Below are 42,742 nucleotides of genomic sequence, written 5' to 3' on the forward strand. Positions count from 1 at the left end.
AGCGGGCGCTGCTGGTGCCGCTCGCGGACGGCTGGCTGATGTGGGACTGCGTACCGCTGGCGACGCCGGAGGCGATCGCGCATATGCGGTCGCTCGGCGGGTTGAAGGCGATCGCGATCTCGCATCCGCATTACTATGGCGCGCTCGCCGACTGGAGCGAGGCGTTCGGCGGGGTGCCGGTCTATTTGCACGCCGATGATCGCCAATGGGTGACGCGTCCGCATGCGTCGATCGTGCACTGGACCGGCGAAAACCATCGCATCTCCGACGATGTGCTGCTCCTGCGCACCGGTGGTCACTTCGCCGGCGCCACCATGCTGCACCATGCGAGGGGTGCGGACGGCAGGGGCGCGCTGCTCACCGGCGATATCGCGCAGGTCACGATGGATCGCCGCTTCGTCAGCTTCATGTACTCATATCCGAACTACATGCCACTCAATGCCGCCGCAGTGCGACGGATTGCGGCTGCCGTCGAGCCGCTGGCCTTCGATCGCATCTACGGCGCCTGGTGGGACCGCAACATCGCCGCAGGCGCCAAGGCCGCCTTCGCGGCCTCTGTCGCGCGCTACCTGGCCGCCATCGCCTGAGCCGGCTCGCGACGGGATTTATCTTGCTGATCCACAATAAATGGACTATAAGTACAGTTATTAAGCGTTACGCGACGATGCGTCTGCGGGACCGGCATGATCGATGCATCGCTGTTTCCGCGGCGCGCTCGCCGCGTGAGCGGGAGTTCGGTCCATGACGGCAGGGCGCGACTACGAGATCTTCGAGGCCGGCGACGTCACGCTCCGGTCCGGGGCCGTCGTCCCTTCGCTCAAGCTCGCCTACAAGACCTACGGCACGCTTGGTCCGGACAAGGACAATGTCATTCTCTATCCGACCTCGTTCAGCGCGCAGCACACCGACACCGAGTGGCTGATCGGCCCCGACGGCGTGCTCGACCCCACGCGCTACTTCATCGTGATTCCGAACCTGTTCGGCAACGGCCTGTCGTCCTCGCCGTCGAATACCGCCGCGCCGTTCCCGATCGTGAGCTATCACGATGCCATCGCGGTCCAGCATCGGCTGCTCACCGAGCGGTTCGGCATCTCGAAGCTAGCCTTGGTCTATGGCTGGTCGATGGGCGGCATGCAGGCCTATCACTGGGCGGCGCTGCATCCCGATATGGTCGAACGGGCGGCCGTCGTCTGCGGCAGTGCCCGTTGTGCGCCCTATAATTACGTCTTCCTGGAAAGTGTGAAGGCCGCGCTGACCGCCGATCCCGCCTTCCGTGACGGCCGCTTCGCCGAGAAGCCCGTCGCAGGCTATCGCGCCATGGGGCGAGTCTACGCGGGTTGGGCGATGTCGCACGGTTTCTATCGCGACGAGATCTGGCGCGAAGCAGGCTTCACCTCGTTGGACGACTATCTCGTCCGCACATGGGACGCGGCGTTTGCCCGGCGCGATGCCAACGATCTCCTGGCTCAGATCGGGATCTGGCAGAACGGAGATATCAGTCGCTGCGCCACATTCAACGGCGATTTCGATCGCGCGCTCGGTGCGATCACGGCCCACATGCTGCTGATGCCCGGTGCGACCGACCGCTATTTCGACGTCCGCGACAACGAGGACGAACTCGGCCGGCTGGTCAATGCGCGCTCTGCGGTGCTGCATCCGATCCCGTCGCTGCACGGCCATCGCGCCGGCAACCCCATCAACAATCCGCGCGATCGGGCCTTCATCAAGGCCGAGATCGCGGAGCTTCTCGGCAAGTAGGGCAGGCATCCGATCATGAGCGACGCAACCGTTTCAGACTCCGGCCATCGGCTGAAGCCGTTGGCGCCGGCGATGCTGCGTGAACTGTCGGTGCGGTCCAACCTCAGGGGCGCCGTGCAGAGCCTCGGCCATTACGGCATGGTCGTACTGGTCGGCGCGCTGATCTGGCGGGTCTCGACGACCTGGGGTATCCTTTGGGCGTTGCCGCTGATGGCGGTGCAGGGCTATCTCGTCGCCTTCCTGTTCATGGCCGTGCACGAGACCGCGCACAAGACCGCGTTCAAAAGTCGCGGTCTCAACCTCGTGGTCGGCTATCTCTCGGGCTTCATCATCGGCTTGCCCTACGAATATTATTGCCTGTTTCACTGGGACCATCACCGCTACACCCAAGACCCCGAGAGGGACCCGGAGCTCGTCGTCGGCGTGAAGCCGAAATCCGACACGCAGCTCGCGCTCGCCTATAGCGGCGTGCTTCAGGTCGCCGGCCGCCTGTGGCTGATGCTCGGCCATGCCGTCACCGGCAAGGTCGTCGTGCCATGGATCCCCGAGAACAGGCGCGCCATCATCGTCACCGAGGCGCGCGCCTATGTCGCGCTCTATGCGCTGCTGCTCGTGCTGTCGTTGTGGTTCTCGTCGGCGCTGCTGCTCTGGGTCTGGATCGTGCCGTTGATCATTGGGCAGTTCTTCCTGCGTCCCTATCTCTACGCCGAGCACACCGGCTGCGAGCGTACCCGCAGCGCATTCCAGAACACCCGCACCACCTACACCGGCGCGATCGTCAAATGGATCGCGTGGAACATGCCCTACCATGTCGAGCATCACGCCTATCCCTCGATCCCGTTCCACGCACTGCCGAAGCTGAACGGGATCGTCGACGGCGAAATCGTCCATCGTGGCCGCGGCTACATCCGGACGACGCGCGAGACCTGGGCCTGGTTTCGGCGACATAGACAGGCCGGCTAGCGGAAGAAAAATCGACGCGCAAAGCCCCGATCGCGGTGCGATCGGGGCTTTGTCGTGAATGCGGGATATCAGTAGATCCCGTATGCGCAGACGTTCACGACGCGGACGCGCAGGCCGTGGCGGGTCTGGACGACGCGCTCCTGATAGCAATTGTTGACGCCGCTGTTGACGTAGACCCCGCCAAAGCCCCAGCCGTGACCCCAGTGATGGTGGAAGCCGTGGGCCGACGCGGCGGTGGGGGCGAGAGCGGCAACGCCGAGCGAGCCGGCGGCGATCAGACCAAGTGCAAGCTTACGAAACATTTTCATTCTCCAGTTTGGCGTAAGGGCCGTTGTTGTGTCCCTGCATCTCGGTCGAGCCGAAACGCGAATGCGTTCATGCAGCGCGGGGAGAATCGTGTTTCAGGAGTGTTTCGTCGGTCGCGGCGCGTCGCGCCGCCGTCCTGTTTTCCGCGCCGCGCGATAGCGCACAGCCATCGCCTCTGTCAGCTCGGCCATCTTCTCGCGCAGGTCGGCCGGCTCCAGCACTTCGGCCTCGGGCCCGAGCCGCAACAATTCGGCGGCGGCATGCCATGACGTCTTGCCGGTCGGCACTCTGGCAATGCGCCAGCCGTCCGCATCCGCGGTCTCTTCGAGCTGCGTACGCGCCCTGACGTAAGGCTGGCTCAGGGCATCGAGCAGTTTCACGCCGAAGGGCGACAGCCGAACGATCGCGACATTGGGATGCATCTCGGCCTCAAGACGCAGCGTTGCATCCCGCCAATAGCCGGCGAGATCGAAACCGGCGGGCCGCTCACACCGATCGTCGAGCGCGGTGCAGTCGAGCACGCGCGCGACGCGATAGGTCCGCACGCTGCCGTCGACCAGACCTGCGAGATACCAGCTGCCCCCTTTCAGCACGAGACCGAGCGGCGCGACGCGACGCTGCTTCTCGGCGCGCCAGCTCTGGTAGCGGATCTTGATCAGTGTCCCGCGCAGGGTCGCGGCGGCGATCGTGCGCAGATGCTTCGGTTCTTCCGCCTCGCCGAACCAGCCCGGCGCGTCGAGGTGAAAGCGCTCCTGCATCCGTCCGGCGTCTTCGCGCAAATTGGCGGGCAGCGCGGCCATCAGCTTGTTCTGTGCGGCGATCATCGCCGCATCCAGCCCGAACGCCGCCGCTGGGCCCGGCAATCCCCCCAGAAACAGCGCTTCCGCCTCGCTCTGCGACAGACCGTTCAGCCGCACGCGATAGCCGTCGAGCAGGCGATAGCCGCCCTCCGCCCCGCGGTCGGCATAGACGGGGACGCCGGACGCCGCGAGCGCGTCGATGTCGCGGTAGATCGTGCGCACCGAGACTTCGCAGGCCTGCGCGAGCTCGGGCGCGGTGACCTGCCCCTTGGCCTGGAGGGTGGTGAGGATCGACAGCATCCGGCTCGCGCGCATGATTCCTTAAACCATACCTGACACAGGATGTCAGGTATGGTCCGCTACAACGCCATCGCCAGCCGGCAGATGGAGACCGCCATGACTGATCCGAACCGCATCACGCTGTATTATTCGCCGCAAACCCGGGCCACCGGCACGCGGGTGCTGCTGGAGGAACTGGGAGCGCCTTATGATCTTCGTGTCCTCAACATGAAGGCCGGCGAGCAGCGCCAGCCGGCCTATCTCGCCATCAACCCGCTCGGCAAGGTGCCGGCGATCCACCACCGCAACGCGCTGGTGACCGAGCAGGTCGCGATCACCATCTATCTAGCCGATTTGTTTCCGCAGGCGGGGCTGACACCCGCGCTGAACGATCCGCTGCGCGGCCCGTATCTGCGCTGGATCGCCTATTACGGCGCCTCGTTCGAGCCGGCCCTGATCGACAAGTTCATGCAGCGCGAGCCGGCACCGATCACGCAATCGCCGTATGCCGACTATGACATCATGCTCGGCGCGCTCGAGGCGCAGCTGTCGAAGGGCCCGTATCTGCTCGGCGAGCGCATGACGGGCGCCGACGTGCTGTGGGGCGTCGCGTTCAGCTGGACCATGATGTTCGGCATTGTGCCGAAAAAGGACGTGTTCGTCCGCTATGCCGAACGCATGACCTCGCGGCCCGCGTTCCAGCGCATCAACGCAGCGGACGCTGAGATGGCGGCGCAGCATGCTGCGGCGGCTGGCGGTTGAATGAACCGGGGTTGCAGATGACGAAGCCGGTGCACACGACCAACTGCTTCAACACCTTCATCCAGGTTGCTGAAGATTGTCCTGCGCGTACCGGCGAAGAGCCGCCGCTGCGCGCGGGAAAGCCGACGGTGGCGTGCCTGCAATACGGGATGATCGCCAAGGCGCCTTACAAATACACGTCCGACGACGTGATCTTCGCGACCTCTGCGTCGGGACGCGAACTCGCCGTGAAGGCGACGAAAACGGAGAAGCAGGCGGCCCGCGAAGCGTTCTTCTCCCGAGGGCAGGCGTGCATGAGGGCGTCGAGCCTGGGCAAGCGCTTCGGCTGGGGCGTTCATGCCGATAGCAAGGGCCGGATCGCGATCTATCCCATCGAGAGCAAACACTACAAGGCGCTTGCCCGCGATCCCAGGCTCACGCAGGTGCGCGCGATGCGGTCGAAGCGGGCTTGATCAGAATTTCGGCGGTCGCTTCTCCGCGAACGCCTTGATGCCTTCCTTGATCTCGTCGCCGCGCATGCTGTCGCGGTGACGCTGATCGGCGGCTTGCGCGTCCAATTCGCCGCGGGCGAATTCGTTGATGGCGCGCTTCATGCCGCGCATCGCCTGCGGCGCGTTGCCGGCGAGGATCGCAGCGAGCCTGTCGACCTCCTCGTCCAGAAACTCCAACGCCACCATGTCGGTGAGATAGCCGATCCGCAGCATCTCCGGCGCGCTGATCTTTTGCGCGGTCAGGAACAGTTTTTTTGCATTGTCGACGCCGAGCCGCGTCACGTAACGCTTGATGCCGCTGCTGTAGTAATGCAGCCCGAGCCGTGCCGCGGGCATGAACATCTCGGCGGTATCGACGCCGATGCGGAAGTCGCAGGCAAGCGCGAGGTCGGTCGCGCCGCCATAGACGCCGCCGTTGAGCCGGCAGATCGTGGGGACGCCGAGATCCTCCAGCCGGTTGACGACCACCTCGAACGCCGATCCCGCGCTCTGCTGCTCGTTCGCACTGACCGCGCGCTCGGCAACGGAATTGAGGTCATAGCCGGCGGAGAAGGCGCGCCCCGTGCCGGTCAGCACCAGCACGCGGATAGCAGGATCGGCCTCGACCCGGTCGAACAGTTTGACCAGTTCGCCGAGATCCTCGGCCTGGAGCCGGTTGAGATGTTTGGGCCGGTTGAGGCGGATGGTGGCGCGTGCGCCAACGAGTTCGAGCACCGGGCCAGTGGCTGCGTCGGCTGTGTCCGACATTCTTGTCTCCATTTATTTTGCTTGTCGCCATTTATTTGTTTTCGAGCGTGCGCCGCTTCGCCTCGGCATCGATGGTCTCGGCGAGATCGGGATGCCGCGCCATCAGCACGCGGAAGTCGACGAGGTCGAGCACAAGAAGCCGCGACACCTTGGTGGTCGAGACGTTGGCGCCGCGCAAATTGTTGCCGAGCAAGGCCATCTCGCCGAAGAAGGCGCCATCGCCGAGCCGCACCTTCTTGCCGGGCAGGTCGACCTCGACCTCGCCGGCGGCGATGAAATACATGCAGTCGCCCTGCGCACCCTTGCGGATGATCATGGTGCGCGCCGGCAGCTCCATGGTGCGCAGCATGTGGGTGACGTCGGCGATGGCGGCCGGTCCAAGCGCTGCAAAGAACGGCACCTTGCTGACGGATTCCCAGGTCTTGAGGAAATTGTCGCGCCGGGTCTCCGCGGCAAAGCCGGTCGCCAAAATACCGGTCCAGAGGCCGAACACACCGAGGCCGGAGATCATCACCAGCGCCGCCACCATGCGGCCCAGCGGCGTCACCGGCACCACGTCGCCATAGCCCGTCGTCGTCAGGGTTGCGACGGCCCACCACAGCGCGGCCGGCACGCTGCCGAACGTCTGCGGCTGCACGTCCCGCTCCAGGAAATATTCGGCAACCGAGGCCAGGAAGACCACCATCAGGAAGATCACGAGCACGCTGACCAGCGGCCCCGATTCCAGCACCAGCACGCGGCGGAGCTGCCGCAGGCCGGGAATGCCCGGCACCACCTTCAGCACCCAGAGCACGCTGAGCAGCCACGCCGTCCTGGGCTCGATCCCGAGAATCAGCGCGGCCGGCACGGCCAACGCACCGACCGCGTCGACCAGCCCGGCGGAGGAGGACATGTAGAGTGCAAGGCGCCCCTGTCGCGTCATATGGCGCAGCCGGACCACCCATTCGTATACGAAGTACACGAGACAGGTCCAAAGCAGGGCGTCGACCCAGCGATGTGCCGTCTCATAGGCCGGGTTGACCGTCAGGAGCACCATGGCAAGCACGCCGACGGCGACGGCCACATAGGCCGCCCTGGTCATGTTGCGGCCGGCCGTGGCGGCCGCGAACTGGGCCAGAGCGGAGATCAGCGGCTTGGACATGCGAGCAGGCGGCTCAGTTTCGTCTTTGCGGTCCCCGGCTGGAACCTCGCTGCCAAAGTGCCTGCCCGGCTCGAGGCCGTCAACGACGGTCCGCCGGACCACGCGCCGCTACTTGAAATGCGGCGGTTCGTCGTAGCCGCGACGGCTGCTGAAGAACAGCAGCACCATCAAGCCGATGCCGACAAGAACGGAAAAACCGGCCCCCAACGCCAGCGCCACGTAGCCTTCCGTCGGGATCGGCTCGCCCTCGACCGCCATCGCGGAATAAACGAAATAGCCAACCGCGGCCAACATTCCCAGCAGGAAGATGATGAGGAGTGCACGCATGGCGCGGTCTCCGGTTGATCCGAGAACAAACGGTTGTGGACAGGGACGGTTCCCGGCCTAGGGCCCCCGGTCGCTCGAAGACGTGCCGGCAAGGCGTCGCCGTAGGTCCTCAAATTGATGGGTCAGGCACTCTGAGCTGTCTTCACCACCACGACATTGCTCTCGTCGTGCTGGGAAGGGGCCACATCCTGAGCGGCCTTCTCGCCCGCGCCCGCATGGCGCTTGAGATAGTCGCGGCGCATGCCGATCTCGTCGCGGACGAATTCGTAGCCGAGCTTGAAGGTGTCGAGCCCGTCGGTACTGATCGTGCCGTCTCTGAGGCCGATGACGGCGCCGCGTAAAATGCCTTCCAGCTCGTCCTGGAGACATTCGAGCTGGTCGAGCGAATGCGCATGTTCGATCCGCTCGCCGATGTCGAGGATGGCGGTGGCCAGCTCGCTGGCCTTCTCCGGCGCGATCCGGGTGATCTTGGCGTAGATCGCGGCGAAGATCGAGCCGATGACGCTGAGCGCGGCAGCGCCGAGATACATCAGGTCGCTGTACTTATCCATGAACGACTTGGTGTCGTCGTTGATGTAGTCGGCCGCCCCTTGATGCGCCATCACGAAGGCGTCCTTCTCGACGGAGGCGGGCTCGATCCTAGTGGCAAAGCCGCTGTCGAGCCCGAGCGCGGACTTGTTCTCGTAGACGGTGCGCGCGAGCTCCCCGGCCGCCGTCGGCGACATCCTGGATTGGGCGACCAGCAACCATTCGAGCCCGATCGTGTCGAGATCGTCGCCGGGAATTTCCGGCGATGCAGACAGCGTGCCCGCCGTCAGCGTCTCGCTGGAAATGCCGGGGATCTTGCGCGCCAGCGCTTTCGCCTCGTCGATCGCGTTCAGCGTGAAGCCGCCGCGCCTGGCGACCTGCTCATACGCCTTGTCCCGCACCGCCCGCGAGGCGTGGACGATGGCGACGACTGCGCCAAAGCCGCTCGCCGGCGCGAACAGCTTGTCGAGTGTAGCGCCCTGTGGCGCCATCCGGATCCTCCCCGCGTCCGCACCCTCCGGAACGTCGAGGATACCGCGGACGAAGACGAGCGCGGAGTCGTTGTCGGCGACGACGGCGACCCTCTTCTTCTTCAGCTCGGCGAGCGACTTGATCTTCTTGTTTCCGGGCCCGAGCAGCAGCACGATATCGTGCTCGAGGATCGCGAGCGTGCGTGCCCGCAGCGGCACCTTGGCGTCGGTGCGCAGCACCGCGAGGTCGGCCTGCTTGCGATCGAACTGGGCGATCGCCTTGGCGTTGTCGGCGTTGTTGACGATCTTGATCCGGAAGCGCGAGGCGTTGTTCTTCAGGACGGCGGCGAGCTTGGCTGCGAACAGCGCCTCGTCGCTGTTGGGGGCGCCGACCGCAAAGGTCAGCGTCTCCGAATTGTGCACCAGCATGCGGCCGCCCCAGACGGTGGCAAGCGACAACAGCAGGGTCAGCACGACGTAGAGGAAGACCTGCTGCTGATTGGTCTTGATCACCTTGGGTCGCCGGGGCGGTGGCTCGATCGGCGATGAGGTCGGGCCCTCAGTACTCATGGCAGCACTCTGGCCTTATGCTTCCGGTGGCGGGCGGCTTGCGGATGTGATCGCTGCGGTCGCCCTGTAATTCGTAAACGTCTGAAAAAAGAACGATATTCTCTACTGACGATGGTAGCGCGCAGGCCGCGGAATGCAAATTCCGAGCCGAAGGTAACCTTACTCAACTCGGCCCCGGCGATTGGTCATCCTATCACCAGTTAGCCACAGTTGGCGATTTTCCGGTTCCCCCCGGCTGCATTCCGCCGCGGGAGGTGTCATAAATCGCAAGTCCCGGCGATTTGACCGGTCCAGGAAGAGATTGCGCTGAACGCTCCAATTCTTCTTGTCACGTCAACGAGGGCGCCTTGTCGTTTCCACCTCTGTCATCGGCGGTTCCGGTCGAAGCCCTCATTGGTTGGATGTTGCTGCTGACGTTCAAGCACATCATCGCCGATTTCGTCCTCCAGACCGCCTGGATGGCGCACGGCAAGGACCAGAAGCACGGCTGGGCCCTGCCGCTCCTGGTGCACTGCCTGGTTCACCTTGCGGTTGCGCTGCCGCTGATCCTGATCGTGGCGCCGAAATTCTGGTTTGTGGCGCTGATCGACTTCGTCATCCACATCACGATCGACCGCGCCAAGGGCCTCGTCTCAGCCAATTTCGGTGTCGATCTTGCGCATCCCTGGTTCTGGACCCTGATCGGTGTCGACCAGGCCCTGCACCATCTGACTGGCTTCGGCCTCTCCATCTTCATGGCGGCGAACTGACCGCTGGCGGCCTCGGCGCGTAGGTGGTCGTCCATCGGCATCCACAAGAGGTCGTCATGCCCGGGCTTGTCCCGGGCATCCACGTTCTTCGCGCCTCTCGGCTTTCCGTGGATGGCCGGGACAAGCCCGGCCATGACGCGTGGAGGCGTTCGCGCCTGACTCATCGGCTCAGATAGCGCGGCTGGATCCCCGCCCAGCCCTTTGATTCGCGGCCCACGCGCAAGGACCCCCGGGTGACTACCGGGCAGCGTGGTTAACCTTTCATTAGAGAATTGCACTGCATCTTCCCAGACGAGGGAGAACTGCAATGTTTTCAAGCCGCGATACCTTTGAAGGCGATTCCTGCCCGGTCCGCGACGAACTCCTTGGCGAGATGTACCGCGCCAGCGAGAGTGGCCTGCCGAGGCTGGTTGAAAGTGTTTCCCCTGACGCGCGCGCCAGGCTGGCGCTGTTCTGCTATCGGCGCAGCCATCTGCACTCGCTGGCGGTCGCGATCGCTGGCAGCTGTAACGAGCGCGACCTGATCGAGAACGGCGGCCGTGTCGGTTCGACGCTCTACGCGCTTGCGCGCGAAGGCGCGGCGAAATCCTCGCCGTCGCTGTCGGGTGGCCGCAAGCCGATCACGCTGTCGACCAAGCCGCTCTCGGTGCTCGCGCCGCTGGACGACGAGATCGACGACGAGATCGGCGAAGCCGTCCCGGCCTAAAGCACGATCGATCGCGCTCTAGCTCTCTATTGGCGTATGATCTCGGCGGAAAACCGCTGCACACTTTTCCGGATCATGCGCCGGCGGCCTCTATCACCGGCAGCCCGAATTTCCGTCGCGCCATCGCGCATTCGGCATCGCCCGGCATGCAGGTGCGGCACACGTCCGGCCGCACTGCATAGATGCCGCACGCGGTCGCTTTTCCAATGTTCCCCTGCAACGCCGAACAGCGATCGCCTTCGCAGCGCATGCCGGATTGACGGTCGTTGACGAGCGCTTCGGGAATCGCGGCAAGCTCCTCGTCGCTCTCGATCGAGAAGCGCGGCCAGTTCGCCGAATAGCCGCAGCAGGCGCCGCAACTCTGGCAACAGCTCGACAGGTCGATCGGGGCGTTCTCATCCATCGTCACGTGTCCTTTGGCGGGCCCCAGACCAGGCTCTGGCGCCATTTCGCGCGCAGCACGTCGCGCCTTTCAGGATATCTCTCGTCGGGATAGCTCGCGTCGACCACGCGGTCGGTGCGGAAGCTGCGGAAGTCGCCGCGCAGCTCGCACCAGGCCGCGAGCAGGCGCACGGCTTCGAGATAGCCGATCGAAATCGGCCAGATCATGCGCTCGCTGGCGCGGCCCTGCTCGTCGCGATAGCGCAGCATGATCTTCTTGCCTTCGTGGATCTGGGTGCGCGTGCGAGCCATGTCCAAGCGGTCCGGCTCCCTGTTCCAGCTCGGTCGGGCCCGGCTTGCCGGCTCCAGCACGAACGGACGCAGGCGCTCAGGGACAGTGTCGGCGATCTTGGCCATCAGATCTTCAGCCGCACGCGCCAGCGCGGGATCGGCATGGCCGGCGACCCATTGCGCGCCCAGCACCGCCGCCTCGATTTCGTCGGGTGTCAGCATCAAAGGCGGCAGGTCAAAACCCTTTTCCAGGATGTAGCCCATGCCGGCTTCACCACGGATCGGCACGCGCTGGCCGATCAGCGTGGCGATGTCGCGATAGATCGTGCGCTTCGAGGTCTCGAGCTCGGCCGCGATGGCGTCCGCCGTCAGCGGCTTACGCGTGCGCCTCAGCACCTGGATGATTTGAAACAGCCGGTCGGCGCGTCTCATGACGGATCTCTTGTCGGTGGTTTTTCAGAAGGCGGCGCGCGGCTGCTGACAGGATGTTGGCAGCAGGGGAGTTCTATACCGGGACAACACGTCGACTGAAGAGGATTTGTCCATGATCATTCCAACTCATTTCGGCCCGGCCGCTGCGCTATGGCGGACCCCGCCTTTACAGGTCCAGCCTTTGCAAGTCCCGCGTTTGCAAGCCCGAGCTTGGTACGCATGGGCGTTCGGCCGCCTCGTATCCCTTGATCTCATGGTCCTCGACCTCCGCCTTGCGCTCGCGACCATGGTGGCTCGCTTCCTGGTGCAGGCCGCGGACGCGCTGGTCCGTCATGTCATGGCCCGCGCCTGGCGGGGGGCCCGTTTCGCAGAAGATATCACGGCTGCTGCCACCATGGTGGCAGCAGCCCGCGGTTAAGTTCCCTCAACTCTTTCGGTCGTTTCAGGAGAGCCTTCATGATCACGCTTTACGGCTTTGGCGCCGGCTTCGGCCTGCCGGAAATCAGCCCCTTCGTCACCAAGACGGAGGTGCAGCTCAAGATGGCGGGATTGCCCTACCGGAAGGAGCGGGCGATGCCACCCGCATCACCCAAGGGGCAGCTGCCCTTCATCGACGATGGCGGCGAGGCGGTGGCCGATTCCACTTTCATCCGCGCCCATATCGAGCGCCGCTACGGCTTCGATTTCGACGCCGGTCTGTCGCTCGTCGAGCGCGCGCAGGCCTGGGCATTCGAACGCATGATCGAGCATCACGTTTATTTTGCGCTGGTCGGGGCGCGCTGGGTCGATCCGGTCAACTTCGCCAAGGGGCCTGCGCATTTCTTCGACGGCGCGCCGGAGCACAATCGCGAGAAGTTGCGCGAGGACGCGCAATTCCGTGTCGCCGAGAACTACCTGCTCTCCGGACTCGGCCGCCACGCGCCCGATGACGACGTCGATCTCGCCGTGCGCTCGCTGTTTGCGCTCTCGGTGCAGCTCGGCGACAAGTCCTATCTGATGGGCAACAAGCCCTGCGGCGTCGATGCCACCGCCTTCGGTGCACTCGCCGGGATCCTGACGCCGTTCTTCGAATCCGCACTGCGCCGTCGCGCCGAAGGATTTCCGAACCTCACCGCTTATGTCGACCGGATGATGGACAGTTACTATCCGGAGTTCGCCTGGACCCCGCTGCGGCAGGCGGCTTGAGGCCTGGAATGAGACTCATCTAGCGCCCCGAGAAAGGTGTGTCCCCTCCCCCACAAGGGAGGAGGGAACTCAGAGAGCGGTGCTGTTGTTCAAACGCGATCCGGCATTACGCTCGCTGCAAACAAAAAGAGCCGGCCCATCGGGCCGGCTCTCGTCGTCTCAATCCTGCCGCTGCGTCTATTTCACCAGCGTGTACTTGCCGTTCTTCACCGTGAGCAGGATGCGCGAGCGCTCGTCGAGGCCGTAGCGATCCTTTTCGGTGAAATTGTAGACGCCTTGGCTCGCCGCAAGCTCCTTCTCCGACAGCAGCGCCTGGCGAATCGCCTCGCGGAATTCCGGCGTGCCTGGCTTCGCCGTCTTGAGTGCCGCCGGGATGATGCGCTTGAGAATCTCGAAGGCGTCGTAAGAGTGACCGGCGAACTGGCTGCGGCTGTTCGGGCCGTACTTGGCTTCATAGGCCGAGTTGAGCGCGAGGCCCGGCTTCTTGGTGGCGGCTTCGTCCGGCTGGTCCTCGGGATCCATGACGGGACCAGAGGCCATCAGCACGCCTTCCGCAGCTTTGCCGGCGATACGGATGAAGTCCATACTGGCGGCGCCATGGGTCTGGTAGATCAGGCCCTGATAGCCACGCTCGCGTAGCTCGGTCTGCGGCAGCGCGGCCGCGGTGCCGGAAGCGCCGACCAGAATGGCATCGGGATTCGCCGCCACGAGCTTCAGCACCTGTCCGGTCACCGACGTGTCGGGGCGAGCGAAGCGCTCCTCGTCGGCGATGGTTATGCCCATCGGCACGGCCTGCGCCTTCAAATCGTTGAACCAGAGGTCGCCATAGGAGTCGGAATAGCCGATATAACCGACGGTCTTCACACCCTTCGACTTCATGTGGTCGTACAGCACCTTGCCCACGATCGGGATCGGCTGCGGCATCGCCACCGACCACTTCATGCGCTCCGGCGTAATCGGGAACGGCGCCAGGCCGAAATGCGGAATGCCGGCTTCGTTGGCGACGTTGGACACCGCGATGGTCGGCGGCGTCAGCGCCGAGCCCATGATGATGTCGGCCTTGGATTCGGTCACGAAGCGGCGGGCGTTGGTGGTCGCGGTGGTCGGATCGCCGCCGTCGTCGAGTACGATCACCTTCAGCGGCACGCCGCCGATCTCCTTCGGCACGAACTCCAGCGCATTGCGCTCGGGAATGCCCAGCGCTGCGCCCGGGCCGGTCGTGGTGGTGGTGATGCCGATGGTGACCTCGGCGGTCTGAGCCCGCGCGGGCACGGCCGGCAGCGCAAGCGCAGCCGCGGTGACGGCGGCGGTCAGGTAAAAGCGTTTCATCTATTCCTCCCTTTATGTGTTTCTTTGAAAGCAGAAATCGGGGGGTAATTCAGCCCCCTCTTTTGGTGATGTGGCGATTTAGCTCCGGGCCTCGCTCCCCGTGAATTTGGCTACCATTTCCGCAGGAAACGGTGCCGATTTCAGTTTGTCGGGGTTAACGGGGTCGCGCCCGACCAGGACACGGGTCTCGAAACCCTCGATAGCCAGCGCCTCGCCCTTGAAGACGCTGTGCTTCACCTCGAAACTCGAGCGCTTGATGCTCTCGATCTTGGTTTCGATGGTGATCCAGTCGCCATAAGTCGAGGGGATGTAGAACTTGGCGCGTGTATCGACCATGGGAATGCCCACCAGGCCGTATTTCTTGACCAGGTCCTGCTTGGAGAAGCCGGCGACTTCGAACAGGGTCGACGTCGAATCGTCGAACATCGCGAAATAACGCGGGTAATAGACGATGTTGGCGGGGTCGCAGTCACCCCACTGGATCTGGACGTCGCGCCGGTTCACGAACATATGCCGCGCCCTATTTCGGCGCCATGCGCAGCGAGCCGTCGAGGCGCACCACTTCGCCGTTGAGGTAGGAATTCTCGACCATGTGCAGGGCGAGCGCCGCGAACTCGTCGGCGTGGCCGAGCCGGCGCGGGAACGGGATCGCGGCGGCGAGCGAGTCCTGGGCTTCCTGCGGCAGGTTGGCGAGCAGCGGCGTGAGGAACAGGCCGGGCGCGATCGTCAGCACGCGGACGCCGAACTGCGCCAGCTCGCGCGCGATCGGCAGCGTCATGCCGACGATGCCGCCCTTGGAGGCCGAATAGGCCGATTGCCCGATCTGGCCGTCATAAGCGGCAACGGATGCCGTGTTGATGATGACGCCGCGCTCGCCGGTTGCCTGCGGCTCGAGCTTGGACATCTCGTTCGCGGCAAGGCGGAGCATGTTGAAGGTGCCGATCAAATTGACCTTGATCACCTTGTCGAAATCGGCGAGCGCCATCGGGCCGTCGCGGCCGACGACGCGCTTGGCAACGCCGATGCCGGCGCAATTGACCAGCACGCGCGCGGGTCCATGGGACTTGGTCGCTTGGGCGATCGCAGCCTCAGCGGAAGCCGCATCGGAGACGTCGCAAGCCACAGCCACGCCCTTGATCTCGGCGGCGACAGTTTCGGCGAGCTTGGCATTGAGGTCGCACACCGCGACCCTGGCGCCCTGCGCCGCCAGCTTACGCGCGGTCGCCGCGCCCAGTCCCGACGCGCCGCCCGTGACGATGACAGCCTGATCCTTCAACAACATGGCGTTCTCCCTAGGTGCGACGTCCTCTTACCCGACCGATATCACACGGTCCGATGGATTGGCAGCGTAGAGCTCCTCGATCAGCAGGCTGCGATGCTCGAGCACCGCGCGCTGGTTGATCGAGCCCTTGTCGGTGACTTCGCCCTTGTCGATCGAGAGTGGCGTGTCCATGAGGATCGCGCGCGTGATCCGCGTCGAGGATCCCGTGGCCGCGCTGAGAAAGCGGGTCAGCCGTTCGCGAAATGCCTCGCGCACCAGCCGGTCGCGGGTCGCGACGACGAGATCGTCGGTCGGCAGCGTCGGGTTGATCAGCCGGCAGCCGTCGAGATCGAGCACGACGAGCGCGGAGATCTCGTCTCGGTTGATGCCGGCGATGACGACGTCGCGCACCAGCGGCGCGCAAGCCGCGACGAAGCGCGCGCGCAATGGGCCGACGCTGACCCAGGTGCCGCTGCCGAGCTTGAAATCCTCACCGATGCGGCCGTCGAAATCGAAGCCGGCATTGAGATCATCGGGATCGACGGGCTTGAGGGCATCGCCGAGCTTGTAGAAGCCTTCTTCGTCGAACGAATTTGCGGTGATGTCGGGCTGGCGCCAGTAGCCGGGCATCACGTTCGGCCCCTTGCAACGAACTTCCATCTTGCCGTTGTTCGGCACCAGCTTGGCGTCATTGCCGGATACGGGAAGCCCGACATGGCCGGAGCGGCTGGTGCGCGGGTTGACCGACATGAAGAACGGCGCGGTCTCGGTTGCACCGAGGCCGGTCAGCATCGGTACGCGGTAGCCTTTTTCCTTCACCGCCAGCTCGTCGAGGCTGTTCCAGACGAACGGCGACAGCGCCGCGCCCGAGAAGAACATCGCGTGCAGCCGGTCGAAGAATTTTGCGCGGAGGCGCTGGTCGTCGCGCAGATAAGGCAGCAGCGACTCGTAGCCCTTGGGGACGTTGAAATAGACCGTCGGCGAAATCTCCTGGAGATTGCGCACGGTTTCCTCGATGCCTCCAGGCACCGGCTTGCCGGCATCGAGATACATCGAGCCGCCATTGTAGAGCGTCAGCCCGATATTGTGGTTGCCGCCAAAAGTGTGATTCCAGGGCAGCCAGTCGATGATGACGGGCGGCTCGTCCCTGAGGAAGGCGAGTGTCTCGCGCAGCATCACCTGGTTGGCGCAGATCATGCGCTGGGTGTTGATGACCGCCTTGGGGTTGCCGGTCGAGCCCGAGGTCAGCAGGAATTTCGCGATGGTGTCGGGGCCGATCTTGCCGTGGACCTCGTCCAGATCGCCGCGGATCGGGGTTGCCATGAGGTCGGCGAGCAAGGTGACGTCGCGGCCCGGCACGTGGCCGTAGGACGCGGCGATCTCGGTGCCGAGCGAGACGTTGGCCGCGAGCGCGTCGGCGAACTTGTCGGCGTCCTCGGCGAAGACAAGGCCGGGCGTCAGCAGCTTCATCAGGTAGGAGAGCTTGCCGTAATCCTTCGATACCAGCGAATAGGCCGGCGACACCGGGCAGAACGGAATGCCGGCATAGAACGCGCCGAACGCGAGCAATGCGTGGTCGATCGAATTGCCGGAGAGGATGACGACCGGCCGCTCCGCCGACAGCCCGCGCGCAATGAGCCCTGAGGCGATGTGCCGGCTCGCGGCGAGCAGCTCGGCGTAGCTGATCTTGCGCCAGCCGCGGCCACCTTCGCGCTCGGCCATGAAGACGCGATCGGGCGTCGCGCTCGCCCAGTGATGCAGGCGGTCGGTGATGCGGGCCGGATAATCGCCGAGCGGCTGTTTGGGCCGCAGATAAATCGTGCCGTCGTCGCGCCGCTCGATATTGACGACGGGATCGCCGAACGAAATGGGCCGCAGCGGGGAAGTGCTCGCGCCGCGCTCCATGCTGGAAGAGGACGGCTGCGCGCTCATGATTTCGGCTTCACCTTTGCGGTCTTGTGTTCGAGGAACTCGCGGATCCTGCGTTTTGCCTCTTTGTCGCTCTGCGCCACCGTCGCCATCAGCGATTCCATCAACAGGCCGGTCTGCGGATTGGCCTCCGCGATCATCGGCAGCGCCTGGAGCACGGCGAAGTTGGTCAGCGGCGCGTTGGAGGCGACCTTGGTCGCAAGCTCCATCGCCTTGCCGAGCCCGTTGCCGGCTTCCGTGACATATTGCGCAAAGCCGTAGGAGGTGCCTTCGGTCGCGGAATAGACGCGGCCGGTCAGCATCATGTCCATCATCCTGGCGACGCCGATCAGGCGCGGCAGGCGCACCGAACCGCCGCCACCGACGAAGATGCCGCGCTGCCCCTCCGGCAGCGCGAAATAGGTCGAGGGTTCGGCGACACGGATATGCGCCGCGCAGGCGAGCTCCAGCCCGCCTCCGATCACGGCGCCCCTGAGCGCGGCGATCACAGGCACGCGGCTGTACTGGATGCGGTCGAACACCCGGTGCCACATCTGGGAATGGAGAAGGCCGCCACTGGCATCATGGTCGGTCAGTTCGGAGAGGTCGAGACCGCTGGAAAAATGGTCGCCGATGCCGTGGATGACGACGGCGCCGATATCCTCGGGCAGGGCCGCAAAACACTCGCCGATCTCCAGGATGATGCCGTCGTTGAGCGCATTGCGCTTGGCCGGCCGATTGAGGCCGACGGTCAAAACCCGGTCCGCCCGCTCGATCTTCAAAAGCCCGGCGGCGCCCGCGTCAGCGGTCTCGGCGTTTCCCTGTGTCATTTGCGTCCTTGTCAGAATAGTTATGTTGTATAACGAATTCAGGAGGAGTCAACAAGGGGCTAGGTGCCTCTTGGGTCAGTCAGGCGGGCAAAAGGCGCCCTCCAAATGCGGTGTCGTCCCGGCGGAGGCCGGGAGCCATAACCACAGGGAGAAGTTTGGCCAAGTCGTTCGGTACTCCGACTATTCGCGATCGACAGATCACGCGGTATGGGTCCCGGCCTTCGCCGGGACGACGGCGAAGGGCACTGAAGCCTTCACATCACCTGATGCACGTCGATCACGACTCGATCCGCATGACGCGCTGCTGACCCGACAAAAATGTGCTCCATCAGCCAGCGGTACTTCTCGTGCCCGGTCTCGAACCTCGGCACGGTGCGGAAATAGATCAGTTTGGGATCCACCGGTTCGCCGCGCTTGAGCTTTTGCAACAGCTCGACCGGGCCGAAGCGCATGCCCTTGTTCTCGACATAGACGGTGGCACCGTCGTCGGTTTCGAACGCGTACTTCGCTTCGAGATCAATCAGCTCATTCGGGCGGATGGTCTGGAAGTCCGCGCCGAACGGCAGCACCTTGCCGGTGATCGCACCCGTCACCTCGCCGCCGACGATCGGGATGATGCGGCGAATGCCGATACCGGTCTCGCCGGCGGTGACGACGTCGCCGATGCGTGCGGTGACGGTAAAGACGTATTTGGTCTCGAGGGTAGGGGCCGTCATCGGTCACCTTTCTGTATTGAACTAGCGCCGCTGTCCTTCCTTCTCCCTTGTGGGAGAAGGTGGCGCGAAGCGCCGGATGAGGGGTATGCCTCTCCGGACTCAGATCAGCGCTTGAGGAAATATACCCCTCACCCGTCTCGCCGCTTTGCGGCGAGCCACCCTCTCCCACAAGGGGAGAGGGAAAAGACAGCTCGCCGCTTTACCACCTCCTCAATGCGCCATCATCCGCGTCGGCAGCCATGTCGCCAGCAGCGGGAAGGCGATCAGGATCACCAGGCGCACCAGGTCTGTCGCCACGAACGGAATCACGCCCTTGAAGATGGTGGAGAAGGAAACGTCCTTCACCACGCTCTTGATGACAAAGACGTTCATGCCCACCGGCGGATGGATCAGGCCGAGCTCGACCGTCATGACGATGATGACGCCGAACCAGATCGGGTCGAAACCGAGATGCATGATCACGGGGAAGATGATCGGCACGGTGAGGATGATCATCGCCATGGCGTCCATCAGGCAGCCGAGCACGAGATACATCACCATGATCAACGCCAGCACGCCGTAGGGGCCGAGACCGAGGCCGGTGAGGAATTCCGTCACCTTTTGCGGGGTCTGCGTCACCGTGAGGAAATAGCCGAAGATCAAGGCGCCGATCAGCACGGTGAACACGGCGGCGGCCGTGCGCGTCGCCTGGAGCAGCGACGCCAGAATCTTCTCGCGGTCGAGCCGGCCGGTCGCCACGCCGATGATGAAGGCGCCGGCGGCGCCGACGCCGCCCGCTTCGGTCGGCGTGAAGCGCGGCAAATAGGGCAGGCCGTAAAGGCCGCCGATGACGAACACGAACAGCAGCACCGGCGCCCAGATGTCCTTCAGGCCGGCGAAGCGCTCGCGCCACGGCAGCTCCTTGCCCTTGGGCAGGAAGTCGGGCCGGAAATAACCGATCAGGAAGATCGTGATCATGTACATGGTCATCGCGAGGATGCCCGGGATGATGCCGGCGATGAACAGCTTGCCGATGTCCTGCTCGGTGATGATGCCGTAGACGGCGAGCACGGTGGAGGGCGGCAGCATCGCACCCAGCGTGCCGCCGGCCGCGATCACGCCGGTGGCAAACGACTGCGGATAGCCGAAGCGGCGCATCTCGGGGTAAGCGACCGCGGAGAAGGTCGCGGCGGTCGCGACCGAGGAGCCGCAGATCGCGGCAAAGCCGCCGCAGGCGCCGACGGTGGCGATGCCGAGTCCGCCGCGCAAATGGCCGACAAAGCCGTTGGCGGCGCGGAACAGCTCGCGACTCATGCCGGAATTGCTGACGAACGAGCCCATCAGCAGAAACATCGGAATGACGCCGAAGGTGTAGTCGGTCACCGTGCGCATCGAGGTCTGGCCGACCAGCTTCAGCGCCGGCGTGGCGCCGACGAGATAGGAAAAGCCGGAGACGCCGACGAGGCCCATGGCCATGCCGACCGGCACGCGCAGCAGCATCAGGGCGAACAGGGAAACGAAGCCGATTACGGCGACGGCATCGGTGCTCATGATTACTCCGTCGCCTTCAGCTTGGGGTCGTGCATCTCTTCGGGATGGAAGATCAACCGGTAGGTGCGGATCGCGATCAGCAGCACGGCCGAGACGTCGCCGATCCAGGCGATCGCGAAGAACGGCCAGGTCGGCATGTGCATGTCGAAGGTCTGGACGTTGTCGTTGTAGGTGCCGCGCACCTTGTCGAACAGCGTCCAGGTCTGCACCGTCACGACGAACAGCAGCACCAGGGTCGCGAACACGTCGATCCAGCGCTGGTAGCGCGGCCCGACATTGCCCCAGACGAGGTCGACGGTGATGTGGGTGCCGCGATAGGAGGTCGCGGCGATGCCCCAGAAGATCAGGATGCCGAGCAGCATGCGGCCGATGTCGAAACTATCGGGGATCGAATAGTTCAGCGTGTTGCGAAGCAACACCGACAGGAAGATGTCGAGCGCGACGATGCCGACGAAAGCCGCTGCAATCCATTCGATCGAATCGATAATACGATCCATCCAGCTGCGCTTCATGGGAGCTTCCTAAGAGATGCCATCCTCGGGCGGGAGAGGGAGAGGACGCGCGATGCGCTCCTCGCGTCTCGACCCGCGTGCAGAACAACGGCGGCGAGATGCATCCCGCCGCCGCATGTGTTTCGACGAAGAACTACTCCGCCAGCGCGTTGTACTTCTTCAGCGAGGCCTTCAGCTCGCTAAGCGCCGCGTCCGGATCCACGCCGGTCTTCTTCGCGCCGTCACTCCAGGTCTTCACCAGCGGCTCGGCGGCCTTCTTCCAGGCCGCGGTCTGCTCGGGCGTCAGCTTGTAGACCTCGTGACCGGACTCCGCCTTGACCTTGTCGATGCCGGCATCCTCGAACTTGCCCCAGTGCTCGCCGACCACGCCTGCCATTTCGACCGTGCAATTCTTGTCGATCGCGGCCTTCTGCTTGTCGGACATCGCATTGTACTTGTCCTTGTTCATGACGAACACGAAGGTCGTGGTGTAGAGCGGCGCCTCCATGTCGTATTTGGTCACCTTGTCGATGCCGAACAGCACCAGCGAGCCCCAGGGGAAGGTGACGCCATCGGCGACGCCGCGCTCGATGATGTCGCGCACTTCGGGCGCGGAGGATTGCACATTGGTGCCGCCGAGCGAGGTGACGAAGTTCGCCATGGTGGCGTGGGCGGGGCGGATCTTCAGGCCCTTCACGTCCTCCGGCATCACGATCTTCTTGGTGCGGGAATGGAAGGAGGAGGGCGAGTGGACGAAGGCGAGGCAGTATTTGACGTCCTTCATCTCCTTCTCGGCGTATTTGCGGTACCAGGCGTCGAGCCCCATCGAGCCGCCCTTGGCATCCGAGATCAGGAATGGCAATTCGCCAGCGCCGATGATCGGGAAACGGCCGGGCTGGTAGCCGGGATTGACATAGGTGACGTCGGCGATGCCGTCGCGCGCCATGTCGTAATGGTCGAACGCCTTGCCCATCTGCTGGGCCGGAAACACCTTGCCCTTGATGGTGCCGCCGGAATCCTTCTCGACCGCAGCAGCCCAGTCCTCCAGCGATTTCTGTAGTGGATGCGAGGCCGGCACCCAGTGCGAGATCTTCAAATCGAAGGTCTTGTCCTGCGCGAACGCAGGGCTCACGCTTGCTGCCAGCAGCAACGCCAGACAGGCTTTCCTCATCACGCGTCTCTCCCTCTTTTGACGGCGGGCTTCGATGGCCCGGTCTCGTTAATTAACATGTTATCTAGTTGGCCGGCGCGTTCAAGCCGGAACTGGCGCGACGTGCCGCCGCGCACTCCCTTTTGCCCAACCGTTATATGATATAATTATCGTGCGCGGACGGCAGCGACAAGCGAGCCACGCCGAAAGCCTACAGGATCGGGAGGAGCAAGTATTGCGGACAAAAGTCGCAATCATCGGGGCGGGGCCGGCAGGATTGTTGCTTGGGCAACTGCTGCATCATTATGGCATCGACAATGTCATTCTGGAGCGGCAGAGCCCGGACTATGTGCTCGGCCGCATCCGTGCCGGACTGCTGGAGGAGGGAACAGTTGCGCTGCTCGACCAGATCGGCGCCGGCGCACGGGCGCATGCCGAAGGGCTGGTGCATGAAGGGATCGAACTCACCTTCTCGGGGCGCCGCCACCGCATCGACATGAAGGCTGCGACCGGCAAGACGGTCATGATCTACGGCCAGACCGAGGTCACGCTCGATCTGATGAATGCGCGCACGGCCGCCGGCCTCACCTCGGTCTACGAGGCCAAGGACGTGCAGCCGCAGGATTTCGACGGCGGTCACCCGCGCGTAACCTACGTGAAAGATGGCGTCACCCACACCATCGATTGCGATTTCATCGCCGGTTGCGACGGGTTTCACGGCGTCAGCCGCGCCAGCGTTCCGGCTTCGGCCATCGAGGAGTTCGAGCGCATCTATCCGTTCGGCTGGCTGGGCATCCTCTCCGAGACGCCGCCGGTCAGCCACGAGCTGATCTATTCCAACCACGCCCGTGGCTTTGCGCTCTGCACCATGCGTTCGACCAGGCGCAGCCGTTACTATGTGCAGTGCGCGCTCGACGACCACGTCGACCAATGGCCGGACGACCGTTTCTGGGACGAGCTCAAGCGCCGGCTCGACCAGGACGCCGCCGACAGCTTGGTCACGGGCCCCTCGATTGAGAAGAGCATTGCGCCGCTGCGCAGCTTCGTCGCCGAGCCGATGCGCTTCGGCAGGATGTTCCTGTGCGGTGACGCCGCCCATATCGTGCCGCCGACCGGCGCCAAGGGGCTGAACCTGGCCGCGAGCGACGCGCATTATCTGTCGAGTGCGTTTCGCGAGTTCTACGACGAAAAATCCAGCGCCGGCATTGATGCCTATTCGGCGAAGGCGCTGGCGCGGGTCTGGAAGGCCGTGCGCTTCTCCTGGTGGATGACCTCGATGCTGCACAAATTCCCCGACACCGGCACCATCGGCGCGCGCATCCAGCTCGCCGAGCTCGACTATGTCACGCAGTCGCAGGCCGCGATGACCTCGCTGTCGGAGAATTACGTGGGGCTGCCGTTTTAGGGCGCGCCGTCATGCCTCGCGAAAGCGGGGCATCCAGTACGCCGCGGCCTCTCCGTATCACGTCACCGTCTCTGGAATACTGGATCACCCGCTTTCGCGGGTGATGACAGGGATAGCGGGGCGACGGCGCCACTCCTTTCAAACACCCGCGCAAATTCCGTTTAAAACTTTGTAGGTGGTGCATCTGTCCCGTCTGCCGCGTTCAATGGCGGGAGCCACCAACGCGAGACGGACATGACCAGCACCGACATTCCCGCCGGCTTCGAGCCGCACTTTCGCAAAGCCCCGCTCACCGATCCTTGGGAGCCGCTTTACTCCAGGAAGACCGACAACGGCGTCACCGTGGGATTGCGGCTGGCGAAACCGCACACCAACGCGCGCGGGCTGATCCATGGCGGCCTGATCGCGGCGCTGGCCGATGCCGCCATGGGCTACAGCTGCGCGCAGGCGACGGGCTGGACGACCTCGTTGGTCACGATCTCGCTGTCGGTCGACTATGTCGGCGCCGGCGAGATCGACCAATGGCTCGCGGTCGAGGGTGAGGCGATCAAGACCGGCAGCACGATCTGTTTCGCGCAGTGCCTCGCGAAGGCCGACGGCGCCGTGATCGCCCGCGCCAGCGGCACCTTTCGCGTAGTGCCGAAGAAGGGGTGAGGGCGTCACCCGAATTTCCACTCCGCGGTCTCCACCACGAGATCGACGAAGGCACGCACCTTGGCGGAGAGCAGGCGCGAGGTCGGGTAGACGATGTGGATCGGCAACGCCGGCTGCTCGTATTTCGCCAACACGATTCTGAGCCGCCCGCGCCGCAGGCCCTCGGCAGCCTGATAGGCCAGCACCCGGGTCACGCCGCCGCCCGCCTCGGCATATTGCAGGGCGGCGTCGGCGCTGTTGCTGGCGAAGCGTGGATTCGGCGCCACCTCGATGTCGCGGCCGTCCTGCACGAAGCGCCAGTTCGCGGATGGACCGAAGGCGATGGTCTGGTGCCCGAGCAATGCCTCCGGCGTCTTCGGCTCGCCATGGCGCTTGAGATAGCCAGGTGTCGCCACCACGATCCGCCGCATCTCGCCGACCTGGCGCGCGACGAGGGAGGAGTCGGCGAGATGGCCGATCCGCACCGCGACGTCGACGGCATCTTCCACGAGATTGACCAGGTTGTCCGACAGCCGCAATTCGCAGGCGACCTCGGGATAGCGCTTGAGGTAGGCGATCATGACAGGCCCGACATGGAGCCGGCCAAAGCCGACCGGCGCCGACACCACCAGCCGCCCGCTCGGTCGGTTGCGCTCCTCCCGTGCCGAGCCGTCGGCCTCCTCGACATCGGCGAGGATGCGACGCGCGCGCTCGAGATAGCGCGTGCCGACGTCGGTCAGGGTCACTTGACGGGTGGTCCGCTGCAACAGCCGCGCGCCAAGATGCTCCTCCAGCGCCGCGATCAGCCGCGTCACCGCGGAGGGGGACAGCCGCAGTTTTCGTGCCGCCGGCGCGAAGCCGCGCAGGTCGGCGACGGTGACGAAAACATGCATGGCTTCGAGGCGATCCATGGCATTATTGCATATAACGCAACGATGAAGTGTCAAGCGGGATGATTGTTTTAGCCGGCGGGAGGTCCATTTTGGATGGCGAAGACGCAGGGATGCGCCGGGATTTCAGGAGATGTTCCGATGACGGCAACTCACACCTACGCCAGCGACGTGGCGTTCACGCCGGCGGTGAAGTCGATCCAGACCCGAAAGGGATCACGCGAAGGCTATGCCCATGCCGAGCAGCGCGGCTGGCGCACCGAGGTCGATGAGAACCTCGCGGCGTTCCTGGCCGACGCCAACAGCTTTTATCTCGCCACGGCATCGGCCGACGGCCAGCCCTACATCCAGCATCGTGGCGGCCCGAAGGGCTTCTTGAAGGTGCTGGACAAGCAGACGCTGGCTTTCACGGACTACGCCGGCAATCGGCAATACATCACGCAGGGAAACCTGTCTGAAAATCCCAAGGCCTACATCTTCGTGATGGACTACGCCCATCGCCGCCGGGTGAAGATCTGGGGCGAAGCGCGGGTGGTCGAGGACGACGAGGCGCTGACGACATCGCTGATGCCGAAAGGCTATCGCGCCCGGCCCGAGCAGGTGATCCTGTTCAAGATCGAAGCGTGGGACACGAACTGCCCGCAGCACATCCCGCAGAAGTTCGACGCTGGAGATGTGGCGGCGGCGCTGGCGGCAAGGGATGCGAAGATCGCGGAGCTGGAAGCAGAGCTCGCGGCGCTGAAGGGTGACAAGGGGGCAAGCTAGGCCACGATCTTCGTCTCTCCCTGAATCCTCCGATGTCATGCCCCGCGAAGGCGGGGCATCCAGTACGCCGCGGCGCCTCGGTTCAAGCACAGGTCTCTGGAATACTGGATCGTCCGCCCCTGTGCGCAATTGCGCACTAGGCGGACGATGACAGATGAGTTTGAGGAAGCGCGTCTCGAAGTTACAACACACTCGCCCCTTCGTGCTGGAAGCCGAGATAGCTCGCCGCCACGCGCTCATTCGCCGCGATGTCGCTGGCCTTGCCGCTGAGCACGAACTCGCCGAGCTCCATGACATAGGCCTGATCCGCGATCTTCAATGCCGCCTGCGCGTTCTGCTCGACCAGCAGCACGGAGACGCCGGCGGCGCGCAGTTCGGTGACGATGCGGAAAATGTCGGCGACGATGATCGGGGCGAGGCCGAGGCTCGGCTCGTCCAGCATCAGGAGCTTGGGCTCGCCCATCAGTGCGCGGCCCATTGCGAGCATCTGCTGCTCGCCGCCGGAGAGCGTGCCGGCGAGCTGCTTGCGCCGCTCCTTGAGCCGCGGAAACAGCGTGTAGACCCGCTCCATCGAGGCTTTCGCCTTGCTTCTCTCGATGCGGAAGGCCCCTAACTCGAGATTGTCCTCGACATTCATGGTCACGAACAATTCGCGGTGCTCGGGAACGAGGCCAAGCCCCATGGCGACGCGGTCCTCGATGTCGAGCCGCGACAGGTCCTGACCTGCGAATGAAACGCGCCCTTTCAGCGGCAAAATGCCGATGATGGCGGAGAGCAGCGTGGTCTTGCCGGCACCGTTGGCGCCGACGATGGTGACGATCTGGTTCTGGCCGACTTCGAGCGAGACCGAGCGCACGGCCTCGACCTTGCCATAGGCGACATGGGCGTTGGCGACGGACAACAGCGCGCTCATGCCGCCACTCCGAGATAGGCCTTGATCACTTCGGGATTGGTCTTGATCGTGGCCGGCGTTCCTTCCGCGATCTTGGTGCCGAAATCGAGCACCACGATGCGGTCGGCGAGGTTCATGACGAAGCCCATGTCGTGCTCGACCAGCAGGACGCTCATGCCGCCGTCGCGCAGCTCGCGCAGCAGCGTCGCGAGCCGCTCCTTCTCCATGTGGCGCAGGCCGGCGGCCGGCTCGTCGAGCAGCAGCAGCATCGGATCGACGCACAACGCACGGGCGATCTCGACGATCCGTTGCTGTCCCAGTGAGAGCGAGCCTGCGAGCTGATGCATCTGCTCGCCAAGTCCGACCCGCTCGATCTGGCGGGTGGCTTCGGCGAGCAGCTTTGCCTCATCAGTGCGGTCGAGCCGCAGCATCGAGGAGATCGGCCCCGAATGGCCGCGCAGATGGGCACCGATCGCGACGTTTTCCAGCACGGTCATATCAGGCACCAGCTTGACGTGCTGGAAGGTGCGGGAGATGCCGAGCTTGACGATCTCCTGCGGCGGCGCCCTGTCGACCTTGTTGCCGAGCACGGAGATCGAGCCCGAGCTGGCCGACAGCACGCCGGTGATCAGGTTGAAGGTGGTGCTCTTGCCGGCGCCGTTGGGGCCGATCAGCGCGACGATCTCGCGAGCCTGGACGTCGAAGGAGACGTTGTTCACCGCGACCACGCCGCCAAATTGTTTCCGCGCCTTCTCGACCTGGAGCAGGACGCTGGATTGGCCGGGCGAGCGGGTGCGCTGCTCCAGTTTCAGCGAAGTGTCTGGCTTCTTGCCACTGGTACGCTGGGGCAGGAACGACATCAGCCAGGGCCAGACGCCGCCGGGTGCGAGCTGGAGCAACGCCACCAGCATGATGCCGAACACGATGGTCTCGACCTGGCCCGAGCCGGGCAGGATCAACGGCAGGTAGCTCTGCAGCACTTCCTTCAGGACCACGACCAGCGCCGCGCCCAGGACGCCGCCCCAGACATAGCCGGCGCCGCCGACCACGGCGATGAAGAGATACTCGATGCCCGCCTGCGCGCCGAACGGCGTCGGGTTCACCGCGCGCTGAAGATGGGCGTAGAGCCAGCCGGAGAGGCCGGCGAGCACGGCGGCATGGATGAACACCAGCATTTTCGCCCGCGGGGTGTGCACGCCGAACGCCTCGGCCGCGACATGGCCGCGCCGGAGCGCGCGGATGGCGCGGCCGGTGCGGGAGTCCAGCAGGTTCATCGTGAGCAACGCCGAGAGGATCACGGCAACCCAGATCGCGTAGTAGATCGAGCCGGGCGAGAGCATTTTGAACGAGCCGATCGACAGCGGCGGGATCGCCGAGATGCCGTCGTTTCTTCCCAAAAATTCCAGCTTGCTGAAGAGATAGAACAAGCCGAGTCCCCAGGCGAGCGTGCCGAGCGGCAGATAATGGCCGGAGAGACGGACGGTGACGAGGCCGAGCAGCACCGCCAGCAATCCGCTGACCAGCAGCGACAGTGGTAGCGTCAGCCAGGGCGACATGCCGTAGGTTGTCGACAGCACCGCGGTGGTGTAGGCGCCGAAGCCGACGAAGGCCGCTTGTCCAAACGAGGTCAGGCCGCCGACGCCGGTCAGCAGCACGAGGCCCATCGCGACCAGGGCCGCGAGGCCGATATTGTCGAGCAGCACGATCCAGAATGGGGGCATGCCCGGAACAAACGGGATCGCCGCCATGATCAGCGCGAAGATGAGGATGGGGAGCCGGCTCTGCATCTTGGCGTCAGTCCTTCTCTTCCTCGACCGCAGGCGCCGCGAGCGAGCGCAGCAGCAGCACGGGAATCAAGAGCATGAAAACGATCACCTCCTTGTAGTTGGAGGCATAGAAGGACGAGAACGCCTCGACGATGCCGACGACTAGCGCCGCGACGGCGGTGAGGGGGTAGCTGACAAGCCCGCCGATGATCGCGGCGACAAAGCCCTTCAGGCCGATCAGGAAGCCCGAGTCGTAATACAGCGTCGTGATAGGCACGATCATGATGCCCGACAGTGCGCCGATGACGGACGCCAGCAGGAAGGCGATCTGACCGGATAGCGTGGTGCGGATGCCGACGAGCCGGGCACCGAGCCGGTTCACAGCGGTCGCGCGCAGCGCCTTGCCGTAAAGTGTCAACCCAAAGAACAGCCACAGCCCGACGATGAAGGCGATGGTAATGCCATAGACCGTGATGCTCTGGCCGGTGAAGCGCAGCGCACCGCTGGTGAAGGAGCCGGACAGCACGGCAGGTCCGCGCTGGCCTTCGGCGCCGAAGAACAAAAGGCCCAAACCCTGAAGCGCGAGGTGAACGCCCACCGAGGCGATCAACAGCACCAGCACGGAGGTGTGCGCCAGCGGCTGGAATGCGATGCGGTAGAGAAACAGGCCGATCATCGCCACGATCACCAGCGACAGTGCGATGCAGACCGCAACCGGCGGCTTCTGAGCGGCGTAGTAGACGGTCAGCGCCAGCACGATGGCCGGCAGCACGATATTGGTGATGACGCTGCGCAGGATCAGGCGTCCGTGCAGCGCCTTGCGCGCGGCGAACAGGTCGAACGCGAAGGCGCCAATGCCCAGGGCGAGCGCGAGTTTCGCCGTACCCGGCATCTGGCCCGCGGCCAGCGAGGCATAGGTCAGCGCGCCATAGGTGACGAATTCGCCTTGGGGAATGAGGATGACGCGGGTGACGGCGAACACCAGCACCAGCGCCAGGCCGAGCAGCGCATAGATCGCGCCATTGGTGATGCCGTCCTGCAGCAGGAACAGCATGATGGTGGTATTCAAGACCGGACGCTCCCCCTCAAAGATTCAGGACCGGTCCCCTGATTGTGGTGGACGGTCCGCTCACAGCCATTGAACAGCGCTGACGATATTTGATATGGTCCATAACAATTATCAAATATAACATCAAGGGTGGCGAACGATCCTCCCGAACTTAACGGGATTGCGAGCATGAGGCGATGACCGTTTCCAAAACCGCTGAAAAGTCCTCTGAAAAACCCGCCGAGACCGCCAAGGGCCGCAAGGACGCGGCCGACGGGCCTGGTGAAGCCCTCCAGCTCGGCGAGCTCTCGGAGCAGCTCGGCTATGTCCTGAAGCGGGCACAGCTCAAGGTGTTCGAGAACTTCCTGCGCTGCATGGCCTCGCTCCAGCTCACGCCGGCGCAGTTCTCCGTGCTGCTGCTGGTCGAGAAAAACCCCGGCCGTAACCAGACCGAGATCGCCTCCACCCTCGGCATCCTGCGCCCGAATTTCGTGGCGATGCTCGACAATCTCGAGAGCCGCGACCTTTGCGCGCGGATCCGCTCCACCAACGACCGCCGCTCGCACATCTTGGTGCTGACCGACAAGGGCAAGGCCGTGCTGGCCCGCGCCAAGAAGCTCGTCGCCACCAAGCACGAGGCCCGGCTGAACGAGCTGCTCGGGCCGTCCAACCGCGAAGCCCTGCTCGGGATGCTCTCGAAGATCGCCAACGAGTTTTGACGGTTGATTGCCCGGCGACCGGGCATCAAACCCGGAAGCGCGGGCGGGCTGGCGGCGGTTATGCCGCAGAGCGAACCGGTCGGGCATGGCAGGTGTTTTCGCGGACAGGAAATGGCGCTCGATTTCCTCGGCGGGCAACGGAGGGCTGAACAAATAGCCCTGCATTTCCGTGCAGCCCTCCGCTGCGATCCGGTCCCGTTGCTCCTCGCTCTCCACCCCCTCCGCCGTCGTCGTCATGCCCATCCCGCGCGCCAGTGCCGCCACCGCCCGCACGATGCTGAGGGATGCCGCATTGTTTTCCACGCCGCTGACGAAAGACCGGTCGATCTTGATCTTGTCGAAGGGGAAGCATTGCAGATAGGTCAGTGACGAATAGCCGGTGCCGAAATCGTCCATGGCGACCTTGATGCCCAGCGCCCGGAGCTGGTGCAGCGTCGTCAGCGTTCCGTTCCTGTCCTGCAGAAACACGCTTTCCGTGATCTCGATCTCCAGCCGCCGCGGATCGAGGCCGGAGGCCGCCAGCGCGCCGACGATCACCTCCGTCAGGCCCGGCTGGCGGAATTGCACCGCCGAGATGTTGACGGCGACGTGCAGATGGTCCGGCCATCGGCTTGCAGTGCCACAGGCCTGCCGGATCACCCATTCGCCGATCGGCACGATCAGGCCGATCTCTTCCGCAAGCGGGATAAAGCTGTTGGGCGCGACCAGTCCGCGCCGGGGATGTCGCCAGCGGATCAAGGCTTCGAAGCCGCTGATCTCGCCGCCGTCGGTCTTCACGACCGGCTGGTAGTGCAGTTCGAACTGGCCGGCGGCAAGGCCGTTGCGCAGGTCCTGCTCCAGCCCGCGACGGCTTTGCGCTTCTTCGCCCATGGCCGGTTCGAAGAAGCAGTGCATGCCGCGGCCGTCGCTTTTCGCGCGATACAGGGCCAGATCGGCATTGTGCAGGAGTTGCTCGGGCGTCGAGCCGTCGCCAGGCGCAATCGCGATCCCGATGCTCGCGCCCGCAATGGTCTGGTGTCCGTCGAGCCCGAACGGAGCACTCAGCGTCCTGACAACGTCGCGCGCCAGCAGGTCCGCCTCGCTCGAATCGGAAATCGGCGTCTGGAGGATCACGAATTCATCGCCACCCATGCGCGCGACCGTATCGCTGTCGCGCGCGAGCTGCTTGAGGCGGCGGCTGACATCCTGCAGCAGGATGTCGCCGGCCTGGTGGCCCAGGGTGTCGTTGACGGCCTTGAACTTGTCGAGATCGACGTGGTGGATCGCGAACATCCCGCCCTGTTCGAGCGCCTGCTTGAGGCGCTGACCGAGCAGGGCGCGATTGGCGAGGTCCGTCAGCGCGTCGTAGTGCGCCATATGCGCGATCTGCAATTCCGCCTTGCGCTGCTCGGTGATGTCTTCGTGGGTCGCGACCCACCTGAGATCGGGCATCGGTCGGTGCCTGATCTGAAGGTTCGCCCGTTCTGCATCTCGACGATGCTGTCCATGGCCTCGGCTGACATGGCGACATCGGTCCGCCATTTGGCGTATTCCTCCCGCGTCATCGCCGGCACGCTGCCGACCTCGTAGCGTAGGTCGAGGATCTCCTGGAGCGGCGTGCCCGGACGAACGCGGTCGGGCGGCAGGCCGTACATCTCGATAAAGTGCGTGTTGCAGACCACCAGCCGATGGTCGGCGCTGAAGAAGCAGAGTCCGTGCGACATGTTGTTGATCGCGATGTCGAACTGAAAATTGCGCTCCTGCAACCGCCGACTGAGCTCTTCGCGCTCTGTAATGTCCTCGTGCGTCGCCATGCCGCCGCCGTCGGGCAGGGGATGAATGGTGTAGGCGATGATTCGTCCGTCGGCGAATTGCTGGACCGTCTGCTCACTGACGACCGAACCCTCGGTGCGGGCACGGACATAGGCGCCGGCTTCTCCGCCGATGCTCAGGCCCAGTTTGAGCCGATGCTCGATCAGGTCCTTGATCGGCGTGCCCGGGTGCACCTGGTCGGGCGAGAGCGCGTACATCTCGCGGTAGATCAGCCCGACAATTCGCCCAATTTCGGGACATGTTCCTGAAACTGCGGCGAACGCGAGGTTAAGGGCGGCGATGCTCGCCCCCTGGAAAAGAGGACACCGACGAGAATTCAGAGATCGTTAACCATGTCGTCCGCCGAACCGCGCGGGGCGCCGGCGGGATGGCGATGCCACCGTGTCAGTCGACCAGGATTACCCTGATGTCGTTCACATTGGTCAGCGTGGGCCCCGGCAGCAACAGGTCGCCCGTCGCCTCGAAGAACGTGGTCGCGTCGTTGTTGTCGAGATAGGCCTGCGGCTGCAGCCGCTGCGCCGCCATCTTCGCGAACGTCGCCGCGTCGATCAGCGCGCCGGCGGGATCAGTGGGATTGCCGGCACCGCCATCGGCGCCGTCGGTGTCGCCGGCGAGCGCGGAGATGTCAGGCGTGTCCTTCAAGAGGCCGGCGAGCGCCAGCGCGTATTCCTGGTTCGGGCCGCCGCGGCCATTGCCGCGCACGGTGACCGTGAGCTCGCCGCCGGAGAGGATCGCGACACGCTTGCCCTGCGCGCGGGCCTGAAGCGCCAGCCTGGCGTGATCGGCGGCAACGTCGCGGGCCTCCCCTTCGAGGTCGGCGCCGAGATCGATCGTCTCGTAACCGGCCTCATGCGCGAGTTTGACCGCAGCGTCGAGCGATTGCTTCGGACGTGCGATCAATTCGAAATGCGCGCGCGCGAAGGCGGCATCACCGGGCTTGCAGCTCTCGTTGGCGGGGTCGTCCAGCGCGCGGCGGACGGCATCGTCGATGTCGAGCTTGTACCTGGCGACGATGGCGCGCGCATCATTGAGCGTGGTCGGATCGGGCACGGTCGGACCGGAGGCGATTGCGGAGGGATCGTCATGCGGCACGTCGGAAATCGCAAGCGTCACGATCTCGGCGGCATTTTTGCCGGCGCGCGCCAGCCGCCCGCCCTTGATCCGCGACAGATGCTTGCGCACGACATTCATCTCGCCGATCGGCGCGCCGGAGCGGAGCAGCGCCTTGTTGACCGCCTGCTTCTGCCCGAAGCTGATGCCGTTGACGGGCGCGATCCAGTTCGCCGAGCCGCCGCCGGTGAGCAGCACCAAGAGCAGATCGTCCGGCCCGGCCTCGGCCGCGAGCGCCAGCGTGTCGGCCGCGCCCTTCAGGCCGGCTTCGTCGGGCACGGGATGACCGGCCTCGACCACGCGGATGCGGCGCGTCGGCACGCCGTAGCCGTGACGCGTGGTGGCGATGCCGACGAGGCGTTCCGGTGCGAGCCCGAGCGTGTCGAGATAATGCCGCTCGGCGGCGGCGGCCATCGCGGCCGCGCCCTTGCCGGCGGCGAGACAGATCACGCGTCCCTTTGGCGCGGGCCGCAGGTGCGGCGCCAGAATTGTGCTCGGATGAGCGGCGGCAACGGCGGCGTCGTAGAGCGCGCGGAGCAGGGGGCGTCGGTCGGTCATGACGAAGGGCCTTGAGCGGACAGGAAAGACTGGCGGCGAACGCGCCGCTCACCTGCCTACCGCATCATGCGCCAAAGCGTAAGCCGGCTTTGCCATCATTCGATTGTGCAATCGCGTGATCATAATCGCCGCGCAAGCAAAAACCCCCTGCGATGGTTCGCAGGGGGTTTCCGTCGTCGCGTCCTTGATGGGGCTAACCGCCGACGTCGGCGCTGATCACGTCTCCGAACAGCTCAAACTTCTCGCCTTTGAACTTCTCGAGTTGAAGCTGGCTGATCGGCGCGAAATCGGTCGGCGAGGTGTTGATCTTCACGCCCGGCAGCAGGGCCTCGGTGCGGAAGTCCTTCAGATTCGCCGCTTGCTTCATGACGTTCTCGCGCGTGAGATCGTCACCGCACTGCTTCAAGACCTGAACCAGGGTCTGGGCCACGGCATAGCCGACGATCGTGCCCTTATCGAGCTTGTCGCCCTCGGGGAAGTATTTGGTCATGAAGGCGAGAAAGTCCTTCATGCCGGCATCATTGGCCCACTGCGGATCCGATACGTCCTTCAGATAATCGGCCGAGATGATGTCCTGGCCGTTCTCGAAGCCGGCAGGCTTCATCACGCTGCCGACGGAGGCAGAGACGTTGTTGAGGAAGTGCAGCGGCTTCCAGCCGATCTCGGCGTTCTTCTTGATCGCCTGGGCTGCGAATTTCGGCGTCGTGATGTTCATGAAGACGTCGGCGCCGGTCGACTTCAGCTTGACGATGTGGTTGTCGATGGTCGGTTCGGAGGTCTCGTAGCTCTCCTCCACGACGATCATCGACGCGGCTTTGGCGCCGAGGCCGTCCTTCAGGCCCTTGAGATAATCCTTGCCGTAATCATCGTTCTGGAACAGCACGGCGATCTTGGCGTCGGGCTTGTTCTTCAGCAGCCACTTCGCGTAGATCTGCGTCTCGCTCTGGTAGTTGGGCTGCCACCCCATGGTCCAGGGGAAGTTCTGCGGATCGTTCCACTTGGTGGCGCCGGTGGCGACGAAGAGCTGCGGCACCTTCTTCGAGTTCATGTATTTGTGGATCGCCGAGTTCGGCGGCGTGCCGAGCGAGTTGAAGATGAACAGCACCTCGTCGCTCTCGACCAGCTTGCGCGCCTGCTCCACCGTTTTCGGCGGCGAGTAGGCGTCGTCGTAGCTGATGAAGTTGATCTTGCGACCGTTGATGCCGCCTTCGTCGTTGATCTTCTTGAAATAGGCGGCTTCGGTCCGTCCGATGATGCCGTAGGCGGAGGCCGGTCCGCTGTAAGGCATGATGTTGCCGACCTTGATCTCGGTATCGGTCGCGCCGGTGTCGTATTTCTTCTGGGCCGATGCAGTGGAGGCCGAGGCCGCAATGAGCGCGAGCGCCAGTGACGCGGCCGCAAGTTTGCCGGTGACAGCGGGCATTCCTATCTCCCTATTTTCTTGGTGTGTGTGCGTCCCTTTTCTTGTGTTGCCTGTTTTTGGTGACGCAGCCGCAATTCAATACGATTTACCTGATGCCTACAACAGAAAGCCCCTGCGGCGGGGTCGCGGGGGCTGCTTCTTTAGTAGTCAGGGGCGGCCGCGCGCTCGTGTGCGACTGCGAGAAGAGGCATCCGCTTGAGTTGATGAACCGATCAGGAGCGAGTTTGAGTTGCGCGGCTTCAGTGGTCGAGCTCGCTCGAGATCACGTCCCCGAACAGCTCCCACTTCTTGCCCTTGAAGCGCATCATCTGGAGCTGCTCGATCGGGGCGAAATCGTCGGCTGCGGTGTTGATCTTGATGCCTGGCAACAGCGTGTCGGGCTGGAAATCCTTCAAGGAGGCGGCCTGCTTCATGACGTTGTCGCGGGTGAGCTCGTCACCGCACATTTGCAGCACCTTCACCATGGTCTGCGCGGCGGCATAGCCGAACACCACGCCGGCATCGAGCTTGTTGGCCTTGGGATCGTATTTGGCGAGGAAGTTGTAGAATTTCTTCATGCCGTCATCGGCATTCCATTGCGGGTCGGAGGCGTCCTTGGTGTAGCTCGCCGACAGGATCCCTTGCGAGATCTCGAGCCCCGCCGGCTCGAGTACGCCGCCGACCGAGGCCGAGACGTTGGAGATGATGTGGACCGGATGCCAGCCGATCTCGGCCGCCTTCTTGATCGCCTGCGCTGCAAATTTCGGGGTGGTGATGCTGACGAAAATGTCGGCGCCGGAGGCCTTCAATTTCACAACGTGCTCGTCGATTGCCGGCTCCGACGTGTCGTAACCGTCTTCCAGCACGATCATCGAGGCCTTGGGTCCAAGGCCATCCTTCAGCCCTTTCAGGTAGTCCTTGCCGAAATCGTCGTTCTGATAGAGCACGCCGATCTTGCCGTCCGGCTTCTCCTTCATGATGTATTTGGCGTAGATGCGCGCCTCGCTGGCGTAGCTCGGCTGCCAGCCCATGGTCCAGGGATATTGCTTCGGATCGTTCCACTTCGAAGCGCCGCTCGCCACGAACAATTGCGGCACCTTCTTCTCGTTCATGTATTTGCGGATGGCGCCGTTGGTGGAGGTGCCGAGCGAGCCGAAGATCAGCAGCACCCCGTCGCTCTCGACCAGCTTGCGGGCCTGCTCCACCGTCTTCGGCGGCGAATAGCCGTCGTCGTAGGAGATGAACTTGATCTTGCGGCCGCCGATGCCGCCCTCGGCATTGATCTTGTTGAAATAGGCTTCCTCGGCCTTGCCGATCGCCGCATAGGCGGAGGCCGGGCCGCTATAGGGCATGATGTTGCCGATTTTGATCTCGGTATCGGAAGCGCCGCTGTCGTATTTCTTCTGCGCCAGGACCGGGCCGCTCATCGCAGTGCACAACGCGAATGCGGCCAGAACGCCCGCAACCTGAAATCGAACGGCAGTCATCTTTCTCCACCCGGAACGGATCGCCGCCGCATTGAACAAGATTGATGCGGGACGTCAACAAAAAGCCCCCGCGATTCGTTCGCGGGGGCTTCTCGATGTGTCGGACTATAGCGTCAGAGCGTCACTCCGTGGCGATGTCGCCGCTGATGATCTCGCCGAAGAGTTCCCACTTCTCGCCCTTGAAACGCTGCATCTGGAGCTGGGCGATCGGGGCGAAGTCGGTTGGGCTGGTGTTGATCTTGACGCCGGGCAGCAGGGTATCCGGTGCGAAATCCTTCAACGAGGCCGCCTGCTTCATGATGTTGGCCCGGGTCAGATCGTCGCCGCACATCTCCAGGACCTTGGCCAGCGTCGACGCCGCGCCGTAGCCGTAGACCATGCTGGTGTCGGACTTGTCGGCACCCGGCATGTACTTGTCGACGAACTCGTTCCACTTCTTCATGCCGGGGTCGTTGGCCCACTGCGGGTCCGTGGAGTCCTTGGCATAGGCCGCCGACAGCACGCCCTGCGAGGCCTCGAAGCCGGCCGGCTTCATCACGCTGCCGACCGAGATCGACACGTTGGTGAGGATCTGCAGCGGCTTCCAGCTCAGCTCGGCGGTCTTCTTGATGGTCTGGGCCGCGAACTTCGGCGTCGCGTAGATCAGCAGGACGTCGGGATTGGCCGCCTTGATCTTGACGATGTGACCGTCGATCGAGGGTTCGGACACCTCGTAGCTTTCTTCCATGATGATCATGGACGCGCCCTTGGCGCCCAGGCCGTCCTTGGTGCCCTTGAGGTAGTCTTTGCCGAAATCGTCGTTCTGATAGAGGATCGCGATCTTGGCGTCCGGCTTTTCCTTCAACAGCCATTTCGCGTAGATCTGCGCTTCGCTCTGGTAGGACGGCTGCCAGCCCATGGTCCAGGGGAAGTTCTTCGGGTCATTCCACTTGGTGGCGCCGGTGGCGACGAACAGCTGCGGGATCTTCTTGGCGTTGAGGTATTTCTGGATCGCGCTGTTCGAGGGCGTGCCGAGCGGGTTGAACACGACGATCACCTCGTCGCTCTCGACCAGCTTGCGGACCTGCTCGACGGCCTTCGGCGGCGAATAGCCGTCGTCATAGGTGACGAAGTTGATCTTGCGGCCGTTGATGCCGCCCTTGTCGTTGATCATCTTGAAGTAGGCTTCTTCGGTCTTGCCGATGATGCCATAGGCCGAGGCCGGACCGCTATACGGCATGATGTTGCCGATCTTGATCTCGGTATCGGACGCGCCGGTGTCATATTTTTTCTGGGCGAATGCGGCGCCGGAGGTGAGAGTGATGACCGCCGTTGCCGTCACCAGCGCAGCGGTTCGCAGTGTTCTTTCAAAAAACAATTCGGGTCTCCTTAGCTTAATCAACGGGTTGTCAGTTCTTTCTGAGCCGGCCGACGAGTTGCTGGCCCATGATCGCAATCTGCCTCGCGCCGTGCGGCACGAGGTAGATGACGGCGAACAGGAGTACGCCGAACACCGCGCCGGAGAGGCCCTTGGAGATGCCCTCCGCCATGTTCGGCACGAAAATGATGAAGGCGGCGCCGACGAACGAGCCGGGCAGCCAGCCGACGCCACCGACGACCATGCCGAGGAACAGCGAGATCGCCAGCGTGATCGTGTAGCTGTCGGGCGCGACGAACTGCACGGCGATGGCGCCAAGCGAGCCGGCAACGCCGGTGATGCCGGCGGACACGCCGAAGGCCAGCGTCTTGTACAGTGCGACGTTGACGCCCATCGAGGAGGCCGCGATCTCGTTGTCGCGGATCGCCATGAAGGCGCGGCCCGACCGGGAGCGCAGCAGGTTGACCGAGAAGATGTAGATCGCGAGCACGACGGCGAGCGAGAAGTAGTAGAGCCAGGTGTCCTGCGACATAGGCAGCCCGAACGGCGCGTCGGGCTTGGTGACGACGAGGCCCTGCACGCCGCCGGTCCAGTGCTCGAGGAAGTTCAGCTTCAGCAGCTGCGGCATCGCGGTGGCAAGCGCAAAGGTCGCGAGCGCGAGATAGACGCCCGACAGCCGCAGCGCCGGCTTGCCGAACAGGTAGCCGAATGCGAAGCAGACCGCGGCGGAAATCGGAATTGTCAGCGCATAGTTGACGTTGAAGTACTCCATCAGCACCGCCGACGTATAAGCGCCCACGGCGTAGAAGGCGCTCTGGCCGAGCGAGAACTGGCCGGAGCCGCCCGTCAGGATGTTCAAGGCCAGCACCGCGAGCCCGTAGATCAGGAGCATCGTCATCTGGAAGATGATGAAGTTCTTGACGAACACCGGCACGATCAACAGCACCGCCAGCACCAACAGAGAGGTGCCCGTGCCCAGCGTCATCGCCCGCTTCGGAACCGCCTCGACGGCCGGGGCTTCCGTGACGACGTCTTCTGCAGCGCTCATGATCAAACTCGCTTGACGATTTGCCGGCCGAACAGGCCAGCGGGTTTGACGACCAGGACGGAAATGATCAGCGCGAGCGCGATCGGAAGCTTCAGCTCGTTGCCGACGCCGGGAATGTAGGTGCCGGCGAGGTTCTCGAAGACGCCGACCAGGAAGCCGCCGACCACGGCGCCGAACGGGCTGGTCAGTCCGCCGAGCACCGCCGCGGCGAAGCCGTAGATCAGCACGCCGCCCATCATATTGGGCTCGAGGAACACGACCGGTGCGATCAGCATGCCGGCGATCGCACCGATCGCGGACGCCATGCCCCAGCCGAGCGCGATCATCCAGCTCGTGTTGATGCCGACCAGTCGGGCCGATTCAGGCACGGAGGCGGCCGCGCGCATGGCGAGGCCGATCTTGGTGTACTGGAAGAAGAAGTAGAGGCCGAGCAGCAGCAGCACGGTGACGCCGATCATGCCGGCCTGGTGGGTCGAGATCAGCTGGCTGCCGAGGAAGGGCGAGGAGCCGAACGGGGTCGGATACTGCTTAATGGTGAAGTCCCAGATCAGGCCGGCCGAGGAGTTGATGATCGCGAACAGCGCGATAAAGCCGGCGACGTTGGTCAGCACCGGCGCCTTGGCGAGCGGCTTGAACAGGATGCGCTCGATCGCGATGCCGCCGACAAAGGACAATGCCAGCGTGATCACGAAGGCAGCCCAATATGGGATGCCCCATTGCATCAGCTGCCAGGAGATGAAGGTCGAGAACATCGCCATCTCACCCTGGGCGAAGTTGAGATGGTCGATCGCCTGATAGATCATGACCACGGCGAGCGCCATGCAGGCGTAGATCGCGCCCGTGGCGATGCCGGCCAGCACTTGGTTGGTGAACAGCTCCATCGTGCCGGCTCCTCAGTAACCCAGGTAGGATTTGCGGATTTCTTCGTTGTTCGCGATGTCCTTGGCGTTGCCCGACATCACGATGCGCCCGGTCTCGATCACATAGGCCTGGTCGGCGAGCTCCAGCGCGAGCTGGGCGTTCTGCTCGACCACCAGGATCGACACCTTGTCCTCGCGGTTGATCTTGCCGAGGATGCCGAACAGGTCGCGCACCACCAGCGGCGCCAGGCCGAACGAAGGCTCGTCCAGCAGCATCAGCCGCGGCCGCAGCATCAGGGCGCGGGCGACCGCCAGCATCTGCTGCTCGCCGCCCGAGAGCGTGCCGGCCTGTTGGGTATGCCGCTGCTTCAGCACCGGGAAATGCGCATACATGCGCTCGATGTCGGAGACGATGCCGGCGCTGTCCTTGCGGGTGATCGCGCCGAGCTGGAGGTTTTCCTCCACCGTCATGGTGGTGAAGGTGCCGCGGCCCTGCGGCACATGGGCGATGCCGAACCGCACGATGCTCTCGGTGGAGCGGTTGTTCAGCGGCTTGCCGTCGAACTCGATGCCGCCGGTTGAGCGCACCATGTTGCAGATCGCGCGCAGCGTGGTGGTCTTGCCGGCGCCGTTGGCCCCCAGCAACGTGGTCAGCGATCCCTCGCTGAGCGAGAAGGACAGACCGTGGAGGGCCTGGACCTGGCCGTAATAAGCGCGCAGGTCCTTGACGTTGAGCAGCGTCGTCATTGGTCCTTGCTCCCGAGATAGGCCTTGATGACGTCGGGATCCGCCTGCACCTGGGCGGGCGTGCCTTCCGCGAGCTTCTTGCCGAAATTCAGCGCGACGACGTGGTCGGCGATCGACATCACGAGGCCCATGTGATGCTCGACCAGCAGCACGGTCATGTGGCGTTCGTCGCGGATGCGGCGGATGAGGTCGCCGAGCACGTAGACTTCCTCGTGGTTGAGGCCGCCGGCGGGCTCGTCGAGCAGCAGGATCTTCGGATCGGCAGCGAGCGCGCGCGCCAGCTCGACGCGCTTCTGCGTGCCGAACGGCAGGCCCGACACGACGGTGTGGGCGACGTCCTCGAGGTCGAGATAGGCGAGGATCTCGTGCACCTTCTTGTTGACGTCGCTCTCGCTGCGGCGAACCCAGGCCAGCCGCAGCGAGTCGCTGATGATGTCGCTGGAGGTGCGGGCATGGGTGCCGACGCGGACATTGTCCATCACCGACAAATTCGGAAACAGCGCCACGTTCTGGAAGGTGCGGCCGATGCCGATCTCCGCGATCCGGTGCGGCGGGCGCGTCAGGATGCTCGCGCCCTCCATCAGGATGTCGCCGGACGACGGCTGGTAGAGCCGCGAGAGGCAGTTGAAGAGCGTGGTCTTGCCGGCGCCGTTAGGGCCGATCAAGCCGAGGATCTGGCCCTTGTGCATGTCAAAGGACACACCATTGAGCGCGACGATGCCGCCGAACACGACGCTGACGTCGCGAACCGCGAGCAGGGGCGATGTCCCCTGCGCGAGCTGTGCCTGCGTCATCTCGTCTCGCCCACTGTGTTCAGTGAGCGAAGGGGCGATGTGAACCGCTCCCGATGATGACAAAGGCTATCTGATCCCCTCGGCCACACGCGCAACTTTCCCTCCTGATTTCAGCTTTTTGCTGACGTCTTTTTTGGAATGCGGCATCAGACCCCCGAGTGCCGCTTCGATGTTCCTTACCATCGCAAGCAGACGCGGTCCAATGTCGTTGATCAAACGCTCTTCCGTGAAGCGGAATGCGGGCGCGCCGCAATTGAATGCGTAAGGACCGGTTCCGTCGTTGAGTCTGAGCGCGACGCCGGCGGCGCCGATGTCGTCGTGCCAGTCGCCGACCGAAATCGCAAATCCATATTTCGCGACCGTCTCGCCGGAGCGTTCCAACCCGTCGCGCATCTTGGGCCAGCGGCTGCCGTAATGTTCGCGCAAGACACGAGACAGTTCAGCGCGATTGTCTTCGTCGAGTGCCCAGAAATAGGCGCGGCCCATCGCGCTGGTTGCAATCGGCACGCGGGAGCCGACGTCCAGTTGAACGCCAACCGTCTCGCTGCCACGGCTCTGTCCGAAATAGATCATGCTGTGCCGGTCGCGGCCGCCGATGGCGACGGCGCCGCCGGTCGCACGCATCATTTCCTCGCGAAACGGCTCGGACAAATGCCGAACGCCGAGATTGGACAACGCGGCGTAGCCGAGCGCCATCGCGGCCGGCGCAAGCTGATATTTCTCGAAGCGGGGAACCGGCGTCAGATAGCCGAGCTTGGTCAAGGTATAGGTCAGCCGCGAAACGGTCGGCTTGGGCAAATTGGTGCGGGCCGCGATTTCCTGATTGCCAAGAAGTCCGTCGCTGGGCTGGAATGCGCGCAATACGTCAAGTCCGCGGGAAAGCGCGACGACGAAATTCCGATCGGTCGCTGTCTTCTTTCCTGTACGCTTCATCCCTGATCTGCTTCTTGCGCGGAGTCGTTGACAAGCCACGTGCTTCAAAATAACCCTGCCGTCAAGATGCGGAATTAAATTCTGCAGTGCGAAATTGAACAAAGTTACCCCACCAAGGAGGGACACCGTGAGCGAAGTGGTCAAGCTTGAGCGTCATGACGAAGTCGGGATCGTCACGGTCGACAGCCCTCCGGTCAACGCGCTGAGCGCCGCGGTTCGTGGCGGAATTCTGGAGTGCATCAAGGCCGCGGTCGCCGATCCCGCCATCAAGGGCATCGTGCTGACCTGTGCCGGCCGCACCTTCATCGCGGGCGCCGACATCACCGAATTCGGCAAGCCGCCGAAGCCGCCCGCCCTTAACGACGTGCTTTCCGAGATCGAGAATTCACCGAAGCCGGTCGTGGCCGCGATCCAC

45 protein-coding genes and 1 pseudogene (1 of these 46 only partly in view) are annotated in these 42,742 nt (G+C 64.1%); 14 read left to right on the forward strand and 32 right to left on the reverse strand.

From position 1 onward, the window contains the following. The 3 genes from IVB36_RS04655 to IVB36_RS04665 all read left to right on the forward strand — a co-directional run. Positions 1-587 carry the 3' portion of a hypothetical protein gene (locus IVB36_RS04655; protein WP_018459445.1) on the forward strand. The gene continues 217 nt to the left of window position 1, outside the view, so 587 of the gene's 804 nt are visible here — the last part of the coding sequence; its start codon lies beyond the left edge, outside the window; its stop codon occupies positions 585-587. 154 nt (positions 588-741) lie between these two features. Beyond that, a complete protein-coding gene (locus IVB36_RS04660; RefSeq protein ID WP_018459446.1) occupies positions 742-1,758 on the forward strand; it encodes an alpha/beta fold hydrolase in 1,017 nt (338 codons plus the stop codon). 15 nt (positions 1,759-1,773) lie between these two features. Then, positions 1,774-2,721, forward strand: coding sequence for a fatty acid desaturase (locus IVB36_RS04665; protein ID WP_018459447.1), 948 nt, complete (start codon positions 1,774-1,776; stop codon positions 2,719-2,721). Between the two features lie 68 nt (positions 2,722-2,789). Here the strand turns inward: IVB36_RS04665 and IVB36_RS04670 are convergent, their stop codons facing one another. Both IVB36_RS04670 and IVB36_RS04675 read right to left on the reverse strand, forming a co-directional pair. Beyond that, complete coding sequence (locus tag IVB36_RS04670; RefSeq protein WP_018459448.1) at positions 2,790-3,023, reverse strand: hypothetical protein; 234 nt, start codon at positions 3,021-3,023, stop codon at positions 2,790-2,792. 99 nt (positions 3,024-3,122) lie between these two features. Then, positions 3,123-4,142: a YafY family protein gene (locus IVB36_RS04675; RefSeq protein ID WP_085361649.1), complete on the reverse strand. Its 1,020-nt coding sequence runs from the start codon at positions 4,140-4,142 to the stop codon at positions 3,123-3,125. Positions 4,143-4,223: 81 nt separating this feature from the next. Here IVB36_RS04675 and IVB36_RS04680 point away from each other — a divergent pair, with 81 nt between their 5' ends. Together IVB36_RS04680 and IVB36_RS04685 are read left to right on the forward strand one after the other, a co-directional pair. Continuing rightward, positions 4,224-4,868 carry a glutathione S-transferase family protein gene (locus tag IVB36_RS04680; RefSeq protein ID WP_026233814.1) on the forward strand — a complete coding sequence of 215 codons (645 nt, stop codon included), beginning with the start codon at positions 4,224-4,226 and terminating at the stop codon, positions 4,866-4,868. 17 nt (positions 4,869-4,885) lie between these two features. Continuing rightward, the gene (locus tag IVB36_RS04685; protein ID WP_018459450.1) at positions 4,886-5,320 is read left to right on the forward strand and encodes a DUF6157 family protein; all 435 of its coding nucleotides are present in this window, start codon (positions 4,886-4,888) and stop codon (positions 5,318-5,320) included. On the opposite strand, the gene IVB36_RS04690 is transcribed toward IVB36_RS04685, so the two are convergent. The 4 genes from IVB36_RS04690 to IVB36_RS04705 all read right to left on the reverse strand — a co-directional run bounded on the left by IVB36_RS04690 (position 5,321) and on the right by IVB36_RS04705 (position 9,142). Then, positions 5,321-6,106: an enoyl-CoA hydratase/isomerase family protein gene (locus IVB36_RS04690; protein WP_018459451.1), complete on the reverse strand. Its 786-nt coding sequence runs from the start codon at positions 6,104-6,106 to the stop codon at positions 5,321-5,323. A 31-nt stretch (positions 6,107-6,137) separates the two neighbouring features. Further along, the gene (locus IVB36_RS04695; protein ID WP_026233815.1) at positions 6,138-7,247 is read right to left on the reverse strand and encodes a cyclic nucleotide-gated ion channel; all 1,110 of its coding nucleotides are present in this window, start codon (positions 7,245-7,247) and stop codon (positions 6,138-6,140) included. A 108-nt stretch (positions 7,248-7,355) separates the two neighbouring features. Then, complete coding sequence (locus IVB36_RS04700; protein ID WP_018459453.1) at positions 7,356-7,574, reverse strand: hypothetical protein; 219 nt, start codon at positions 7,572-7,574, stop codon at positions 7,356-7,358. Between the two features lie 122 nt (positions 7,575-7,696). Then, positions 7,697-9,142: a TAXI family TRAP transporter solute-binding subunit gene (locus IVB36_RS04705; protein ID WP_247390773.1), complete on the reverse strand. Its 1,446-nt coding sequence runs from the start codon at positions 9,140-9,142 to the stop codon at positions 7,697-7,699. A 401-nt stretch (positions 9,143-9,543) separates the two neighbouring features. On the opposite strand from IVB36_RS04705, the gene IVB36_RS04710 reads away from it, so the two are divergent. Together IVB36_RS04710 and IVB36_RS04715 are read left to right on the forward strand one after the other, a co-directional pair. Beyond that, positions 9,544-9,891 carry a DUF3307 domain-containing protein gene (locus IVB36_RS04710; protein ID WP_018458457.1) on the forward strand — a complete coding sequence of 116 codons (348 nt, stop codon included), beginning with the start codon at positions 9,544-9,546 and terminating at the stop codon, positions 9,889-9,891. 307 nt (positions 9,892-10,198) lie between these two features. Further along, on the forward strand, positions 10,199-10,597 hold the full coding sequence (locus IVB36_RS04715; RefSeq protein WP_018458458.1) for a hypothetical protein: 399 nt from the start codon (positions 10,199-10,201) through the stop codon (positions 10,595-10,597). A gap of 73 nt (positions 10,598-10,670) precedes the next feature. On the opposite strand, the gene IVB36_RS04720 is transcribed toward IVB36_RS04715, so the two are convergent. Next, positions 10,671-11,000, reverse strand: coding sequence for a YkgJ family cysteine cluster protein (locus tag IVB36_RS04720; protein WP_018458459.1), 330 nt, complete (start codon positions 10,998-11,000; stop codon positions 10,671-10,673). A gap of 2 nt (positions 11,001-11,002) precedes the next feature. Then, the gene (locus tag IVB36_RS04725) at positions 11,003-11,701 is read right to left on the reverse strand and encodes a YafY family protein (protein WP_007599649.1); all 699 of its coding nucleotides are present in this window, start codon (positions 11,699-11,701) and stop codon (positions 11,003-11,005) included. Positions 11,702-11,813: 112 nt separating this feature from the next. Here IVB36_RS04725 and IVB36_RS04730 point away from each other — a divergent pair, with 112 nt between their 5' ends. Continuing rightward, entirely contained in the window at positions 11,814-12,119 is a 306-nt protein-coding gene (locus tag IVB36_RS04730; protein WP_247294194.1) for a hypothetical protein, read from the forward strand. Between the two features lie 38 nt (positions 12,120-12,157). Continuing rightward, positions 12,158-12,886: a glutathione S-transferase family protein gene (locus IVB36_RS04735; RefSeq protein WP_018458461.1), complete on the forward strand. Its 729-nt coding sequence runs from the start codon at positions 12,158-12,160 to the stop codon at positions 12,884-12,886. A 177-nt stretch (positions 12,887-13,063) separates the two neighbouring features. Here the strand turns inward: IVB36_RS04735 and IVB36_RS04740 are convergent, their stop codons facing one another. The 9 genes from IVB36_RS04740 to IVB36_RS04780 all read right to left on the reverse strand — a co-directional run bounded on the left by IVB36_RS04740 (position 13,064) and on the right by IVB36_RS04780 (position 22,122). Beyond that, complete coding sequence (locus tag IVB36_RS04740; RefSeq protein ID WP_018458462.1) at positions 13,064-14,215, reverse strand: ABC transporter substrate-binding protein; 1,152 nt, start codon at positions 14,213-14,215, stop codon at positions 13,064-13,066. Between the two features lie 78 nt (positions 14,216-14,293). Then, on the reverse strand, positions 14,294-14,725 hold the full coding sequence (locus tag IVB36_RS04745) for a thioesterase family protein (protein WP_018458463.1): 432 nt from the start codon (positions 14,723-14,725) through the stop codon (positions 14,294-14,296). Between the two features lie 10 nt (positions 14,726-14,735). Continuing rightward, complete coding sequence (locus IVB36_RS04750) at positions 14,736-15,497, reverse strand: SDR family NAD(P)-dependent oxidoreductase (RefSeq protein ID WP_018458464.1); 762 nt, start codon at positions 15,495-15,497, stop codon at positions 14,736-14,738. Positions 15,498-15,524: 27 nt separating this feature from the next. Beyond that, the gene (locus IVB36_RS04755) at positions 15,525-17,408 is read right to left on the reverse strand and encodes a feruloyl-CoA synthase (protein ID WP_026233587.1); all 1,884 of its coding nucleotides are present in this window, start codon (positions 17,406-17,408) and stop codon (positions 15,525-15,527) included. Next, positions 17,405-18,214 carry a crotonase/enoyl-CoA hydratase family protein gene (locus IVB36_RS04760; protein ID WP_018458466.1) on the reverse strand — a complete coding sequence of 270 codons (810 nt, stop codon included), beginning with the start codon at positions 18,212-18,214 and terminating at the stop codon, positions 17,405-17,407. The genes IVB36_RS04755 and IVB36_RS04760 overlap by 4 nt, the downstream gene beginning before the upstream one ends. Before the next feature lie 254 nt (positions 18,215-18,468). Further along, the gene (locus IVB36_RS04765) at positions 18,469-18,930 is read right to left on the reverse strand and encodes a DUF3237 domain-containing protein (RefSeq protein WP_018458467.1); all 462 of its coding nucleotides are present in this window, start codon (positions 18,928-18,930) and stop codon (positions 18,469-18,471) included. Positions 18,931-19,140: 210 nt separating this feature from the next. Beyond that, positions 19,141-20,460 carry a TRAP transporter permease gene (locus IVB36_RS04770; protein ID WP_018458468.1) on the reverse strand — a complete coding sequence of 440 codons (1,320 nt, stop codon included), beginning with the start codon at positions 20,458-20,460 and terminating at the stop codon, positions 19,141-19,143. A 2-nt stretch (positions 20,461-20,462) separates the two neighbouring features. Beyond that, positions 20,463-20,972: a TRAP transporter small permease gene (locus IVB36_RS04775; RefSeq protein WP_018458469.1), complete on the reverse strand. Its 510-nt coding sequence runs from the start codon at positions 20,970-20,972 to the stop codon at positions 20,463-20,465. 133 nt (positions 20,973-21,105) lie between these two features. After that, a complete protein-coding gene (locus IVB36_RS04780; protein ID WP_018458470.1) occupies positions 21,106-22,122 on the reverse strand; it encodes a TRAP transporter substrate-binding protein in 1,017 nt (338 codons plus the stop codon). A 214-nt stretch (positions 22,123-22,336) separates the two neighbouring features. Between IVB36_RS04780 and pobA the strand changes: the two genes are divergently transcribed. Beyond that, a complete protein-coding gene (pobA, locus tag IVB36_RS04785; RefSeq protein ID WP_026233588.1) occupies positions 22,337-23,506 on the forward strand; it encodes a 4-hydroxybenzoate 3-monooxygenase in 1,170 nt (389 codons plus the stop codon). 234 nt (positions 23,507-23,740) lie between these two features. Beyond that, positions 23,741-24,160: a PaaI family thioesterase gene (locus tag IVB36_RS04790; RefSeq protein ID WP_247390775.1), complete on the forward strand. Its 420-nt coding sequence runs from the start codon at positions 23,741-23,743 to the stop codon at positions 24,158-24,160. Positions 24,161-24,165: 5 nt separating this feature from the next. Here the strand turns inward: IVB36_RS04790 and IVB36_RS04795 are convergent, their stop codons facing one another. Continuing rightward, complete coding sequence (locus IVB36_RS04795) at positions 24,166-25,050, reverse strand: LysR family transcriptional regulator (protein WP_018458473.1); 885 nt, start codon at positions 25,048-25,050, stop codon at positions 24,166-24,168. A 120-nt stretch (positions 25,051-25,170) separates the two neighbouring features. Here IVB36_RS04795 and IVB36_RS04800 point away from each other — a divergent pair, with 120 nt between their 5' ends. Then, positions 25,171-25,794, forward strand: a complete 624-nt coding sequence (locus IVB36_RS04800) for a pyridoxamine 5'-phosphate oxidase family protein (RefSeq protein WP_018458474.1) — start codon at positions 25,171-25,173, stop codon at positions 25,792-25,794. 181 nt (positions 25,795-25,975) lie between these two features. On the opposite strand, the gene IVB36_RS04805 is transcribed toward IVB36_RS04800, so the two are convergent. Genes IVB36_RS04805 through IVB36_RS04815 form a run of 3 tightly spaced genes read right to left on the reverse strand, consistent with a single transcriptional unit; the run spans position 25,976 to position 29,521 of the window. Beyond that, positions 25,976-26,707, reverse strand: coding sequence for an ABC transporter ATP-binding protein (locus IVB36_RS04805; protein WP_018458475.1), 732 nt, complete (start codon positions 26,705-26,707; stop codon positions 25,976-25,978). After that, the gene (locus IVB36_RS04810; protein WP_018458476.1) at positions 26,704-28,473 is read right to left on the reverse strand and encodes a branched-chain amino acid ABC transporter ATP-binding protein/permease; all 1,770 of its coding nucleotides are present in this window, start codon (positions 28,471-28,473) and stop codon (positions 26,704-26,706) included. Before IVB36_RS04810 ends, IVB36_RS04805 begins: the two co-directional genes overlap by 4 nt. A 7-nt stretch (positions 28,474-28,480) precedes the next feature. Beyond that, positions 28,481-29,521, reverse strand: coding sequence for a branched-chain amino acid ABC transporter permease (locus IVB36_RS04815; protein ID WP_026233590.1), 1,041 nt, complete (start codon positions 29,519-29,521; stop codon positions 28,481-28,483). A gap of 176 nt (positions 29,522-29,697) precedes the next feature. Between IVB36_RS04815 and IVB36_RS04820 the strand changes: the two genes are divergently transcribed. After that, the gene (locus IVB36_RS04820) at positions 29,698-30,219 is read left to right on the forward strand and encodes a MarR family transcriptional regulator (protein ID WP_007605305.1); all 522 of its coding nucleotides are present in this window, start codon (positions 29,698-29,700) and stop codon (positions 30,217-30,219) included. A gap of 198 nt (positions 30,220-30,417) precedes the next feature. Here the strand turns inward: IVB36_RS04820 and IVB36_RS04825 are convergent. The 11 genes and pseudogenes from IVB36_RS04825 to IVB36_RS04875 all read right to left on the reverse strand — a co-directional run. After that, positions 30,418-31,650 (reverse strand): annotated as a pseudogene (locus tag IVB36_RS04825) (EAL domain-containing protein); the annotation flags it as partial. Next, positions 31,554-32,228 carry a PAS-domain containing protein gene (locus IVB36_RS04830; RefSeq protein ID WP_026233591.1) on the reverse strand — a complete coding sequence of 225 codons (675 nt, stop codon included), beginning with the start codon at positions 32,226-32,228 and terminating at the stop codon, positions 31,554-31,556. The gene IVB36_RS04830 and the pseudogene IVB36_RS04825, both read right to left, overlap by 97 nt. Before the next feature lie 187 nt (positions 32,229-32,415). Beyond that, positions 32,416-33,699 carry a glycerate kinase gene (locus IVB36_RS04835; protein ID WP_018458478.1) on the reverse strand — a complete coding sequence of 428 codons (1,284 nt, stop codon included), beginning with the start codon at positions 33,697-33,699 and terminating at the stop codon, positions 32,416-32,418. A gap of 193 nt (positions 33,700-33,892) precedes the next feature. Then, a complete protein-coding gene (locus IVB36_RS04840; RefSeq protein WP_018458479.1) occupies positions 33,893-35,122 on the reverse strand; it encodes an ABC transporter substrate-binding protein in 1,230 nt (409 codons plus the stop codon). 239 nt (positions 35,123-35,361) lie between these two features. After that, complete coding sequence (locus IVB36_RS04845) at positions 35,362-36,588, reverse strand: ABC transporter substrate-binding protein (RefSeq protein WP_247390777.1); 1,227 nt, start codon at positions 36,586-36,588, stop codon at positions 35,362-35,364. A gap of 121 nt (positions 36,589-36,709) precedes the next feature. Beyond that, positions 36,710-37,945, reverse strand: a complete 1,236-nt coding sequence (locus IVB36_RS04850; protein WP_026233592.1) for an ABC transporter substrate-binding protein — start codon at positions 37,943-37,945, stop codon at positions 36,710-36,712. Positions 37,946-37,976: 31 nt separating this feature from the next. Next, positions 37,977-38,993 carry a branched-chain amino acid ABC transporter permease gene (locus IVB36_RS04855; RefSeq protein ID WP_026233593.1) on the reverse strand — a complete coding sequence of 339 codons (1,017 nt, stop codon included), beginning with the start codon at positions 38,991-38,993 and terminating at the stop codon, positions 37,977-37,979. Positions 38,994-38,995: 2 nt separating this feature from the next. Further along, the gene (locus tag IVB36_RS04860) at positions 38,996-39,874 is read right to left on the reverse strand and encodes a branched-chain amino acid ABC transporter permease (RefSeq protein WP_007599708.1); all 879 of its coding nucleotides are present in this window, start codon (positions 39,872-39,874) and stop codon (positions 38,996-38,998) included. A 12-nt stretch (positions 39,875-39,886) separates the two neighbouring features. Further along, positions 39,887-40,600, reverse strand: coding sequence for an ABC transporter ATP-binding protein (locus IVB36_RS04865; RefSeq protein WP_007599709.1), 714 nt, complete (start codon positions 40,598-40,600; stop codon positions 39,887-39,889). Further along, positions 40,597-41,394: an ABC transporter ATP-binding protein gene (locus tag IVB36_RS04870; RefSeq protein ID WP_007599710.1), complete on the reverse strand. Its 798-nt coding sequence runs from the start codon at positions 41,392-41,394 to the stop codon at positions 40,597-40,599. The genes IVB36_RS04865 and IVB36_RS04870 overlap by 4 nt, the downstream gene beginning before the upstream one ends. A gap of 66 nt (positions 41,395-41,460) precedes the next feature. Further along, entirely contained in the window at positions 41,461-42,327 is an 867-nt protein-coding gene (locus IVB36_RS04875; RefSeq protein ID WP_018458483.1) for an IclR family transcriptional regulator, read from the reverse strand. 127 nt (positions 42,328-42,454) lie between these two features. Between IVB36_RS04875 and IVB36_RS04880 the strand changes: the two genes are divergently transcribed. After that, on the forward strand, positions 42,455-42,742 hold a 288-nt coding region (locus IVB36_RS04880; protein ID WP_247390780.1), incomplete at its 3' end, for an enoyl-CoA hydratase/isomerase family protein.

The organism is Bradyrhizobium sp. 35 (assembly GCF_023073215.1).
Classification (GTDB): Bacteria; Pseudomonadota; Alphaproteobacteria; order Rhizobiales; family Xanthobacteraceae; genus Bradyrhizobium; species Bradyrhizobium canariense_D.

Coding starts and splice junctions, on each gene's coding strand:
- IVB36_RS04660 (WP_018459446.1), top strand. CDS start 742: ATGACGGCAGGGCGCGACTACGAGATCTTCGAGGCCGGCGACGTCACG.
- IVB36_RS04665 (WP_018459447.1), top strand. CDS start 1,774: ATGAGCGACGCAACCGTTTCAGACTCCGGCCATCGGCTGAAGCCGTTG.
- IVB36_RS04670 (WP_018459448.1), bottom strand. CDS start 3,023: ATGTTTCGTAAGCTTGCACTTGGTCTGATCGCCGCCGGCTCGCTCGGC.
- IVB36_RS04675 (WP_085361649.1), bottom strand. CDS start 4,142: ATGCGCGCGAGCCGGATGCTGTCGATCCTCACCACCCTCCAGGCCAAG.
- IVB36_RS04680 (WP_026233814.1), top strand. CDS start 4,224: ATGACTGATCCGAACCGCATCACGCTGTATTATTCGCCGCAAACCCGG.
- IVB36_RS04685 (WP_018459450.1), top strand. CDS start 4,886: ATGACGAAGCCGGTGCACACGACCAACTGCTTCAACACCTTCATCCAG.
- IVB36_RS04690 (WP_018459451.1), bottom strand. CDS start 6,106: ATGTCGGACACAGCCGACGCAGCCACTGGCCCGGTGCTCGAACTCGTT.
- IVB36_RS04695 (WP_026233815.1), bottom strand. CDS start 7,247: ATGTCCAAGCCGCTGATCTCCGCTCTGGCCCAGTTCGCGGCCGCCACG.
- IVB36_RS04700 (WP_018459453.1), bottom strand. CDS start 7,574: ATGCGTGCACTCCTCATCATCTTCCTGCTGGGAATGTTGGCCGCGGTT.
- IVB36_RS04705 (WP_247390773.1), bottom strand. CDS start 9,142: ATGAGTACTGAGGGCCCGACCTCATCGCCGATCGAGCCACCGCCCCGG.
- IVB36_RS04710 (WP_018458457.1), top strand. CDS start 9,544: ATGTTGCTGCTGACGTTCAAGCACATCATCGCCGATTTCGTCCTCCAG.
- IVB36_RS04715 (WP_018458458.1), top strand. CDS start 10,199: ATGTTTTCAAGCCGCGATACCTTTGAAGGCGATTCCTGCCCGGTCCGC.
- IVB36_RS04720 (WP_018458459.1), bottom strand. CDS start 11,000: ATGGATGAGAACGCCCCGATCGACCTGTCGAGCTGTTGCCAGAGTTGC.
- IVB36_RS04725 (WP_007599649.1), bottom strand. CDS start 11,701: ATGAGACGCGCCGACCGGCTGTTTCAAATCATCCAGGTGCTGAGGCGC.
- IVB36_RS04730 (WP_247294194.1), top strand. CDS start 11,814: ATGATCATTCCAACTCATTTCGGCCCGGCCGCTGCGCTATGGCGGACC.
- IVB36_RS04735 (WP_018458461.1), top strand. CDS start 12,158: ATGATCACGCTTTACGGCTTTGGCGCCGGCTTCGGCCTGCCGGAAATC.
- IVB36_RS04740 (WP_018458462.1), bottom strand. CDS start 14,215: ATGAAACGCTTTTACCTGACCGCCGCCGTCACCGCGGCTGCGCTTGCG.
- IVB36_RS04745 (WP_018458463.1), bottom strand. CDS start 14,725: ATGTTCGTGAACCGGCGCGACGTCCAGATCCAGTGGGGTGACTGCGAC.
- IVB36_RS04750 (WP_018458464.1), bottom strand. CDS start 15,497: ATGTTGTTGAAGGATCAGGCTGTCATCGTCACGGGCGGCGCGTCGGGA.
- IVB36_RS04755 (WP_026233587.1), bottom strand. CDS start 17,408: ATGAGCGCGCAGCCGTCCTCTTCCAGCATGGAGCGCGGCGCGAGCACT.
- IVB36_RS04760 (WP_018458466.1), bottom strand. CDS start 18,214: ATGACACAGGGAAACGCCGAGACCGCTGACGCGGGCGCCGCCGGGCTT.
- IVB36_RS04765 (WP_018458467.1), bottom strand. CDS start 18,930: ATGACGGCCCCTACCCTCGAGACCAAATACGTCTTTACCGTCACCGCA.
- IVB36_RS04770 (WP_018458468.1), bottom strand. CDS start 20,460: ATGAGCACCGATGCCGTCGCCGTAATCGGCTTCGTTTCCCTGTTCGCC.
- IVB36_RS04775 (WP_018458469.1), bottom strand. CDS start 20,972: ATGAAGCGCAGCTGGATGGATCGTATTATCGATTCGATCGAATGGATT.
- IVB36_RS04780 (WP_018458470.1), bottom strand. CDS start 22,122: ATGAGGAAAGCCTGTCTGGCGTTGCTGCTGGCAGCAAGCGTGAGCCCT.
- IVB36_RS04790 (WP_247390775.1), top strand. CDS start 23,741: ATGACCAGCACCGACATTCCCGCCGGCTTCGAGCCGCACTTTCGCAAA.
- IVB36_RS04795 (WP_018458473.1), bottom strand. CDS start 25,050: ATGGATCGCCTCGAAGCCATGCATGTTTTCGTCACCGTCGCCGACCTG.
- IVB36_RS04800 (WP_018458474.1), top strand. CDS start 25,171: ATGACGGCAACTCACACCTACGCCAGCGACGTGGCGTTCACGCCGGCG.
- IVB36_RS04805 (WP_018458475.1), bottom strand. CDS start 26,707: ATGAGCGCGCTGTTGTCCGTCGCCAACGCCCATGTCGCCTATGGCAAG.
- IVB36_RS04810 (WP_018458476.1), bottom strand. CDS start 28,473: ATGCAGAGCCGGCTCCCCATCCTCATCTTCGCGCTGATCATGGCGGCG.
- IVB36_RS04820 (WP_007605305.1), top strand. CDS start 29,698: ATGACCGTTTCCAAAACCGCTGAAAAGTCCTCTGAAAAACCCGCCGAG.
- IVB36_RS04830 (WP_026233591.1), bottom strand. CDS start 32,228: ATGTACGCGCTCTCGCCCGACCAGGTGCACCCGGGCACGCCGATCAAG.
- IVB36_RS04835 (WP_018458478.1), bottom strand. CDS start 33,699: ATGACCGACCGACGCCCCCTGCTCCGCGCGCTCTACGACGCCGCCGTT.
- IVB36_RS04840 (WP_018458479.1), bottom strand. CDS start 35,122: ATGCCCGCTGTCACCGGCAAACTTGCGGCCGCGTCACTGGCGCTCGCG.
- IVB36_RS04845 (WP_247390777.1), bottom strand. CDS start 36,588: ATGACTGCCGTTCGATTTCAGGTTGCGGGCGTTCTGGCCGCATTCGCG.
- IVB36_RS04855 (WP_026233593.1), bottom strand. CDS start 38,993: ATGAGCGCTGCAGAAGACGTCGTCACGGAAGCCCCGGCCGTCGAGGCG.
- IVB36_RS04860 (WP_007599708.1), bottom strand. CDS start 39,874: ATGGAGCTGTTCACCAACCAAGTGCTGGCCGGCATCGCCACGGGCGCG.
- IVB36_RS04865 (WP_007599709.1), bottom strand. CDS start 40,600: ATGACGACGCTGCTCAACGTCAAGGACCTGCGCGCTTATTACGGCCAG.
- IVB36_RS04870 (WP_007599710.1), bottom strand. CDS start 41,394: ATGACGCAGGCACAGCTCGCGCAGGGGACATCGCCCCTGCTCGCGGTT.
- IVB36_RS04875 (WP_018458483.1), bottom strand. CDS start 42,327: ATGAAGCGTACAGGAAAGAAGACAGCGACCGATCGGAATTTCGTCGTC.